General features: G+C 44.0%; 59 protein-coding genes and 1 riboswitch (1 of these 60 running past the window's edge). Of the genes, 10 read left to right on the top strand and 49 right to left on the bottom strand.

All coding sequences use genetic code 11. From position 1 onward, the window contains the following. The 34 genes from DFP76_RS08415 to DFP76_RS18245 form a co-directional block, all read right to left on the bottom strand. Positions 1-316 carry the 5' portion of a chemotaxis protein CheA gene (locus DFP76_RS08415; RefSeq protein WP_113874204.1) on the bottom strand. 1,994 nt of this gene lie to the left of the window's left edge, so only the first 316 of its 2,310 coding nucleotides appear in the window; the start codon lies at positions 314-316; its stop codon lies beyond the left edge, outside the window. Positions 317-328: 12 nt separating this feature from the next. Beyond that, the gene (locus DFP76_RS08410) at positions 329-1,114 is read right to left on the bottom strand and encodes a protein phosphatase CheZ (protein WP_113874203.1); all 786 of its coding nucleotides are present in this window, start codon (positions 1,112-1,114) and stop codon (positions 329-331) included. A 10-nt stretch (positions 1,115-1,124) separates the two neighbouring features. Next, complete coding sequence (locus DFP76_RS08405; RefSeq protein ID WP_012071097.1) at positions 1,125-1,505, bottom strand: chemotaxis response regulator CheY; 381 nt, start codon at positions 1,503-1,505, stop codon at positions 1,125-1,127. A 55-nt stretch (positions 1,506-1,560) separates the two neighbouring features. Then, complete coding sequence (locus DFP76_RS08400; RefSeq protein ID WP_013795355.1) at positions 1,561-2,298, bottom strand: RNA polymerase sigma factor FliA; 738 nt, start codon at positions 2,296-2,298, stop codon at positions 1,561-1,563. 96 nt (positions 2,299-2,394) lie between these two features. After that, on the bottom strand, positions 2,395-3,798 hold the full coding sequence (flhF, locus tag DFP76_RS08395; RefSeq protein ID WP_113874202.1) for a flagellar biosynthesis GTPase FlhF: 1,404 nt from the start codon (positions 3,796-3,798) through the stop codon (positions 2,395-2,397). Positions 3,799-3,899: 101 nt separating this feature from the next. Further along, a complete protein-coding gene (gene flhA, locus DFP76_RS08390) occupies positions 3,900-6,017 on the bottom strand; it encodes a flagellar biosynthesis protein FlhA (protein ID WP_113874201.1) in 2,118 nt (705 codons plus the stop codon). A gap of 34 nt (positions 6,018-6,051) precedes the next feature. After that, a complete protein-coding gene (gene flhB / locus DFP76_RS08385) occupies positions 6,052-7,188 on the bottom strand; it encodes a flagellar biosynthesis protein FlhB (protein ID WP_113874200.1) in 1,137 nt (378 codons plus the stop codon). Continuing rightward, positions 7,181-7,963: a flagellar biosynthetic protein FliR gene (gene fliR / locus DFP76_RS08380; RefSeq protein ID WP_113874199.1), complete on the bottom strand. Its 783-nt coding sequence runs from the start codon at positions 7,961-7,963 to the stop codon at positions 7,181-7,183. Before fliR ends, flhB begins: the two co-directional genes overlap by 8 nt. Further along, positions 7,963-8,232 carry a flagellar biosynthesis protein FliQ gene (fliQ, locus tag DFP76_RS08375; RefSeq protein WP_013795350.1) on the bottom strand — a complete coding sequence of 90 codons (270 nt, stop codon included), beginning with the start codon at positions 8,230-8,232 and terminating at the stop codon, positions 7,963-7,965. The genes fliR and fliQ overlap by 1 nt, the downstream gene beginning before the upstream one ends. Positions 8,233-8,234: 2 nt before the next feature. Continuing rightward, positions 8,235-8,975 (bottom strand): flagellar type III secretion system pore protein FliP, encoded by a 741-nt coding sequence (fliP, locus tag DFP76_RS08370; RefSeq protein WP_113874198.1) that lies wholly within the window; start codon positions 8,973-8,975, stop codon positions 8,235-8,237. Then, positions 8,972-9,388, bottom strand: a complete 417-nt coding sequence (gene fliO / locus DFP76_RS08365) for a flagellar biosynthetic protein FliO (RefSeq protein ID WP_245931905.1) — start codon at positions 9,386-9,388, stop codon at positions 8,972-8,974. Before fliO ends, fliP begins: the two co-directional genes overlap by 4 nt. Positions 9,389-9,398: 10 nt before the next feature. Further along, on the bottom strand, positions 9,399-9,866 hold the full coding sequence (fliN, locus tag DFP76_RS08360; RefSeq protein WP_113874197.1) for a flagellar motor switch protein FliN: 468 nt from the start codon (positions 9,864-9,866) through the stop codon (positions 9,399-9,401). A 1-nt stretch (position 9,867) separates the two neighbouring features. Next, entirely contained in the window at positions 9,868-10,845 is a 978-nt protein-coding gene (gene fliM, locus DFP76_RS08355) for a flagellar motor switch protein FliM (protein ID WP_113874196.1), read from the bottom strand. Between the two features lie 5 nt (positions 10,846-10,850). Continuing rightward, complete coding sequence (locus DFP76_RS08350) at positions 10,851-11,360, bottom strand: flagellar basal body-associated FliL family protein (RefSeq protein ID WP_113874195.1); 510 nt, start codon at positions 11,358-11,360, stop codon at positions 10,851-10,853. A 129-nt stretch (positions 11,361-11,489) separates the two neighbouring features. Further along, a complete protein-coding gene (locus DFP76_RS08345) occupies positions 11,490-13,418 on the bottom strand; it encodes a flagellar hook-length control protein FliK (RefSeq protein ID WP_113874194.1) in 1,929 nt (642 codons plus the stop codon). Between the two features lie 45 nt (positions 13,419-13,463). Then, positions 13,464-15,173: a fused response regulator/phosphatase gene (locus tag DFP76_RS08340; RefSeq protein WP_113874193.1), complete on the bottom strand. Its 1,710-nt coding sequence runs from the start codon at positions 15,171-15,173 to the stop codon at positions 13,464-13,466. Between the two features lie 5 nt (positions 15,174-15,178). Next, positions 15,179-15,484: an STAS domain-containing protein gene (locus DFP76_RS08335; protein ID WP_113874192.1), complete on the bottom strand. Its 306-nt coding sequence runs from the start codon at positions 15,482-15,484 to the stop codon at positions 15,179-15,181. A gap of 30 nt (positions 15,485-15,514) precedes the next feature. Beyond that, positions 15,515-17,392 carry a hypothetical protein gene (locus DFP76_RS08330; RefSeq protein ID WP_113874191.1) on the bottom strand — a complete coding sequence of 626 codons (1,878 nt, stop codon included), beginning with the start codon at positions 17,390-17,392 and terminating at the stop codon, positions 15,515-15,517. Positions 17,393-17,401: 9 nt separating this feature from the next. Then, entirely contained in the window at positions 17,402-19,297 is a 1,896-nt protein-coding gene (locus DFP76_RS08325) for a hypothetical protein (RefSeq protein WP_113874190.1), read from the bottom strand. A gap of 45 nt (positions 19,298-19,342) precedes the next feature. Next, the gene (gene fliJ / locus DFP76_RS08320) at positions 19,343-19,777 is read right to left on the bottom strand and encodes a flagellar export protein FliJ (protein ID WP_113874189.1); all 435 of its coding nucleotides are present in this window, start codon (positions 19,775-19,777) and stop codon (positions 19,343-19,345) included. Between the two features lie 54 nt (positions 19,778-19,831). Beyond that, positions 19,832-21,163, bottom strand: coding sequence for a flagellar protein export ATPase FliI (gene fliI, locus DFP76_RS08315; RefSeq protein ID WP_113874188.1), 1,332 nt, complete (start codon positions 21,161-21,163; stop codon positions 19,832-19,834). 2 nt (positions 21,164-21,165) lie between these two features. Then, a complete protein-coding gene (locus tag DFP76_RS08310; protein WP_113874187.1) occupies positions 21,166-21,969 on the bottom strand; it encodes a FliH/SctL family protein in 804 nt (267 codons plus the stop codon). 7 nt (positions 21,970-21,976) lie between these two features. Then, a complete protein-coding gene (fliG, locus tag DFP76_RS08305) occupies positions 21,977-22,990 on the bottom strand; it encodes a flagellar motor switch protein FliG (protein ID WP_063333805.1) in 1,014 nt (337 codons plus the stop codon). After that, positions 22,990-24,663: a flagellar basal-body MS-ring/collar protein FliF gene (fliF, locus tag DFP76_RS08300; RefSeq protein ID WP_113874186.1), complete on the bottom strand. Its 1,674-nt coding sequence runs from the start codon at positions 24,661-24,663 to the stop codon at positions 22,990-22,992. Before fliF ends, fliG begins: the two co-directional genes overlap by 1 nt. 27 nt (positions 24,664-24,690) lie before the next feature. Then, positions 24,691-25,053, bottom strand: coding sequence for a flagellar hook-basal body complex protein FliE (gene fliE, locus DFP76_RS08295; protein ID WP_063333807.1), 363 nt, complete (start codon positions 25,051-25,053; stop codon positions 24,691-24,693). Between the two features lie 66 nt (positions 25,054-25,119). Continuing rightward, a complete protein-coding gene (locus tag DFP76_RS08290) occupies positions 25,120-26,469 on the bottom strand; it encodes a sigma-54-dependent transcriptional regulator (protein WP_113874185.1) in 1,350 nt (449 codons plus the stop codon). Between the two features lies 1 nt (position 26,470). Further along, a complete protein-coding gene (locus tag DFP76_RS08285; protein WP_113874184.1) occupies positions 26,471-27,625 on the bottom strand; it encodes a sensor histidine kinase in 1,155 nt (384 codons plus the stop codon). Beyond that, on the bottom strand, positions 27,625-28,095 hold the full coding sequence (locus tag DFP76_RS08280) for a helix-turn-helix domain-containing protein (RefSeq protein ID WP_063333810.1): 471 nt from the start codon (positions 28,093-28,095) through the stop codon (positions 27,625-27,627). Before DFP76_RS08280 ends, DFP76_RS08285 begins: the two co-directional genes overlap by 1 nt. Positions 28,096-28,185: 90 nt before the next feature. Next, positions 28,186-28,866 (bottom strand): dethiobiotin synthase, encoded by a 681-nt coding sequence (bioD, locus tag DFP76_RS08275; protein ID WP_113874183.1) that lies wholly within the window; start codon positions 28,864-28,866, stop codon positions 28,186-28,188. Positions 28,867-28,878: 12 nt separating this feature from the next. Then, positions 28,879-29,691: a malonyl-ACP O-methyltransferase BioC gene (gene bioC / locus DFP76_RS08270; RefSeq protein WP_113874182.1), complete on the bottom strand. Its 813-nt coding sequence runs from the start codon at positions 29,689-29,691 to the stop codon at positions 28,879-28,881. Then, on the bottom strand, positions 29,675-30,478 hold the full coding sequence (locus tag DFP76_RS08265; protein ID WP_113874181.1) for an alpha/beta fold hydrolase: 804 nt from the start codon (positions 30,476-30,478) through the stop codon (positions 29,675-29,677). Before DFP76_RS08265 ends, bioC begins: the two co-directional genes overlap by 17 nt. A 12-nt stretch (positions 30,479-30,490) precedes the next feature. Beyond that, entirely contained in the window at positions 30,491-31,672 is a 1,182-nt protein-coding gene (gene bioF, locus DFP76_RS08260; protein ID WP_113874180.1) for an 8-amino-7-oxononanoate synthase, read from the bottom strand. Continuing rightward, positions 31,656-32,726, bottom strand: coding sequence for a biotin synthase BioB (gene bioB, locus DFP76_RS08255; RefSeq protein ID WP_181799808.1), 1,071 nt, complete (start codon positions 32,724-32,726; stop codon positions 31,656-31,658). The genes bioF and bioB overlap by 17 nt, the downstream gene beginning before the upstream one ends. A 107-nt stretch (positions 32,727-32,833) precedes the next feature. Next, complete coding sequence (locus tag DFP76_RS18245) at positions 32,834-32,983, bottom strand: hypothetical protein (RefSeq protein ID WP_245931904.1); 150 nt, start codon at positions 32,981-32,983, stop codon at positions 32,834-32,836. 33 nt (positions 32,984-33,016) lie between these two features. On the opposite strand from DFP76_RS18245, the gene DFP76_RS08250 reads away from it, so the two are divergent. Then, positions 33,017-33,508 (top strand): ComF family protein, encoded by a 492-nt coding sequence (locus DFP76_RS08250; protein ID WP_245931903.1) that lies wholly within the window; start codon positions 33,017-33,019, stop codon positions 33,506-33,508. A 67-nt stretch (positions 33,509-33,575) separates the two neighbouring features. Then, entirely contained in the window at positions 33,576-34,862 is a 1,287-nt protein-coding gene (bioA, locus tag DFP76_RS08245) for an adenosylmethionine--8-amino-7-oxononanoate transaminase (protein ID WP_113874177.1), read from the top strand. A 74-nt stretch (positions 34,863-34,936) separates the two neighbouring features. Here bioA and DFP76_RS08240 read toward each other — a convergent pair whose 3' ends face one another. The 6 genes from DFP76_RS08240 to rpsF form a co-directional block, all read right to left on the bottom strand. Next, positions 34,937-36,499 carry a methyl-accepting chemotaxis protein gene (locus tag DFP76_RS08240; RefSeq protein ID WP_113874176.1) on the bottom strand — a complete coding sequence of 521 codons (1,563 nt, stop codon included), beginning with the start codon at positions 36,497-36,499 and terminating at the stop codon, positions 34,937-34,939. Positions 36,500-36,572: 73 nt separating this feature from the next. Continuing rightward, positions 36,573-37,949 carry a replicative DNA helicase gene (gene dnaB / locus DFP76_RS08235; protein WP_113874175.1) on the bottom strand — a complete coding sequence of 459 codons (1,377 nt, stop codon included), beginning with the start codon at positions 37,947-37,949 and terminating at the stop codon, positions 36,573-36,575. 122 nt (positions 37,950-38,071) lie between these two features. Continuing rightward, positions 38,072-38,515 carry a 50S ribosomal protein L9 gene (gene rplI, locus DFP76_RS08230; RefSeq protein WP_113874174.1) on the bottom strand — a complete coding sequence of 148 codons (444 nt, stop codon included), beginning with the start codon at positions 38,513-38,515 and terminating at the stop codon, positions 38,072-38,074. Between the two features lie 19 nt (positions 38,516-38,534). Further along, positions 38,535-39,398 (bottom strand): hypothetical protein, encoded by an 864-nt coding sequence (locus tag DFP76_RS08225; protein ID WP_113874173.1) that lies wholly within the window; start codon positions 39,396-39,398, stop codon positions 38,535-38,537. Positions 39,399-39,416: 18 nt separating this feature from the next. Next, on the bottom strand, positions 39,417-39,647 hold the full coding sequence (rpsR, locus tag DFP76_RS08220) for a 30S ribosomal protein S18 (protein WP_013662377.1): 231 nt from the start codon (positions 39,645-39,647) through the stop codon (positions 39,417-39,419). 23 nt (positions 39,648-39,670) lie between these two features. Next, positions 39,671-40,075, bottom strand: a complete 405-nt coding sequence (rpsF, locus tag DFP76_RS08215) for a 30S ribosomal protein S6 (RefSeq protein ID WP_113874172.1) — start codon at positions 40,073-40,075, stop codon at positions 39,671-39,673. 230 nt (positions 40,076-40,305) lie between these two features. Here rpsF and DFP76_RS08210 point away from each other — a divergent pair, with 230 nt between their 5' ends. The 3 genes from DFP76_RS08210 to DFP76_RS08200 are packed head-to-tail and all read left to right on the top strand — an operon-like array spanning position 40,306 to position 42,893. Continuing rightward, positions 40,306-41,055, top strand: coding sequence for a MipA/OmpV family protein (locus tag DFP76_RS08210; RefSeq protein WP_113874171.1), 750 nt, complete (start codon positions 40,306-40,308; stop codon positions 41,053-41,055). 14 nt (positions 41,056-41,069) lie between these two features. After that, positions 41,070-41,972: a DMT family transporter gene (locus tag DFP76_RS08205; RefSeq protein ID WP_113874170.1), complete on the top strand. Its 903-nt coding sequence runs from the start codon at positions 41,070-41,072 to the stop codon at positions 41,970-41,972. A gap of 15 nt (positions 41,973-41,987) precedes the next feature. Further along, positions 41,988-42,893 (top strand): DMT family transporter, encoded by a 906-nt coding sequence (locus tag DFP76_RS08200; protein WP_113874169.1) that lies wholly within the window; start codon positions 41,988-41,990, stop codon positions 42,891-42,893. A 211-nt stretch (positions 42,894-43,104) separates the two neighbouring features. Here the strand turns inward: DFP76_RS08200 and DFP76_RS08195 are convergent, their stop codons facing one another. From DFP76_RS08195 to hldE, 7 genes are all read right to left on the bottom strand, one after another. After that, positions 43,105-43,968 carry a DMT family transporter gene (locus tag DFP76_RS08195; protein WP_113874168.1) on the bottom strand — a complete coding sequence of 288 codons (864 nt, stop codon included), beginning with the start codon at positions 43,966-43,968 and terminating at the stop codon, positions 43,105-43,107. Positions 43,969-44,027: 59 nt separating this feature from the next. Further along, on the bottom strand, positions 44,028-44,735 hold the full coding sequence (locus tag DFP76_RS08190; RefSeq protein WP_113874167.1) for a thiamine ABC transporter ATP-binding protein: 708 nt from the start codon (positions 44,733-44,735) through the stop codon (positions 44,028-44,030). Further along, complete coding sequence (gene thiP, locus DFP76_RS08185) at positions 44,722-46,305, bottom strand: thiamine/thiamine pyrophosphate ABC transporter permease (RefSeq protein ID WP_245931913.1); 1,584 nt, start codon at positions 46,303-46,305, stop codon at positions 44,722-44,724. The genes DFP76_RS08190 and thiP overlap by 14 nt, the downstream gene beginning before the upstream one ends. Positions 46,306-46,325: 20 nt before the next feature. Next, positions 46,326-47,339 (bottom strand): thiamine ABC transporter substrate binding subunit, encoded by a 1,014-nt coding sequence (gene thiB / locus DFP76_RS08180; RefSeq protein ID WP_113874165.1) that lies wholly within the window; start codon positions 47,337-47,339, stop codon positions 46,326-46,328. A gap of 57 nt (positions 47,340-47,396) precedes the next feature. After that, a riboswitch (TPP riboswitch) is annotated at positions 47,397-47,512 on the bottom strand. A 22-nt stretch (positions 47,513-47,534) separates the two neighbouring features. Beyond that, positions 47,535-48,761 (bottom strand): 3-deoxy-D-manno-octulosonic acid transferase, encoded by a 1,227-nt coding sequence (locus DFP76_RS08175; RefSeq protein ID WP_113874164.1) that lies wholly within the window; start codon positions 48,759-48,761, stop codon positions 47,535-47,537. A 1-nt stretch (position 48,762) separates the two neighbouring features. Further along, the gene (msbA, locus tag DFP76_RS08170; RefSeq protein WP_113874163.1) at positions 48,763-50,547 is read right to left on the bottom strand and encodes a lipid A export permease/ATP-binding protein MsbA; all 1,785 of its coding nucleotides are present in this window, start codon (positions 50,545-50,547) and stop codon (positions 48,763-48,765) included. Then, positions 50,548-51,975, bottom strand: coding sequence for a bifunctional D-glycero-beta-D-manno-heptose-7-phosphate kinase/D-glycero-beta-D-manno-heptose 1-phosphate adenylyltransferase HldE (hldE, locus tag DFP76_RS08165; protein WP_113874497.1), 1,428 nt, complete (start codon positions 51,973-51,975; stop codon positions 50,548-50,550). It abuts the gene before it with no gap. 96 nt (positions 51,976-52,071) lie between these two features. Here hldE and DFP76_RS08160 point away from each other — a divergent pair, with 96 nt between their 5' ends. The 5 genes from DFP76_RS08160 (at position 52,072) to DFP76_RS08140 (ending at position 57,123) form a co-directional block, all read left to right on the top strand. Next, positions 52,072-53,232, top strand: coding sequence for an AGE family epimerase/isomerase (locus DFP76_RS08160; RefSeq protein ID WP_113874162.1), 1,161 nt, complete (start codon positions 52,072-52,074; stop codon positions 53,230-53,232). A 2-nt stretch (positions 53,233-53,234) separates the two neighbouring features. After that, positions 53,235-54,182, top strand: coding sequence for an ADP-glyceromanno-heptose 6-epimerase (gene rfaD, locus DFP76_RS08155; RefSeq protein ID WP_113874161.1), 948 nt, complete (start codon positions 53,235-53,237; stop codon positions 54,180-54,182). Next, positions 54,175-55,176, top strand: a complete 1,002-nt coding sequence (gene waaF / locus DFP76_RS08150; RefSeq protein WP_113874160.1) for a lipopolysaccharide heptosyltransferase II — start codon at positions 54,175-54,177, stop codon at positions 55,174-55,176. Before rfaD ends, waaF begins: the two co-directional genes overlap by 8 nt. An 88-nt stretch (positions 55,177-55,264) precedes the next feature. After that, positions 55,265-56,047, top strand: a complete 783-nt coding sequence (locus DFP76_RS08145; RefSeq protein WP_113874159.1) for a glycosyltransferase family 2 protein — start codon at positions 55,265-55,267, stop codon at positions 56,045-56,047. A gap of 8 nt (positions 56,048-56,055) precedes the next feature. Continuing rightward, positions 56,056-57,123 carry a glycosyltransferase family 4 protein gene (locus tag DFP76_RS08140; RefSeq protein WP_113874158.1) on the top strand — a complete coding sequence of 356 codons (1,068 nt, stop codon included), beginning with the start codon at positions 56,056-56,058 and terminating at the stop codon, positions 57,121-57,123. Positions 57,124-57,288: 165 nt separating this feature from the next. On the opposite strand, the gene DFP76_RS18205 is transcribed toward DFP76_RS08140, so the two are convergent. After that, positions 57,289-57,459: an outer membrane protein OmpK gene (locus DFP76_RS18205; RefSeq protein WP_220150990.1), complete on the bottom strand. Its 171-nt coding sequence runs from the start codon at positions 57,457-57,459 to the stop codon at positions 57,289-57,291. Further along, positions 57,407-57,535 carry a hypothetical protein gene (locus DFP76_RS18380; protein WP_425451756.1) on the bottom strand — a complete coding sequence of 43 codons (129 nt, stop codon included), beginning with the start codon at positions 57,533-57,535 and terminating at the stop codon, positions 57,407-57,409. The genes DFP76_RS18205 and DFP76_RS18380 overlap by 53 nt, the downstream gene beginning before the upstream one ends. Positions 57,536-57,671 lie beyond the last annotated feature (136 nt).

The raw sequence follows: 57,671 nt of genomic DNA, 5'->3' as shown, positions 1-57,671 counted from the left end.
CAACATCAAACATTTCATTAACAGCATCCAGTGCTTGCAATACCGTATCCATCAAATCTGAATCGATTTGACGCTGTCCATTTCTCAAAATGTCGAAAACGTTTTCTGCGTAGTGACAGCAGTCAACCAAGGCGGTTAACTGTAAAAAACCTGCGCCACCTTTTACAGTGTGAAAACCTCGAAATATTGCATTCAACAGAGGCTTGTCATCAGGATTTTGCTCTAGATCTACTAATTGTTCGGAAAGCTGTTCAAGGATTTCTCCAGCCTCTACCAAAAAATCCTGTAGAATTTCTTCATCGACTTCGAAACTCATCCTCAGCTCCTTCTAGAAACCAAGACTTGATAGCAAGTCGTCTACTTCGTCTTGACTATTCAGTACTTCAGGGTTGTTTTGTTTATTAATAGACGGGCCATGACCGCGTGTATCATCCTGTTCAGACTCTTTCTCTTGATGCTCAATGCCAGAGATACTGTCAACACGTCCAGCGACAGCAACCAGATGCACAAGTTTTTCTTCTACATCTCGGATCAGTTCATTCACTCTAGAGATCACCTGCCCAGTTAAATCTTGGTAGCCTTGCTCTAGAAGAATAGTGTTTAGATTAGAATGCAAAGTGGTTGCGCTTTCATCTGCATAGGTAAGAAACACATCGATTCTTTTGTACAAATCACGAAATTCTTGTGGAGTGAGGTCTCGCTGTATTAAGCGTCCCCAATCTTTGCGTAGCTCTCTTGCCTGAGTTTGTAATTCACTCGCCACAGGCACGCTGCTGTCAACCATATCCATGGTTTTATTGGCCGCTGAACTAGTCGTTTCGATGACGTAATTTAGTCGGTCAGACGCATCAGTGATTTTGGTAGCAGAATCTGCCCCTTCACCGACCACAAGGTCCATCGAGTCTATTTGAAAATCACGAATAGCATCATGCAGACTTCGCGTCAGATAACCAACTTCGTTATAAAAGCTATTGTGACGAGCTTCACTTAATTCCTGGATTATTTTAATCGCACTACTGAAATCACCGACTTCAATATGGTTTAAAAGCTCCACTGCGCCATCTTTTACTTGTTTTTCAAAATCCACTAGTCCAGATCCCAATACGTTTGACATCTAAATATCCCTATTTGGCAGCATCGATTCGTTCGAATATCTTCTCAATTTTTTCTTTCAGTGCTACTGCGGTGAAGGGCTTCACAACGTAACCATTTACCCCTGCCTGAGCAGCGGCAATAATCTGGTCACGCTTGGCTTCCGCCGTTACCATCAATACAGGAATACTTTTCAATTTTTCATCAGCACGGACAGCCCTTAAAAGCTCGATACCAGTCATTCCTGGCATGTTCCAGTCCGTTACCAAAAAATCGATCGTACCAGCTTGAAGTATAGGCAACGCAGTCGTTCCATCATCCGCTTCAACTGTATTGGTAAACCCTAAATCCCGTAACAAGTTTTTAATGATTCGTCTCATTGTCGAGAAATCATCAACAATCAGGATCTTCATGTTTTTATCCAATGCAACCTCCACACCCCAAAGGTATATTTCCACAACTCATAATTTAATCTCGCCAATCGCTTAATCTTGATCGTAATCTCATCGCCGCCTGGCTATGGATCTGACTGACTCTTGACTCACTAACGCCTAACACAGCGCCAATTTCCTTTAAGTTTAGCTCATCATTGTAATACAAAGATAAAACCAACTTTTCTCGCTCTGGTAAATTTTCGATCTCAGAGGCTAATTGCCCTTGAAAACCGTTTTCTTCTACCAAAGAATATGGGGCATTTTCACTGTCAGTTTCCGCCCCATCGAAATTATTTGTATCAGAATCTAGCATCTCTTCGTAGCTAAATAACTGCGTGGACATAGATGAATGTAACATCTCATGATATTCATCCATTCCAATTCCCATATGGGCTGCCACTTCCATATCGGATACATCTCTTCCTAACTTTGCTTCTAATTCTTTAATTGCGTTTGTTACTGCTCGACCATTGCGACGAACAGATCTCGGCGCCCAGTCAGACTTTCGTACTTCGTCCATAATAGAACCACGAATACGAATACCGGCATAGGTTTCAAAACTGGCACCTTTGCTTGACTCAAACCGCTTGTAGGCTTCTATTAATCCCATCATGCCAGCTTGAGTCAGATCATCTATATCCACACTATCCGGCAGACGAGCTAAAAGATGATAGGCAATTTTCTTTACCAAATACCCATACTGCTCAACAATCGCATCAATCGATAGCGTTGCCTTCTTTGAATAGGTGTTGTATCCACTCTTGGTTTGCATAAAATCGTTTGAGCAACCTTTTACAGTTAAGTTAGTTGCGCAATCAAACTGTACTACATAGTTTGGCGCAACGCTTTCAGAAATAACATAATTTTACTAACTACCATACTTTAGTGACCCAAAGAGCTGGCTGTAATGTTCTGCTGTGTATACCGCTCGGCTGATCAAATTATGCGCTCGAGCTGGCTCAATATCATCTGGGATACGCTGGCCATCTGCCAGATATACTACAGGTAAACCCTCTTCAATCACCACACTTATCGCTTCTCCTAAAGAAGCTGATTCATCCAGTTTACTCAGCACACAACCATCAAGTTGAACTTGCGAATAAACATCAACCACGGTTTTCAACACCTGTCTTTGACTCGTACAAGGTAAAACCAATAATTTTTTGAGGCCCGCTCGGGCCCGTTTCATCATTAGCAACTGACGCTCTAGATTGGAGTCACGAGGGTTCATACCTGCCGTATCAACCAATACTAAAGAATAATGAGCATATTTTGCCAATACTTCATTTAAATCAGAATACTCATTCACTACTTCAACAGGCACATTAAGAATGCGCCCGAAGGTACGTAATTGCTCATGAGCGGCAATACGATACGTATCCGTTGTAATCAATACCACACCGTCTGAGCCATGCTTTAACACATGCTGAGCAGCAATTTTGCCAATGGAAGTCGTTTTACCAACACCAGTTGGTCCCATGAAAGCAATGCAGCCACTTAATTCTGAGCCATTGGAACGCACAGGAATGTAATCCGCCAAGTGAGCCAACAAACGATTCCAATCGTCTTCCCTGCCCTTTAGATCAATATCATCCATTAAACGTGACGCCACCAAATCAGACAAACCCAAGCCTTTTAGCTGCTGGCGTGCCTTCATTTCCAAGCTATCACGCTTACCTTTATTTGACGAATCTTCTTTTTGTCGCTCTTCAAGCATAGCACGAACACTTTGCAACTCTTTTTCCATTTCTTTGAGTTGTTTCGAACTATCAGAATGGCGAATAGACAAAGCCTCTTCCACTTCTGGCAATTCACCGTCCGCTGTCGCTGGCATATCAAACTGTGTCGATTTAGGTTGAGTGTGACGCGGTGAACTTGAAGAGGTTGGCTGTGTTGATAATGATTCCGTTGGTTGCCCATACCTTGAGTCAACCGGCGCTGAATGAGCCTGAGATGAATGAGCGTCAGGATTAGTTTGTTGCTTCGCTCGCTCAATGCGCTCTAAATAATCCGCACTTGGATCTTGTGCTGTATCAAGTCTAGAGGAAGCATTATCCGCGGAGGTTTGGCGAGAATAATCAGAGCGAGTAGATGCCGCTCCCTTTGTCATAGACGTCGGCATAGAGCCGTCATAATCGAGAGCCGCTACAATTTCTATTTCCCCTGTCGGGAGACGCTGATTTGATAAAATCACTGCGTCTGGACCTACGGCGTCACGGACTTTCCGTATCGCTTGCCGCATGTCAGGTGCTCGAAACCGCCTAATTTGCATGAATAACCTAATCCTTCCAGCTTATTTTTCTTACAAATCCATAGCTTACCCGAAAGATTCAGATAAATATAGCCACAATATTTACCATTAATAGGCAAACTTTATTGGCCAATTACACCAACTACAGTGATGCGCTTATGATCAGGCACTTCTTGATATGACAACACAGCCATATTCACCATACCATAACGCATAAAGCGAGCCAGCATCGGTCTGATTGGAGCGGATACAATAAGAATTGGTGTATTCCCCATCGCTTCTTGTTGCTCAGCAGATTGACGCAATGAGGTTTGCAATTGTTCCGCCATTTGCGGTTCGAGAATAAGTGCCTCTTCGTTTTTGATGCCTGACTGCTGACTTTGCTGCACCGTTTGCATCAGCATTTTTTCCAACTGTGGCTCCAGGGTTAACACTGGAATCTCTTCAACACCGTCCGCCAAGGTTTGAATAATCAAACGTGACAGCGCCGTTCGGACAGCAGCGGTTAATATCATAGGGTCTTGAGTTTTCGGTTGTACCCCCATTATCGCCTCAGCAATGGTTCGCATATCTCGCAGTGGCACACCTTCAATCAGCAAGTTCTGTAAAACTTTTAACAATACACTCAGAGGCACGGTATTTGGCACAAGCTCTTCTGCCAGCTTAGGATTGTATTGCTTCAACAAACTAAGCAATTGCTGAACTTCATCATGACCAATCAACTCATAAGCGTGCTTGTGCATAATTTGGTTTACATGCGTGGCCACCACTGTACTCACATCCACCACGGTATAACCATAAGTTTGCGCTTGATCCCGTTTTTTTGGATCAATCCAAACCGCATCCAAACCAAAAGATGGATCCTTGCCAGGCACCCCCTCAATAGTGCCGAACACTTGACCTGGATCGATCGCTAAATCTTTATCTGGGTGCACTTCCGCTTCCGCCAAGCTCACCCCCATTAAGGTCACTCGATAAGCATTTGGCATCAGATCTAAGTTATCTCGGATGTGCACACTTGGCACCAAAAAACCCAAATCTTGAGACAATTTTCGGCGTACCCCTTTGATACGCGCCAATAACTCACCACCTTGCGTTTTATCAACCAAAGGAATCAAGCGATAACCCACCTCTAAACCAAGCATATCGACAGGGGCGACATCATCCCAACTCAAGTCTTTTGCCTCAGCCGGCACCGGCGCATCACCTGAAGCAGACGTTGACGGCTTTTGACCTTCTTTGGCTTTTTGCTTCTTGCGATACTCAATAAAATACGCCAACCCACCTAAGCAAGCTGCCAAGGAAAGAAAGGCAAAATGCGGCATACCAGGCACAATACCCATAATCGTCATTACGCCTGCCGCTATGTAGAGGGCTTTGGAAGAGCCAAACATCTGCTTAACAACCTGCGACCCCATGTCCCCCGTCTCATTGACTCGGGTAACCATAATCGCCGCGGCAGTAGACAACATAAGAGAAGGTAGCTGTGCGACCAAGCCATCCCCAATGGTCAATAAAGAGTATCGCTCAATCGCCTCAGTAAAAGACAAATCATGCTGCGCCATACCGATGGACAAACCACCAATGATGTTAATCCCAAGAATCAACAGGCCAGCAATCGCATCCCCTTTCACAAATTTCGAGGCACCATCCATAGAACCATAGAACTCGGCCTCAGATGCTATCTCAGTACGACGTTGCTTGGCTTGATCCGCATCAATCATGCCGGCATTCAAATCCGCATCAATGGCCATTTGTTTGCCGGGCATCGCATCCAAGGTAAAACGCGCACTCACTTCCGAGATACGACCCGCACCCTTAGTGACAACCGCGAAGTTAATAATCATCAAGATGGCGAAGACCACAAAGCCGACGACATAGTTACCGCCGATAACAACTTCACCAAACGCCTGGATCACCTTACCAGCCGCGTCACCACCCTCATGACCATTCAACAAAACCACGCGAGTAGAGGCGACATTCAAGGCCAAACGCATCAGAGTAGAGACCAACAATACCGTTGGAAACACGGCAAAATCCAAGGGACGCATTGAGTAAATGGCCACCAACAGTACGACGATGGCCAAAGCAATATTGAAGGTAAATAACACATCCAGCAAAAACGCTGGTATAGGCAGGATCATCATCGCCAGCAGCGACAACAATAAAACAGGTATTCCTAAGTTCCCGCTAAAAATACTCTGAACTTGTCCAGCAACACGGCTCCGGTCGAAATTCACACAATATCCCTAGCAGTTAAAATTAAAAACATGATCAATTACCATCCCATTGAAATTCATCAGGCACATCTAAATTGGGCATAACATCAGGCATTGGCGCACCGGTCCGAGCATTACGTAACTGATAAACGTACGCCAACAATTGCGCTACCACCTTAAATAAACCTTGCGGTATTTCCTCACCGATTTCCGTATGATGATAAACCGCACGAGCCAATGCTGGTGATTGTATCACAGGGATATCATAATGATTGCCCACTTCCCGAATCTTCAACGCAATAAAATCCCCACCTTTAGCCAACAAAACAGGGGCCTCACCACTTACTTGGTCATATTTTAGCGCCACTGAAAAATGCGTCGGGTTGGTAATAATGACATCCGCCTCAGGCACATCAGCCATCATTCGACTCATCGCCGCCTGACGCTGTAATTGACGAATTCGACCTCGTACTAAAGGATCACCTTCTTGTTGCTTAAATTCATCCTTTACTTCTTGCTTGGTCATTTTCAATTTTTCTTTATGAGACCAAACCTGAAAAGGCACATCAATCGCAGCAATAAACACCAAAGCCAAGGTCACAAAAATAAATGACCAAATGATTATATCAATGCCGTGCTCCATCGCCAGCTCGATGGTTTGAAAGGTCAAGCCAATGGTTTCTGGCAAAAAGTGCAGCACCACCAAGACTGAAATCAATGCCACCAAACCCACTTTAGCAATGGCCTTTAACAACTCTACGAGAGATTGCACTGAAAACATTCGCTTCAGTCCAGCGATGGGGTTCATTTTACTCAGCTTGGGAATCAAAGGCTCCCATGAAAAATTCAGGCCTCCCAAGGCAATACTGCCAATGATACCGGCCGCTGCGAGCACAGACATCAACAACACCATGGAATCCATCATGGCCACTACAGACTCATAAAGGTGAAAGACCATACGATTGAGATCAAACAAATCCGATCGATCGACCAGGAAATTAAAATCAAACAAGAGCGCCAGATCTCTCACCAACAAAGTCCCAGTGCCATACAAGGTGACAGCAGCGACAATCAATAAGAGCGCCGTACTTAAATCTTTAGAACGAGGAATATTACCTTTATTGCGAGCATCTTGAAGTTTCTTACTACTGGCACTTTCCGTTTTTTCACTACCGTCTTCGTTCTCAGCCATTAACCTGAATCCCCCAAGTGACCTTAAGCCAGTTTGTCATCTCTTCAAAGAATAGAGTATAGATGCGTAAAAACTCTTCCAGCATAATCCAAAAGAAAAACAAGGAAAATAGCATGATAATCGGAAAACCAAGCGCAAAGATATTTAACTGAGGCGACGCTTTTGCTACTACCCCAAATGCTAAGTTAATAATAAGAACCGCTATCGCCAAAGGCAACACAATCAACAAAGCTTTCTCAAACATCCACCCACCAAGCAGCACTAGCTGCCAGTATCGCTGGCTATCAAAACCACCACCAATTGGCCAATAGTTAAAACTTTCTGCCAAGTACTCAATCATCACCAAATGACCATTGGTCCCCAGAAACGCCAACGCCACCATCGAGAGGTAATACTGCCCCAATGTGGCGACCGAAATACCGTTGGCCGGATCATTCGACATAGCAAACCCCAAACCCGCCTTCATAGCAGCCAACTGACCTGCCAATGAAAATAACTGGAATAGAATTGTGACTACAAAGCCAAGCACAAAGCCAATTACCAATTGCTCTGCAATCAATAAAATATAACCAGGCGAAATAGGATCGTAGGGCGGCACATTAATCACAGGAGTGATAATGATAGACACAATAAAGGCAAAGCAGATTCTAACTGGAGGACTGACCAAGCGACTCCCAAAGAGCGGCAAAGCCATAAAAAAGGCACCGATACGAAAAAAAGGCAATAGAAAACTGATGGTTAATTCGAGTAGCTGTTCGGTATTAAGCTCAAGCATTAGCCGATTATCATTGGGATATTAATAAACAGATTGGTGGTGAAATCCATCAACTTCGTTAGAATCCAAGGCCCAAGCTGCATGATCACTAAGATTGTCACGATTAACCTTGGCAAAAACGATAAGGTCTGCTCATTTATTTGTGTTGCTGCTTGAAACACACTCACCATCAAACCCACCAGCAAACTTGGCATCATCACCACACCGACAATCAAGACAATAAGGTAAAACCCTTGTCCGTATAGATCCAATACCACTTGCGGGTTCATAACTAAATCCCAAAGCTCGCTGCTAATGTCCCCATAATCATAGCCCAACCATCCACCATGACAAAGAGCATAATTTTGAATGGCAAGGAGATGATAATAGGTGACAACATCATCATACCCATAGCCATCAAGACACTGGCCACCACCATATCAACGATTAAAAAGGGAATAAAAATCATAAAACCAATTTGGAATGCAGTCTTTAACTCACTAGTCACGAAAGCTGGCATCAGAATGGTAAAGGGCAAACTTTCCAACGAATCAATAGTGCCTTCTCGACCCGCCAACTTCACAAAAAGATTGATATCATCTTCTCGAGTCTGCGCCAGCATAAAATCTCGAATTGGCCCTGACGCGGCTTCAACCGCTTGCACCGATGTCATTTCTTCATTCAAATACGGCTGCAATGCCACCTGATTCACTCGATCCAAGGTTGGTGTCATGATGAATAAGGTTAAAAACAAAGCCATACCAATCATAATCTGATTAGACGGCGTTTGTTGCAAGCCAATTGCCTGACGCAAAATTGCCAACACCACCACAATGCGAGTAAACGAGGTCATCATCATTAAGGCAGCAGGCAACAGCGTCAAAGCTGTCATGATGAAAAGAATTTGCAGGGAAACCGAATACTCCTGACTGCCGTCAGGATTGGTTACAAGCTTAACGGCTGGCAACCCCACTTCAGCCCAAGACAAACTTGGCATGACTAGCAAAAAACACAAAAACAGCAGACGAATCATTTATCCTTATCCTCCGCCGATGCGGATTGCTGTTGAGCGTCAGCCAACTCATTGGTAAAGGAAGTGCCCCTTACAGGAAAACTTTTAAGATGCGAAATAGTGTGCCCCGTTACGCCAATCAGAACTTTTTCATGCTCCACTTCAAGCAGCATGATTTTTTCTTTTGCGCCGAGAGACTGAACACTTAATATTTTAATGTCAGATTGACGACCTAGCTTCATCTGCGTTAGTTGAAAGCGTTTCACCAACCACAAACAAGCAGGAATAAAAGCGATAATAAACACCAAAGAGGCAACCACTTTCCACATAGATGACGCGACAGACATTTCCTGCGCGCCAGATGCAGAAACGCCAGCAGCATACAGAAAGACACTACTGGCCAGTATCACTTTATTGAACATTGATAAAATCAAAGTAGGCTTCTTACTTAAGGCGTTTAATACGCTCGGAAGGACTCACAACATCCGTCAAGCGAATACCGTATTTATCATTCACGACAACCACTTCACCATGAGCGATAAGAGTACCATTAACCAACACGTCTAATGGCTCACCAGCAAAACGATCTAACTCGACAACCGAACCCTGTGTGAGTTGCATCAAATTACGAATGGCAATGTCCGTATTACCCAACTCCATAGACAATACAACTGGAATATCCATAATAAGGTCTAGATCAGACCCGATGCCACCTTCCGGCACATTTGGCGCCGTCAAGGTTTCCAATTTAACAGGTTCAGCCTCCTGCTCATTCATGGCGGCGGCCCACTCATCATCCACAGCACCTTCATCCGAATCGCCAGTTTCACCTGCTTCAGACATTGCGGCTGCCCACTCATCCGCCAAGTTTTCGTCCATTCCTTCTTGATCTGGTGATTGCTCTTCTGCCATGTTATTTCGTTACCTTGCTCGATTTAATATTTTCTGTCACCTGAATCGAATAGCGCTCGTTACTGACGCCCAATTTCCCTTTAAAGCTCGGCACACCATTAGCACGAACGGTAATGTATTCAGGCATTTCTACGGGAATAATATCCCCCGCTTTAAACTTCAAAACCTCTCCCAGTGTAGTCTTTTTGTTCGTCACATTCACTGAGAGTTTAACACCAATATCTTGCACATCTTGCTCTAGGGATTTACCCCAACGATCATCCTTTTCATCGACATCACTCTGTACACCCGCATCTAACAACTCGCGAACAGGCTCAATCATAGAGTACGGCAAAGTAATGTGCAGTTCACCGCCACCGCCATCCAATTCAATATGAAATGTCGATACCACAACCACTTCACTCGGACTAACAATGTTCGCCATCGCCGGATTCACTTCCGAACTGATGTATTCAAGCTCTAATTTTAAAACAGGAGCCCATGCCTCTGTAAGATCCACAAACACCTGTTCTAACATCAACTGAACAATACGAATTTCAGTAGGCGTAAACTCACGACCTTCAATTTTGGCGTGTCGACCATCACCACCAAAGAAGTTATCCACCAGTTTGAAAACCAGTTTAGCGTCCAAAATAAACAAAGCAGTACTGCGTAGCGGACGAAATTTTACCAAGTTCAAGCTGGTTGGTACGTACAAAGTATGAACATATTCACCAAATTTCATGACCTGCAAACCACCAGAGGAGACATCCGCGGTACGTCGCAACATGTTAAACAAACTGATCCGCGTGTAACGCGCAAAACGCTCATTTATCATTTCCAACGTCGGCATTCGCCCACGAACAATACGCTCCTGACTGGTTATGTCATAGGACGCGACACCGTTTTCATCTGCATTATCATCGTCAGCAGGCTTTTCATCTGCGCCGTGTAAGAGCGCATCAATCTCGTCCTGGGATAATAGATCTTGAGCCGACATAATCTTTACTGCATCACAAAATTAGTAAACAAGACACCATCTATACCGCCTTGCCCAGTTTCTTGCTCGAGAATGCCATTAATGGCATCCAGCGCTGCAAGCTTCAATGCTTCTTTGCCTTCAGTGGTTTTTAATTCATCGAATGACTGGCTGGAAAACAGTAATACCAGACTGTTACGAATCAAAGGCATATGAGAAGTCACCGCCTCCATTTGCTCTTCGTTCTTCGACTTGACCGTCATATTTAATTGCACATAACGCTGTCGATCTTCCACCATCATATCAATTGTAAACGCAGGTTCGAGAGGCAGATAAATCGAGGGCTCACTTGCCAAAGCTGCCGCCTCAGCCTCTGCGGAATCAGCAGGCGCATCAGAACCGCTAAACATCAAAAAATACGCAGCCGCACCACCACCTAACAACACTACTACTAAAGCAATGATGATAATAAGTTTCTTCTTACCACCCGGCTTACCTTCCTCGGAGCCTACATCTAAACCGTCTTCTTCAGCCATATTCCTAAACCTTAGGTGCAATCAATTTTTTTAACGTACACTCACGCTAAACAACTAACTCTATATTCTACAAAGAATAATACAGAGCACCATCTATTTCTTAATCATTTATCCATCCACACCGATGAATTAAGCGTAATAATCCACCCCAGTAGCGGAGACATAAGACATCACTCCAGGCATAACCTCATCCGCCTCGTCTTCACCATTCGCATCGGAATGATTCGCCAAACCAGTCTGGCCAGCGTCTTTTTGAGTGCCTGAAGCATCTTGTTGAGACACATCAACCTCAGCACGGCTTAAATCCATCCCTTGCTGGGCTAACATATCACGCAAGCGTCCCATTTGCCCTTCTAATAAATCACGAGCCTGAGCCGTTGCTGCAACAAAGTTGATTTGTGTATTGGAATCACTGTCTACTGATACTTTTACCGTCAGGCTTCCCAGCTCAGGAGGATCTAAACGAATGTGCGCTGTATGGCCTCCCTCGCGAGCAACCCAAGCTACTTTCTGCCCCATTTCAGCCGCCCAATTAGGATGCCCTGGTGGTACACTCATCGCCATATTTAATGGTTGATTGGCGCTGGCTAACTGACTCGCCACACCAACAGAAGCAGCCGCTCTACCAATTTGCTGATTGAACGATGAACTCAGTCCACCTACATCATCCATTTTAGCATCCACATTTCCAGCCATACGGCCTAACATGGCTTCATGCTCTTTCTTTCTAAGTTCCAACGGTTCATTTCCAATCACATCATCTAACGCTAGATCAGCCCCTTGCAACAAGTCTGTTGCTGAGCCACTAGCAGAATCCGCATTCAACTTACCCGCCGCACCCAGTGCTAAACCTGCACCAGCAAGGCCAGCTGACTTAATTCGTTCAGCGTCCGGAGCCTCGGCCAATAAGCCCGTCACCACACCATCCGCTGATGTTTTTTTCGGGGTAGAGCTCATTTGATCCAGCACCCAAGACAACTCCTCATCACTCCCAGCAGACGCATCTTGTCCCGGAGCCATGACTTGATTCACCCCAGTCGCAACCGCTGCCACTGGCGCCATTGCAATAACACCAGACTCATTCAATTTCTTTAGATCACCACCTTCAAGCACAGGCGCTTCAACAACTTGATCAGCAAGGAGAGCATCAACTTGACCATTCGTCGCACCGTCAACCTGAGCAAGCTCTTGAGGCGTTGACACATTCATCCCTGATAGGGCTTGTACATTAGGTTGCTGAACAACCGTGCCATCATCCAAAAAAACACTTTCGGTTTGACCGACCTCCATCAAACCTTGTTGCTGGACGTTATTACTGGCCAACACATGCTCGTCACCGACCGTCTCTTGCAGGGAAACCTTCGTTTTGCCCTCTCCAGCCACAGGAAGTAATTCATCAACATTTGATAACTCTTGGCCTTCACCAAGCATGGCAACCTTAGCACCAGAGGACTTAACAAGCGCGTCAGTCGCAACACTCCCGGCAACCACTTTTCCACCAAGCATGGCAACCTTAGCACCAGAGGACTTAACAAGCGCATCAGTCGCAACACTCCCAGCAACCACTTTTCCACCAAGCATTAAGGCTTCATTGCCTTTGGCAGCCTCACTTGTTTCAGGAGAAGCTTCGCCACTTAACTGCAATTTTTTGCCGCTTTCAGCAACTTGGTCAGTACTAGAAGCAACAGATTGCGCTCCTTTCTCAGTGTTAACTGATCCAGATTCGGAGTCAGCCGATTGCGAATCGACCGTGTTACTCTGTGCTGAAGGTGGCGTCGTTTTCGAAGCGCTAACAGGCTCTTTTTCAGACGAGTTGATACGCTCATCTCTATTGGGCTGATGGCTTGTTTTCTCGGATATTACGGAGGATTTTCGCTGATCATCAGCATGAGCGACTCGGTGTTTGTCGTCATATTTACTGCCTGACATTGCATCTTTTGCTCGGTTAAAATCCTCTGAAAAAGCCGCCCCCTGTTTTTCTGGCGCTCTGATCATCGACGATTTTTTTGAAGCTGAACTGGAAGCAATCGGTAATAGGGTATTAGAATCTGTTCGCATAATATCCTCCAAAGATATGAAGGGTTATGCAATTGCAAGGCCAACCTAACTCTCTTGGCCTACTTGCCAGTGATAATAGGCTGTTACGCCACGTCCACCCTTGCTAAATTCGAGTTTATGGCACAACTGATCCAACAACGCCAGACCACGGTTATAGAGCAGTTCACTATTCGACATGTCAAAACTAATGTTCTGATAATCAAAGCCATCGCCGCTGTCTTCGACATACAAAGCCAATACTCTTTCATTACCACTTGAGGTCACTTTCACAGAGATTTTGACATACCCTTCAGTTAGGGCTGCCAACCTTTGCTCACGCTCATCGTAGTATTGCGAAAAGCCATCACTGGAGCTCTTTTTATATGAACTAAGACCCAGTACGCCGTGCTCGAGAGCATTGGAATACAGCTCAGACAGAATCATAAAAATCTGACTAGAAAAGCTACTTAATCCAGGAACCGTGGTAATGATTTGCAACACATAAGGCAACGGATCGGTATTACGCAATGAATCTGCATTTAACACGTATTCAAATGAAAAATCAGCAGGCGCTTCATGATGACTGGTTGGCACACCACGATCAGGTGACTCAATACCAATATTGGTATCCAAACGGACTGACAAGCATGAAATATCGTCGTGCGGGTTTTCTAACACCCCTTCTTTAGTCAGCTGCTCGACCATCCAATCCAATGCCTGGTCATCCGCTATTTCTCCTTCATATAAAGGATTCAAAACAGAGTGACAAAACATTGCGCCAGACTTATCCTGCGCTTCATAAACCCCATCAGAAAACACCACAAGACGATCACCCGGAACAAACGTCACAGGATCAATCTGACACTCAAAAACGTCTGGTGGCAAAATACCAAGAGGTAAATTTTTTGATTCAAAACGAGCTGGTGCTTTTGATTGCTGAGAGAAGAATAGCAAATCAGGCAAACCACCATTCCAGATTTCAATGCTTTTATTGTTGACTTTGATATCAACAAACGCCGCGCTACAAAACATGTTTGCAGGCAAAATGCTTTTTAGTCTGGCGTTAATTTCGGGAATAATTTGCCGCATCAAGAAACCTTTTTTGGTCCAATCAAAAAAGATATCTGCCAGAGGTAAAGCGCCAATCGCCGCCGACAAGCCATGGCCGGTAAAGTCGCCCAACAACAAATGCATGCCACCATTTGGTTTGTAAGCCGCCAAAATCACGTCACCATTAAATGTGTGAGTGCCATAGTGAACCGTTGATAAGGCCGGATCTTTTAAACAATTGGAATGGGTGATATTTTCATAAACGACTTTGGCGACATTCTGATCATGCACCAACTGCTCATTGTATAGAGACATGGCATCTCTTTGTTCTTCCAGTGTTTTTTGCATCACCAAAAGACGCACAATGGCATTTAATTTTGCGGTAATAAGTGCGGGACTGTAGGGTTTAGAGATGAAATCTGTGCCCCCAATGCGCAGGCAATTGGACAAAGCAATTGGATCTGCTACACCGGAAAGAAAAATAATCGGAACAAATAAATCACCAGCGGTTTGCTGAATTTCTAGAGCTGCTTCCCAGCCGTCTTTACGCGGCATCTTAACATCCAAACAAACCAATTGGATGGTGTTTGGGTTAAACTTCTCAACTGCTTCTTGACCATCTACTGCTGAAATAACATTATGACCAAACTGGCTCAAAATTGCTTTTAACAGGATTCGATCAGATGGGTTATCATCCGCAATGAGGATGTTCAAGATTTGTTCCATACAACCTACTCTTCGATGTCAAAAAGTCGATGGAAGTTAGCAATTTTAAGGATGTCCAACACCGCGCCATTCGGCTTCTTTAGTCGCACATCCGCTTTTTCACCACCAGCATGATCCCTTAGCAGTAAAAGCATGCCCAAAGCAGAACTGTCTAAATAGGTCACCCTAGATAAATCAATTTCATAGACACTGGCGGCTTTCTTTGCTGAAACAAACGCCTCTTTGAACAACTTGTGACAGCTATAATCAAAACGCCCATCGACCAAAATCGTCAGACATTCTGTTTTATCATCAAAAGAGCTCTCAACCACTGAACACCTCACAAGCCGTCATGAAAAGCACTACCACTCTTCCCATTCTTCATCTAAATCAACATCGACTGTTTTTTGACTCTTATCTTCTAACTCTGCCGATGTGTCGGTCGTTATTACTTCAATTCGTTTAACGATGTCTTCAACTGTTTCTCGCACTCTCATGAGTCTGGCATTCCCCACACTTCGATCGGACTCAAGCAAAGATAAGGTCGTTCCTATCAAAGAGGACATTTCTTGCACCTGCCCTTGAACTTCACTTATGTCATGATCAAGGTCAATTGCAAAGCGATGACGAATTGCATCACTCTCGCCTTCTGTCGCTGCCAAGCTTGATAATACCCCCGCCCTGACCTCATTCAGACAACGGCTGACACTCTCTAGCAAAATAACGTTAGAGGACAAATCCTTTTCCACCAGCAATAAACGCTGAATGATCATCTCATACCCTAACAGCAGAGAATCTTGGATTTGATCCGAAAGATCCATCACTTGATGCACGTTCAGTTCAGGCACTGGCATGGGCACAATTGACGGAGCCTTTTCGACTACAGAATCATTGTGGTCTGTTTTTGCGTCAATTAGGGATGCTATTTGTTGTAATTTAGTAATCTTTTCAGCCTGATCTGTAGTCATCATGGACTTATTACTTGCACGAATAATATCGGCCACCTTAATGCGAATCTGCTCAAGAGACTGGGCAAAAGGAGCATAAGGTGAGTTCTCACGAGAAAGGCGGATCGGCGCATCCCAAACATCCTTCGACATGAGTTTTAAACAATTGTACAAAACATCAAACTCAGCCATTTCAGATTTATGCTGAATCTGAATCAAGTAACGCATACTAGACGCTTCATTCCCGACCTCGAATTGCTTTACCGTCAATTCGTATACACCATCAGACAAGGACAACCTCAATGGCTCATCGGACAATAAAACAGATTCCGAAACTTGCTCACCAACTGGCGAATCCAGCCCAGGATCAATTCCAAACATGGACTCAAAGAGCGAAGTGTTTTTATTCCACAATCGCTCAGCACCTTGAGTTTGCCAGACAATATCTCGTTCTTCATTGACCATGAAAAATGGCAATTCAATGACTGACAAGGCCTCATCAATTAATGACAAGCGTCCTAGCTGCTGACGAATATCCATATCACGCGAAGAAATTTCGTGATCAATTAAATGACTTAAATCGGTTAACTCATCAACCAAGGGACGTTCTGGCAACACAGAAGCATGACCATGTTTCCTGTGATCAATAACATGATGAATGGTTGCAAAGCCTGATGTCAGCTGACGATTTAATCGAGCCGCAAGCACAATAACCACAAAAGCAATCACAACAAATAAGCCAACTGGCGCCCAGACCATTCGACCAACAAATAACTCACGCTGATAATCTAACGCCACTCCAATTTGTACTAATTGGTCGCCCAAGGACTCTAATTTTTCGAATTCTTGATAAGCCTGAATGCGCTCCGCATTGGAAAGAGGATAGGTATCCAACTCTCGACCTGAAAACGCATTCAACAGCTTCACCGCAGTCGATAAGTCTACTTCTTCAGCATCATCGAACGACATAAGCTGATCTTGAATGAGCTTATATTCACTAACTAATAATTGATGGTAATGACTTGCAGGTGAGGTATCCAAACTGCGATCAATCGTATTGAGGTCTTCTATTAACAACCACTCTAGCCAATGCTCTTCAGCACTGTGAACTAATCCTAACAATTCTGAAAGTTGCTCTTGTTTGGCATTTTGTTGCTGCAAGTTGCTATTCATCAAATAATACAGACCAGCAAAAGCCAACAACAGAAAGAACAGTAAAATCACAACTGTTTTCTGCAGCCCATTAATTAACTCTTTTCGCGGCGCACCAAACGGTGAATGCAATGTATTCATAGTTAATAATCACTTACAAGCTGACACTGATGACAAATGATCAGCGACAAAAGACAAATAGTTTTTTCTATCTAGTACAACAAAACCTTCATGTTCTCGGTTGTTACTAAGCTCGCGGCCACTCCCTAGCTCAAGTGATGGCTGCTCTTCATACCAATCAAACGAAACAAATTGCAATGCAACGGATACACCGTCATCTTCAAGAATAACAGAAAAACCGAGCTGAGAGTTTGTTTCTCTAAACCCTGACTCTAATGTATTCATAGTAATCAGTTCAATGCATTGATTCCGGCTCGCCAAAAAAGACCGTTCTTCTCGTTCCAAGTCATTAACGAAGAAGAAGGAAGCTGGCATTTGATTTGCGATGACATCCGCCACCAATTCTGCAGACACAATCAAGCAAGCCTTTTGGCTTCTTCCCAAATAATACCCCTTCTTGACGGTACTCGAAACTGGTTCGGTCCTTATTTTTTGCAAGTTTTTCGAATTAAGCTCAGCCTCACTTAACCAAGGCTCAAGTAGCAATTGTCCCGATTTATCCTGCCAAATGTTTTTTACCCCTTTAACCTCATGCTTGATAAGCATAGGAAACGCCTCTACACGCTTCACAGAGCAAAAAGGAATCGCCACATAACATCCAGCCACCGCAACGATTAGAATATCTTGCAGTCCCTGCTGGTTAAGTAACAAACAAACCGCATCCGGGCCAGAGAATGCCTCCAATGATAAAAGTAATCTGACTTCTTGACCTGGTGCTAACTCAACATATGCCACATCACCACGCCAAAGCAGCGCTTCCCAAGCCACTTTATGAAGAAAACTCTCTTTTAGATCAAATACATAAGTATGCGACAAATAGTTAATTTGATAGAGCGTACTCAGTAATACGTCTTCTCCTAGGCTCGAACTAAGATAAGGCTTTTGCCAATCCCCCTTATTCGGATTGGTAACAGCAGCATAATAATAACCGCCAAGACGAAGCGGATACGCTTGCTCACCGACCGATAAGGCAACTTGTTCATCCCCATCAAAAGGAACAAGCCTGTCATCCTCTTTCTGCTCACCCACTCCTTCTTCAGACAGCACTAAACAACTGGCAAAAGGCCGATAAAAAGCCTCTTTCATCATAACGTCATACTGATTAAGAAGATGGTCTCGCTCGGAATAAGACATTTTTTGGGGATGAAACCAAGACAAAAAACCAGACATCATTAATGACTTCACCGGCTCAGTCAGGTAAGAGAGATCATTAATTAAGGGAACAGAAATGGGATCAGAGCGCTCAGCAGAGGCAGGTTCAAGCTGACGCCACATTAGTTGCGGAAATCGTTCATTAAGCCTTGCCAATGTTTGGGTAGATTCCAAGCAGAATACACCGCTCACCCCCTCCTTTTCAATTTCTTCCACCTGAAAAGACACTTGACCAAACTCTGCAAACGCGTGAAGTAATGGCTCTATCGCCCCTTGTGAAGAAGGCGTTATACGCCCTTCAAAACGGAAGTTCTCAGAAACCAATTCAATTTGAGATAACAGGTGACTAAGCTGTTGCCAGCAAGGATGATGCTCGGACAGGGCATGACTGTGCGCCTGCAGATAATCGCCTCCTAATGGCGCGGCGATAGCAAGCTGGGATAATGCATCGCTTGCCGTCAACATCACCAACTGACAGTCAGATCGGTAAGGTGACCCCGAAGCGATTAACTGCGTAACAAGATGCTGAAGTGAGGCAAGACGCTGATGGAATATAAGCAGTTCAAGATCCGCAACATTGAACGCAAAACGATCCAAAGCCGACCGCAAATCCAATAAAGAAGAGCGAGGTGTAATCGCATAACTGACAACAGCACGTTCAATGTCAGCCATAGGGAAAGAAATATCCACTCTCCCTAAATCACATTCTGACATAGCAAGTCCTGATCATTGTCATCTTCCCCTAAGACCGGTTTTTCGCTATCGATTTGCATCAAAAAAACGCCGCATGGCGAATTCATCACTTTGACGCTGCTCTTTTTTATCTTCGATGGTTTGCTCAATTTTTATATTTTTTTCTTTTAGCACATCCATGCTTTTTGTTTTAGAGCGAGCTTGCAGCCACAGTCGCATACTCATGTCCGCTTGCTGCTCTGCTCGTCCAACGGCCGCTTCTTGTTGAGCAATGGCTTGCTGAACTCGATCGACAAAATGCTGATAATTGGTTGTTAAGTACGGACTTAGACCAAGTAAATTACGCTCAGACTCATATTGTTGAGCATATTCTTTGAGCTCAGCCAGTTTTTGCATGTCGTGCTGCACTTTGGCTTTATCCCTTGCCAATTGCTGAGCAACAGAGTCCTCTTTGCGTTTAGCAAGATCGACCAATATTTGCATTCGGTGAGATTTCTTCATGAGCAACCTATTTATTTTACTCAATAAATAGTAGACGCTTTTGCAAGCTTACGTCTACTGCCCTTTGGTCATTGCCGTCACCAAAGCCTCTAAGCTTTGATCTATGGTAAAGCTCTCTCCTAATGCTTGCTGCAAGAAACTGCGTATTTCTGGCATTTGCACAATGGCCTGATCCAAATCAGGGTCACCACCTTGAGCATAAGCACCCACCGAGATGATATCCTGATTTTGTTGGAACTTAGAATACAGCTGCTTCACTCGCATGGCACCGTACAAATGATCTTCGCTAACAATTTGCGGCATTGCTCGAGAAATCGATGCCTCTATATCAATGGCAGGATAATGCCCCTCTTCTGCAAGCCGTCTCGACAACACAATATGACCATCCAAAATCGCTCGCGAAGCGTCGGCAATCGGATCTTGCTGATCATCACCTTCAGTCAATACCGTATAAAACGCCGTGACCGAGCCGCTGCCTTCATGCCCATTTCCAGCACGTTCCACTAGCTGAGGTAACTTCGAGAAGACCGAAGGTGGATAACCTTTCGTTGCTGGCGGCTCACCGACCGATAAAGCAATTTCCCGCTGGGCTTGTGCATAACGAGTCAAAGAGTCCATCAGCAGAAGTACATTCTTACCCTGATCTCGGTAGTATTCCGCAATACGAGTCGCCAGCATAGCCGCTCGAAGTCGCATTAAGGCTGAATCATCGGCAGGTGAAGCAACGACCACTGAGCGGGCCAACCCCTCTTCACCAAGAATTTGTTCTATGAATTCTTTGACTTCTCGTCCACGCTCACCAATCAAACCGACAATGGTAATGTCTGCTTCAGTAAAACGCGTCATCATGCCAAGCAATATACTCTTACCAACACCACTACCAGCAAACAAACCAAGCCGCTGACCTTTGCCCACAGTCAACAAACTATTAATGGCTTTAATACCCACATCCAAGGTTTCGGTGATGGGCTTGCGCTGTAAAGGGTTGATAATGCCACCATGAAGTCCAACCGAATCTTGAGTGTTAATCGGTCCTTTACCATCTAACGGCTTACCTAAGCCGTTGACAACACGGCCTAGCAATTCATCCCCAACCGGCATTTTACTTTCATCTAACAGAGGACGAACACGCGCTCCAGGCGAAATACCTTCAATGGCTTCCGTTGGCATCAAATACGTTAGGTCTCCAGTGAAGCCAACCACTTCGGATTCCACCCAGCGTTCTTTTCCAACCTGAACGGCACACCGGTCTCCCAGTGCCACAACGCAACCAACCGCCTCCATGGTTAAGCCAACCATGCGCGTTACCTTACCTTCCAACTGAGGCTGATAAGGAGAAGTAAATGCGTTATTTAATTTGGCAAGTCTTTCTTCAAGAGTAGGCACAATTAATCCTGCTCAATCGAAGTAAGGTGACGGAGCTCTTCGTACACAGCAGCTAGGCGCTGTTCAACACGTCCGTCTATATGAAAAGATTTCGAATCTAAAACAAAACCACCACAGACCATGGCATCGTCTTCTTCTACCTGTATTGTGAGTCTGTCCTTTACTCCTATCGCATCTAATACTGCGATATCTTCCGTATTCAAACGGAGACGAATACGGCCTTCGTACTCGCCAATTTCATCAAACACCCTGACCAACTGCTCTTTTAGAGCGACCTGACCATCTTCTTGCATCTTGCTAAGACAGACATTTTCGACCATTCGCACCATAGTTTGATAGAGCAAATTCTCCGCGGCCGCTCGACTGGCTTCCAAAGGCTGGGTAATCTCAGCGGCAACGGCTTGAAGCAATTGCTCTACTTGAGCAAATTGAACTTTCGCTTCTTCTTGCGCCAACTGACGACCTTCTTCTATCCCTGCAGCCAAACCATCGGCTTGGCCTTTCTCATAACCATCAACTTCGCCTTTTGAAAAGCCACCCTCATAGCCTTTTTTATGACCTTCTTCTTCGCCTTGTATAAAGCCTTCATCATAGGCAGCGGAACGAATTTCTTCCAATTGAGAGGCGGTGAGAGGCTCGTAGATAAGCGAATCTTGATCCACCTCTTCCGAGGTCATCACTGTATCTTTTTGAACCAATATGGCGGGACCAGTTGTTTCTTTTACATCGGTGCTTTCTAAATGTGGGAGCTCCCAACGCTCGTAAGCCGTCAACTTACGCTCTTCTTTATTATCCTTGTCTGACATACTCTAATTAAACCATCTGCTCGCCACCGCCACCGAGAACGATTTCACCGTTATCAGCAAGGCGTCTAGCAACGGCCAAAATCTCTTTCTGCGCAACTTCCACTTCACTCACACGAACAGGACCCTTGGCTTCCAAGTCGTCTTTCAGCATATCCGCAGCTCGGGAGGACATATTTTTGAAGATCTTTTCTTGCATATCTGGGTCTGCCCCTTTCAAAGCCAAAATCAATGTCTCTGATTCCACTTCACGCAAGATAACCTGAATACCACGGTCATCGACTTCTAATAAGTTATCAAACACAAACATCAAATCTTGGATGGTATTGGCGAGGTCTTCATCCACATCTCGGATAGACTCCATCAGCTCGGTTTCAACCGAACTATCAATGAAGTTCATGATATTCGCCGCGGTACGCACCCCACCGATAGTGGTCGATTGTGTTGAGTTATTTCCTGAGAATTGACGTTCTAGAATGTTATTTAATTCTTGCAGAGCCGCTGGCTGAACCGTTTCAAGAGCCGCCACACGCAATACAATATCCAAACGCACCCGCTCATCAAAGTTAGCTAAAATATCAGCGGCTTGGTCAGGATCAAGGTAGGAAATAACAATGGCTTGAATCTGCGGGTGCTCATAGCGGATTACATCCGCAACGGCTCTCGATTCCATCCATTTCAATGTGTCTAAACCGGTAGTATTACCACCTAGTAAGATGCGATCAATTAAGCTACCGGCTTTTTCTTCACCTAAGGCTTCACGAAGCATATTACGAATGTAACCATCTGCTCCAAGCCCTAATCCGGTCTGATCACCAACCAAGACTAGAAAGTCGTCTAGGACTTTTTCAACCTGATGACGTTGAACATTGGCCAACTGCGCCATGGTTTGACCAATTTTTTGGACTTCTTTGGGCCCCATGTGTTTTAGGATCTGAGCAGCATCAGATTCCCCCAGCGACATTAGTAGCACTGCGGCTTTTTGAACTGAGGTTAAATCTGCACCTTGGCCTGTATCACTCATTAACTTTCCATTACCCACTGTTTAACAACTTGCGCTACACGTTCCGGCTCTTCAGCAATCAAACCGCGTATCGCATTAAGTTGACGATCAATTTTCTCAGGGGAACCTGGTACGAGAATATCCTCAGCACTCACGAGAGACACTTGATCATCTGAAATTTCATCCGTCTCATCTGAGAATATAGCGGCTTCCGTGTCCTCTGCAACTGCAATTTTGTTTTGTTCACTGAGGGTTTTCAATATTGGTCGAACCACGATCAGTAAAAGAATCAACACAAACATACCAACTAAGGTTGGCTGCAAAAGATTCAAGAACCAAGCCTGCTTATAAAATGGCGGTTCAATCACAGGCTCTTCTGGGTCAGGAAGTGCAAAAGGCGAATTGATGACACTAACGCTGTCTCCGCGCGAAGGGTCATAACCAACAGCATCTCGAACCAACAAGGTCAAACGACCAAGTTCATCATCACTCCAAGGTGTTCGAACTATCGTTGATGTATCTGCATCTAGACTGGCTAAATCATCAACAACTACGGCAACAGATAAACGTCGAACAGTACCTTGTTGGCGCTTGGTATAACTGATGCTGCGATCAAGCTCAAAGTTACGTGTCGTTTCTTCTCGCGATTGACCATTAGCAGCGGCACCGTTACCACCGATTGGCGCACCATTTTCATCCACAGCTTCAGGGGCAGTAACTGCGCCCGGTGGCTGATTGGTTAAGGCCCCAGGAATGCCGCTAGCTGAGGCTCCAGCACTGCGATTTTCTCTGAGAGTTTGTTCACTTCGTAATGCCAACAAATCTGGATTGTACTGTTCATCGGTTTTTTCAATTGCCGTAAAGTCCACATCAGCCGACACTTCTGCTTTGAAGCGACCTTGACCGACTACGGGGCCGAGAATGTTATTCACTCGTTGTAGCAGCACGTCTTCTACTTTACGTGCGTAGTCGAATTGCTTACCTGCCACAGACAATTCTGAGTTTGAATCTTTTTCCGTCAACAAGGTGCCACGCTGATCCACCACAGTGACATCTTTATCACTCAACTGTGAAATACTCGATGCCACCAAATTCACAATCGCATCAACTTGACTACGATCAAGGCGACGACCTGGGTATAACTCAAGAAACACTGAAGCGGAGGGCTTTCTTGTATCTCGCACAAAAACCGATTCTTTTGGAATGGCTAAATGGACCCTAGCTGATTTAATACTTTGCAGACTGGAAATGGTTCGGCTCAACTCGCCTTCTAAACCACGACGATAACGAGTCGTCTCAACAAACTGGGACGTCCCCAGACCTTGTTCTTGGTCCATAATTTCCAGACCAACAATATTGTCTGACACGATTCCAGAACCCGCCAATTTTAAACGAGCCTGATGATAGTAATCCGCTTCAACTAATAAAGCGCCAGTATTTTCATCTAACTTGAAGGGAATATTATTAACACTCAGAATTTCAACAATCTGATCTGCGTTGTAATCCGTAATGCTACTTAAGACAGGTTTATAGTCTGGTCCGTTAGTCCATAACACAGCCGCCAAACCAATTGCTATAGAGGCAGCTAAGCCGACCATTAAGGCCAACTGACGTATCACCGTTAGCTTATTAAAGCCTGTGACTAATTCTAAATAGAGCTTACGCTCCGATTGTTCTGCAGGGACATTATCCATTAAAAAGCGCCAAGCGGTTTATCTAGCCTAAATCGGCATGTTCATGATTTTTTCGTACGCGTCTACAAGCTTGTTTCGTACTTGAGTCATCGCCTCAAAAGAGACACTAGACTTTTGTAGACCAATCATGACTTGAGGTAAATCCACCCCTTCGTCACCGCGCTCATAAGATTGGGCTAATTGCGTCGCATCTTGTTGTAACGAATTTACATTATCAACAGCACTTTTCAGCATTTCAGCAAAATCAGCACGTTCAACCGCCTGACCAGCTTCCACATTGCCAGCAGCCTTTGCAACATCAGACACCGCCGAACCAGGTGCCTGAACCTGCGAGCGGAGATCCCTCATTTGGGATAACACTTGATTAATATCCGGTCGACCCGAAATCATGCTCTTCACCTAAAAAATCACATTTCATAAGCTTAGCATAAAGCTAATTAAAACAAGATACAAAAATCAATCGACGTCTATACCACTTTCTCGCATTTTAGCGATTTTGTATCGCAGTGTTCTAGGGCTAATCCCTAATTTATCTGCAACGTCTTTTCGCTTCCCATTAGCATCGATCAAAGCTTGAGCAATAATCCTAAATTCATGTTGTTGCACGCCTTTCCCTAAAATCGATGCCGCACTTTCTTCCTCTTCAGCAACCGGCTCACTTGGAGTTGGTGCGCCAGCCATCATATCGAAAGCAATGTGCTCATCATGAATTTGCCCGTTAGGACTTAAAATCAACGCTCTCTGAATAACATTATCCAGCTCTCGAACATTACCAGGCCAAGGATGCGCTTCCAATTTACTTTGGGCTGAAGGTTTCAGGGTCGCCGCAGATATACGCATTTTAGTGGCATGTTTGTGCAACAAATGCTCTGCAATCGGTAATATATCCCCTTTACGCTCTCGGATAGGCAACCAACGTAACGGAAAAACATTCAAACGATAATACAAATCTTCCCTAAAGCCACCTTCTTTTACATACTCAGCCAGATCTCGGTTAGTAGTAGCAATAATGCGCACATCAAGCGGAATCGATTTTTTACCGCCAAGTCGTTCTACTTCCTGCTCTTGCAACACTCGCAATAGTTTGGCTTGCAAGCCAACATCCATTTCCGTAATTTCATCCAGCAATAAAGTACCGCCATTGGCTTGTTCAAACTTACCCGCTTGCGACGACACCGCACCAGTGTAAGCGCCCTTCTCATAACCAAATAAAATAGCCTCGAGCATGTTTTCCGGAATGGCCGCGCAGTTAATGGCAACAAAAGGCGCATTACGGCGTGAGGATTGGTTATGAATGTAATGGGCAAGAACTTCTTTACCTGTACCACTTTCACCGCACACCAATACGGTAGAGTCGGTTACAGCAACACGCTTTGCCAAATCCAGCAACGCCAAACTCGCAGAATCTTTTGCAATAGGTTGACTCGTCGAGGATGAAGCTTGCTTCACGGTATATTTGGCAATGGCATTTAATAACTCTTCTTCTTGAAACGGCTTAAGAAGATAATCTACTGCGCCATCACGCATCGCTTCAACGGCATGAGCAATGTCACCATACGCCGTCATCAACATAATAGGCAGTTCAGGATACGCGTCCACCACATGATGCAGCAGCCCATAACCATCCATACCGGGTAGATTAACGTCTGACACAACCATATCAAACTGGCTGTGCTTTAACGCAATGACAGCCTCTTCGGCACTGTACACCATTTTACATTGGTAACTTGCTAGCATGAGCGTGTCTTCTAACGCTTCCGCCAATCCCTTGTCATCTTCAACAATTAATAATTTCACATCCGACATGCTATACCCTTACGAGAGGAATGGTTAAACTGGCCGTTGTCCCAGCCCCTTCAATACTATCAATTTCAAACTGCCCATGGTGTGCCCTGGCGATGGCTTTTACCACCATCAAACCCAATCCTGTACCATGTTGCTTAGTGGTGACAAAACCTTCTTGAACGTGTTCCAACTGTTCTTTTGACATGCCAACACCACGATCTTTAAACACAAACACGGCACTTGCTCCCACCGTGCGCCAAGACAACCGAACCGTACTGCCCGGATGCTGCGAATCAATGGCATTGTTTAGCAGATTCAACAGAGCCCCCAGTAAGGTTTCTTTATTACACTGAATAACTTCGTTCGCAGCAAATTCGGAGCCAGACAAATCCAAGGTGACATTTTTTTGCTCACACACTTCTTCGCACTGGGACACTAACTCTGCAGCGAACTCATTCAACGATATGGTCTCATCTAATTTAATTTCACTGCGAGAAAAAATCAGCATATCACGGATCTGCTTTTCAATATTTCCTAATCGATCCGCTAGTTTATTGGCAAACGTTTGTCGCATCACAGGGGCTAAATCGGCTTTTTGTAAATGCCCAGCATACAGAGACGCTGAGGATAAAGGTGTGCGGATTTGATGAGCTAACGCTGCCACCATTTTACCCATGTTCGACAAACGTTCATGATGATTAAGCTTTTTCTGTAAAAAGTAGGCTTCCGTCAAATCCACTAAAATCACCAATTGACCAGGCACATTCCCCAGCGAAGCGGTCTCTACCCTAACTCGGCGTCCCGTCACCATGGACACATCATGACCATCGTCTTCTTGTGGGCGAAAGCTGCGTGGCACAATCTCCCCCCAAGCTTCACCAATCAAAGACAAATTAAACAATCGCTCAGCCACTGGGTTCGCCATCACAATGACACCCTCTTCATTCAGCAGCAAAACCCCTACTGGCATGGACTCAAACAGTTGTTGAAATTGCAGGACTAATACGCGGTTTTTATCTTGCTCTTGACGCTTATCTTGCTCTGACTTCTGCAGTTGTTCTTGCAGACGCACCACCTCTTGCTGAAGGTCCAAGTAAGATTTCGCTAACACATCCGAAGACTCAGAAAACGCCTTAAAAGCGGCTTTAAGCTCCGCTATTTCTTCATCTTTAGTCACTAAAACTCCGATTTATCAATATTATAGCGACGCATTTTTTCGATTAGAGTAGTACGCTGTATTTGTAAGTTCTGTGCCGCTTTGGAAACCACACCCTGGGTTGACACCAAAGCCTGACGAATCAACAGCGCTTCTAAATGCCGAACATGCAGATTCAGGTTGACACCCGATGCCTGCGGAAAAGTATGCAACTGTTTAATTTCTTTTAATATAGAAGACAAGGCCTGAGATCGCCACGGCAAAGGACACAACCATACATTCTCACCATCAGGGGCGATTAAAGAATGACTCAATGAAATAACCGGCACCATTTCATCCAGCTCAAATGACTGAACTTGACTTCCAAGAACCACAAAATCAGGCAATTGAAAGGCCGTTAGAGAAGTACTGTGCTCGATCCCAATAAAAGTGAGTATGCTGGAAACACTGGAAATTTCGTCGTCATCTAAACCACACAACCAAGCTTTCACCTTACCACCTCAACCTTTACTGTAACATCGCATTAATATAGTGAGTATTAATGCGTGTTTATCCAAGACTTTCAAGCTTTGAAGGGAAATTTATAATGCGGATAGCAAGTTATCAAATTCTGCTTGTGCCATTTGCTCATTTTCACACCAAGACAAAGCTCCCAGTAAGGGAGCCGATAACATAGTCTGTAGAGTTGCCAAATTCTCATCATAACAAGGCATCTTATTCGGGCCAGCCGTATTAGCGACCCAACCCGCTAGCGTCAACCCATCTCGAACAATGGATTCCGCAGTTAACAGAGCATGATTAATACAGCCGAGCTTCATATTAACCACTAGAATCACTGGAAATCCCAGAGTTTTTGCCACATCAGACAAAAGCTCTCTATCATTTAACGGCACACGCCAGCCACCAGCACCTTCAACCAAGGCCAATTCATGTGGCGTTAATAAGGCCCCTTTAATAAAACCTTCCAAACGTGACGCCGTGACGAGTCTTCCTTCTTGTTGAGCTGCAATATGAGGTGCAATAGCGGCCTCCAATAAAACCGGATTAACCTGCTCGTAAGCTAATGCAACACTGCTAGCCTGCTGGATTTTCCAAGCATCATCATTGCGCTTTACACCCTCTATTAACTCAGCTCCCGCCGCGACAGGCTTTAAACCAATGGCTTTTTGCCCCGCTCTCTGAGCAGCCGCTAACAACCCCACAGTAAAGTAAGTTTTTCCAGCATCCGTGTCTGTTCCAGTAATAAAAAATCGTTTTTTCACAACTACCTCAATCTAACTAACTCTCTTACGAGCGACAACAAACGCCACTTGATAGCTCAACGGTATCCCCTTCACTTGACGCTGTTTTTCATATTGCTGCAAAAAAGCCTTCCAAGTAGAAGGTGATATTGCTTGCGGCTTTTCCGTTGAAATTAGACTAGCACCAACCTTTTTTAAAGACGCTACTGCAGCTTCAGGGGAATCAAACCACATTTCGATCTGCTCGACGGATAATGACTCAATTTGCCACGATGCGTCTAACAGCTGTTTTTTCAACATTTCTTCAGAGACGTATTGATGAACATGTTCTCGGCCATCCACACCCAACCAAGCTGTCGATAACTCCGGCATAGACCCCATTAACAATGTCGAGAACACCAAACGTCCATCATGACGACTAGCCGCAAACAAAGAACGAAACAAGCTCTCCGGTTGCAAACACCACTGAATCGCCAAACTGGAAAAAATCAGGTCAAAAGCGCTTTCAGTAAAAGGAAAGGTTTCCGCATCAGCACAGACATAATGAATCGGTAAATCCTCAGACATGCGAGCACGTGACACTGCCAGCATTGCTGGAGACAAATCAAGAGCCACACAATGATTTGGCGTACATTTGGTCATTAACGAAGGCAAAGCCAACCCAGTTCCCGTCCCCAAGTCCATGACGGTATGGGTTGGAGAATCCGGCAAACAAAGTAGCAATTGATTGAGAACATCCAATTGGAACTGAGCGTAGGCATCATACGACGAAGCAGCTCGATCAAAGCGCTTTGCAAGCTGTCGTTTATAAGCGCTTGTCGAAGAAAGGTTAGGAGTTATTAGCATCTATAAAGTTTTCAACCGCTTGCGCACAAGCTTCTTCCTCTTCCAAGAACGCTTGATGAGCACAATTCGGCATAAGCAAAATCTCTTGTAGAGGGTTTACGTCCGTCTGCTGATCTAAACATTGTGCAGACACGAGCGCATCCTTGCGACCAAATATGTGTAAATTTGGTCTATCCAACAGAGACAGTTCACGACGCACATCCAGTGACTTAAGCATGCGCAAACCGCCAATCAAAGCCGCTTGATTCAAAGTAGTAACCGGCAATAAGGACTGCAATTGCTTAACCAATTGACGATCGTTCTGCGCCCCTTTAGCCTGCAACATCACAAAACGCTTAAGCCCCTGTTCTGGCTGCTGGTCAACCAAGGAAGCAAAGCCATCAAAATCGACGCATGACATAGCATCAGACCAATTCTCTCGCTGCACAAAACTAGGGGAGCTGGAAACAGTAATAAGCCCTTTAACACAACTGGAACGACGCGCCGCTACATAAGTTGAGATCATTCCACCCAAAGACCAGCCCAACCACCAAGCCTCTTTAGGCGCCACATCAATCAGCTGTTCAGTTAACGCATCAATATCATAATTTGGCCCAATACGGGTTCGAGAGATCCACTGTTCATCAAGGGAAACACCAGGCAAATTCGCTACCACAACGTAAAATCGCTGGCTTAAACGTCGTGCAAAATTCGCCATTACCTCTTTTGGCATAGCCCAACCAGACACCATAAATATCGCCTGTTTAGACTTGTCGCCGAAAGCTTCCGTTTCAATAGGTGTGCGCATGCTGCCCCTCAATTATTTAGCCGTTAGTACTTGCTCAAGTGCGTCACATAATAACACTAAATCTTGCTTTGAGTGTCCAGCACTCAGGGTAATTCTCAATCTCGCTTTACCGTTTGGAACCGTCGGTGGTCGAATCGCAGTACACCAAACACCAAGCGCTTTAAGCTGCTCACTCACGTCCAAGGTCGCGGAACTTTCTCCAATAACAACAGGCTGAATAGCGGTGTTAGACGCCATCAATTCAACAGGCAAATCCGACATACGCTGACGAAAATAGTCGATATGTTCGGCCAGTTTCGCTCTGCGATCACTTCCTTCTTGAGAAGATATCAACTGCAATGCCGCTAAACTTGCACCAGCCATGGCTGGCGACATGGATGTGGTATACACATAAGGACGGGCGAACTGAGTCAAATAGTCCGCAAAATCATGCGTCGTTGCGACAAAAGCCCCCGATGTTCCAAATGCCTTACCAAACGTCCCCATTAATAATGGAACTTGCGTCATCCCTAAATCAGATAACGCCAAACTACCACGCCCTTCTTTACCCAAGCAGCCTAATCCGTGGGCATCATCGACCATAAAGGTCCAATCATGCTGAGAAGCCAAAGCCGACAATTCCGATAAAGGCGCTATGTCCCCGTCCATACTAAAAACGCCATCCGTCACCAACAATCCACTTTGTTCGGATTTCATCATCAGCTTTTTAGCACTTAAAGGGTTAGCATGAAGATAGCGACGCATTGGCGCCTGCGCTAATTGCGCACCATCAATTAAAGAAGCATGATTTAATTTATCTTGAATGACTGGGCGTTGTTTATTTGCTAAAGCAGAAATCACCCCGAGGTTGGCCATATAACCTGTGCTAAATAGCAAAACACGTTCGTATCCAAGCCAATCCGCTAGCGCTTCCTCCAGCCTTTGGTGGGGAGCAAGATGTCCTGCAACCAAATGCGAAGCACCGCCACCCACACCATATTCATCAGCAGATTGCTGCATGGCTCGAATCAATGCAGGATGATTTGCCAAACCCAAATAATCATTTGAGCAAAACGCAGTATAAGGCCGACCATTAATGTGAGTATGAGGTACTTGAGGACTGTCTAGAGTAACCGTGTGACGCATCAGATCCTGACAGCGCCTTTCATCCAGCGCTGCCAGCACCCATGAAGGCGTCTTAAACGCTGGCTTCATAGAAAAACTTAGCGTCTTCTTGTTTAACGACTTGAGCCGCAATAGCCTCAGCTACCGCTTCATCAGAATGCTCTTCTCGTTTCTCAGGATTAATGCCCAATTTAGCAAACAAGGCCATATCTTTGTCGGCTTCTGGGTTACCAGTCGTTAGCAATTTCTCACCATAGAAAATGGAATTTGCCCCAGCCATGAAGCATAAAGCTTGTGTCTGTTCATTCATTCCTTGACGACCAGCGGATAAACGCACATGGGACTTAGGCATAATGATTCGAGCAACCGCTATGGTACGAATGAATTCAAATGTATCTAAATCATCCACATTTTCAAGTGGCGTACCTTCTACTTTCACCAACATATTGATCGGTACACTTTCTGGGTGTGGTTGCATTTGCGACAATTGACGCAACAATCCAACACGGTCTTTTTGCTCTTCCCCCATGCCCATGATGCCGCCACAGCATAACTTGATGCCCGAATCACGAACACGAGAAAGAGTATCCAAACGATCTTGGTAACTACGCGTGGTAATAATGCTGTCGTAGTATTCCGCAGAAGTGTCCAAGTTATGATTGTAATAATCCAAACCGGCATCCGAAAGACGTTTGGCTTGATCATCATTCAAGGTACCTAGAGTAACGCAAGATTCCAGGCCAAGGGACTTAACCCCTTTGATCATTTCCAATACATAAGGAAAATCTTTTTCAGAAGGATGCTTCCAAGCCGCTCCCATACAAAAACGACTGGCGCCCTTTTCTTTGGCAAGCGCCGCTTCTTCTAGCACCTTCTGCACTTCCATCAATTTTTCTTTTTCAAGCTCTGTATTATAGTGACCACTTTGCGGACAGTATTTACAGTCTTCTGGACAAGCACCTGTTTTAATGGATAAAAGGGTACTCACTTGAACCTCATTGGGCGCAAAATTTTCTCTATGGACGGTCTGAGCACGAAACATCAAATCCATGAAAGGAAGATCAAATAAAGCTTTTATCTCTGCATGAGTCCAATCAAAACGTGGACCAGTAGAATTCATTGAAGCAGCGCTTGAAACAGACATAATACCCTCGAACATAAAATAATGGAGCAATACTAATGGACTGGAAATTGCTGTCAACCCAAAAAATTAGAGAGATTTACTACAGTCTATTTTTTAGACAGTGCTATTTATGCCAATCCCCTAGCAAACAAATCTTTTGCCACCACTGCCAACAAGGCCTTAACCCAAATATAATTTGCTGTCAGCAGTGCAAACGCCCCTGCAATCAACCACAAGCAACCTGCGGACAATGCCAAAGTAACCGACCAAGTTATCAAGTATGTGTAGCCCCCTATTTATTTAGTGGCACCATGCGAACCCTTATCCATCAGATCAAATTTAACCACGGCGGGCATTTTATTCGTCCGCTCACAGAACGCATGTGTCAAAATCTAGTGGCAGAATACCAATCTCGACTCTGGCCACAACAACTGCTCTTTGTTCCAAGCCATCCCAAGCGCATTCGACAACGAGGCTTCTGTCAAACTCAACTCATGGCCAAACAACTACATAAACAGCTTCAAGCCATACTCGGAAAAGAAACGCCAGATCTCCCTAAGATCAACCCGATACTCAAGATTCAGCACAGCCAAGCGCAACATACTTTACCGCGTAAAGCACGATTGACAGCCCCCAATAAAAGCTACCAAATACAAGGTCAGGTTGCGGAACATGTGGCGCTATTTGATGACGTTATGACAACAGGCAGCACCATAGACGCTTGTTGCCAGCAGTTATTAAAAGCAGGCGCCAAACGCATTGATGTTTGGGTCATCGCCAGAACACCAGACAAAACCCATTAACTTACCCTCTGGTCATTTATATTGGCTTTGTTTAGTATGCCCGCAGAACCTACAAAGGCGTCACATTATGCAAAATGAGCTATCACAACACGACTATTTAGCCCTAGATAAACAACTACTCTGGCACCCTTACACCTCCATGAGCCACCCAAGTCCACAGTTTTTGGTCGACAGCGCTCAAGGCTGTGAAATCACTTTAAGCAATGGCAAGACCCTCATTGATGGCATGTCTTCTTGGTGGAGTGTCATTCATGGCTACAATCACCCGGTCATGAACCAAGCCATACAAACGCAGTTAAGCCAGTTTTCCCATGTGATGTTTGGCGGTTTAACGCACAAACCAGCCATTCATCTTGCTAAACAGCTGATCGACATGACGCCGGAGCCATTGCAACGCGTTTTCTTCTCCGATTCTGGCTCCGTTTCTGTGGAAGTGGCTTTAAAAATGGCGATTCAGTATTGGCACACCCAAGGCAAAGCCGATAAACAATTCTTTGTCACACCCAGAAGCGGCTATCATGGCGATACGTTCGCCGCCATGTCTGTTTGCGATCCCGAAAATGGCATGCATAACCTGTTCACAGGCGCTCTTACCCAACAACATTTCATCTCACCACCGCCAACGGGAGTAAACTCGCCAGTCGATCCAGAATACCTTGCTGAAATACGTCATGTACTGACAGAGAACCATCACAAGATTGCCGGATTCATCATCGAGCCTGTTGTACAAAACGCTGGCGGCATGCGCTTTTACAACCCAGATTATCTTAATCACATTCGTTCACTCTGTGACGAATTCGACATCCTGCTAATTTTTGATGAAATTGCCACTGGCTTTGGCCGAACAGGCAAACTCTTTGCCACAGAACACAGCAACATTTGCCCTGACATTATGTGTGTAGGTAAAGCCTTAACGGGTGGATACATGACCTTAGCGGCCACCCTAACAAACGATAAAGTGGCTCTCGGCATTAGTGAAAACGGGGGGGTATTCATGCACGGACCAACCTTTATGGCCAACCCTTTAGCCTGCGCTGCCGCGAACGCCAGCTTATCCTTACTCGATTCTACCGACATAACGGAAACCGTAGCCCAACTTGAAGACTGGCTTAATCAAGCCCTCTCGCCTTGTTTATCATTGGACCCCGTCAAAGATGTCCGCTGTCTAGGTGCCATTGGCGTTGTTGAACTTCATGAGCCAATCAATCTAAATGACATACAACCTAAGTTCGTTGAACTGGGGGTTTGGATTCGCCCATTTGGAAGACTCATCTACCTAATGCCACCTTATGTCATCAGCCAACAAGATGTTCAAAAGCTGGGACAAGCCATACATACGATCCTCAGCCAGTAGAGCAAAAAAAGCCCTTTGTGAATCATTTCAGCAAAGGGCTTTTTTATTCTGTCAGGAATTCATTCTAAAAATGTCTATTGCTTCATACGCTCAGCAAGGTTGCCTTGCTCATAAGCTTCTTCTTCGATGTGAGTGATATTTAACACAATATTTTCAGCACGCTCGATGCTGTTTACACTCAACTCATCGACCACTTCCATCTTGTCGTTTAAGTTACGTGCCACTCCAGCTTGCTCTTCAGAAGAAACATTAATTTGCGCGGTCATTTCCACTATCCGCTGAATAGAGGCTTCTATTTCACTCATTTTTTCAGCGACCTGATTGACACTTTCAACCCCTTGCTGAGCCACTAAAGCGCCTTTATCTATGGTCGACGTGACGTCTGAAGTTTTCTTTTTCAACTCCTCCGTCATACTGTGAATACTTTGCGTGGCATTTTGTGTGCGAATGGCTAACGCTCGCACTTCGTCCGCCACTACAGCAAAGCCTCGCCCTGCCTCACCAGCGCGAGCCGACTCAATTGCTGCATTCAGTGCCAACAAGTTCGTTTGTTCGGCAATGTCACTAATTGAACGAACTAGTTCGTTAATCTTATCGCTTTGCTCAGATAACACAGAGACTACTTGTTTTGCCTCTGCTACCTCTTGATAAACTTGGCCAATCTTAGTGCCTGTTTGCTGCGCAAGGTGACGGCTTTCCAGTGTTAAACTGCCAACCGCTTCTGTTGCCTCAACGGCCACCTGAATATGAGATGACACTTGAGTCACGCTAGAAAGTAATTGTGAACTTGCAGCAACAACGTCTTGGAAAGTGCCGCGCTGTTTATTGAAGTTCGTCAAATTGGTGGTCACACTGGCTTTTGCATCCGAAGCCCGCTTACTTAATTGATTCGCCCCTTCTTTTAGGCGGTAGCGGAATGTATGACCCGCCGCTTCTTGATGAATTTTATCGAAGCGAATAGCGGCTTTTGCCCCCACAGAACGACAATACAGATACTGGCCAATTGGATTCTTCGACTCTTCAGACAACAAAGCAACCAACTCATTAACTGAGCGACCTTGAAGAAAGACTAAACCAGCCCCCAGCAAAGCTAACAAAGGCGCTAATACTTGATAAAATAGGTCTCCAGACAACACACCAGCACACGCCAATAATAGGAAACACAAAAACACAGGCCAGCTCGCATTCGTCAAATGAGAGGCCATCTTAGTAGACCAAGGCAAAAGACTTTTCCCTGAATTAATTCGATCGTAAATGGATTGAGCGTGCTCTTTTTCGGCCTTCGTCGCTTTTCGACGAACAGACTCATAACCAATGACCTTGCTACCATCCAACAAAGGACTGACGTGTGCACTCACCCAATAATGATCGCCATTTTCACAACGATTTTTCACTATCCCCATCCAGCTGCGACCTTGCTTTAGGTTCGCCCACATATCTGCAAACACAGCGGATGGCACGTCTGGGTGTCGGATCAAATTATGAGGCGCGCCAATGAGGCCCGCCTGCTGATAACCCGCCACTTCACAAAACGCATCATTAACAAAAGTAATTCGCCCTTTCACATCCGTGCTGGATACTAAAACATCGCTTTCAGGAAAGTCATTTTCCTTTCCAGTTACAGGCATCTTGCGCATACATCATCCTCGACCTAATCATTATTATTTTAAGATACGAACCACCGCATCCAAGCTTACTCTTAGTCACACATTATTCGTCATCAAAATCACGATAGGCATCTGGCGCTAAGTCTTCAAAGCGGGTGTACTTACCCACAAAAGCCAAACGACAAGTACCAATTGGTCCATTACGTTGCTTACCAATGATGATTTCTGCAATCCCTTTGTGTGGCGTATCTTCATGATATACCTCATCACGATATACAAAGGAGATCACATCCGCATCCTGCTCGATCGCTCCGGATTCACGCAAATCCGAGTTAACTGGACGCTTATTTGGCCGGTTCTCCAAACTACGGTTTAGCTGAGACAAAGCCACCATAGGGCAATCCATTTCTTTCGCAATGGCCTTAAGGGATCGTGATATTTCAGAAATTTCGTTCGTTCGCCCTTCAGTAAAGCCAGGAATCTGCATCAATTGAAGGTAATCGACCATGATGAGGGCGACACCACCATGCTCTCGGGCAATACGACGAACGCGAGATCGCATTTCAGTCGGACTAATACCGCCGGTATCATCAATGAATAACTTTCTGTCTTTCAACATTTTTACCGCGGACATCAGTTTATCCCAGTCTTCTTGGATCAACTGCCCCGAACGCATGCGCGTTTGATCAATTCTCCCTAGCGATGACAACATACGCATCATCAACGACTCTGAAGGCATCTCCAAACTGAACACAATAACAGGAAGGTCACTGATCATCGCGGCGTTTTCAACCAAGTTCATCGCAAAGGTCGTTTTACCCATAGATGGACGGCCCGCCACAATAATTAAATCCGCAGGCTGCAAACCGGCTGTCATACCGTCCAAATCAGTAAACCCCGTACTCAAGCCGGTAATCGCACCGTCTTGATGGTAAAGCTCATCGATCTTATCAACGGTCGCACTCAAGATATCGGACGCAATCCTTGGGCCACCTTTTTTCTCACCGCCTTCGGCAATTTGAAAAATCTTACGCTCCGCTTCATCCAATACCTCTGCAGCCGTCATTCCTTCAGGATGAAAAGCACGAGAGGAGATGTCATTGGTGGTTGAAATCAAACGTCGCAATATTGAACGCTCACGCACGATGTCTGCGTACGAAGCAATATTAGACGCACTGGGAGTCGCTTCAGCCACTTCGATTAAGTAAGCCATCCCACCAATTGCGTCAAGATCCCCTCGCTTATCTAAGCGTTCACCAATGGTCACCACATCAACCGGCTCAGACTCATCGGCCAACCGAGCGATTACTGAAAAGATCAGTTTATGCTCGGGACGATAAAAATCATCAGCAATGACCAGCTCGGACACTTTTTCCCAAGCCTGTGGGTCCAACATCAAACCGCCAACGACAGAACGTTCAGCTTCTACCGAATAAGGAGGCAACTTAATAGAAGCCACTTCAGAATCATCTAATTGCACGCAACAATATCCATTTATAAAAGGTCAAAAAACAATGGGATTAGCTTATCACGGCCACAAAAAAAGGGCATCTTGCAATCAGCAAGACACCCTTTTTTTAGCAAATAATTTATCGAAATAAATTATTCAGCTGTAACAGCCAATGTCACAGTAACAACAACTTCAGAGTGAAGTTGAAGATCGATCTCGAAAGAACCTGTGTGGCGGATTGTACCTTCAGGTAGACGAACCTCTGCTTTAGATACTTCTACTTCTGCAGAAATAACGTCAGCGATGTCGCGAGTACCGATAGAACCAAAAAGCTTACCTTCATCACCAGCATTCGCTGCGATTGTGAAAGTTTTGCCTTCTAGTGATTGAGCACGTGTTTCAGCAGCGGCTTTACGCTCTGCTGCTTGAGCTTCAAGCTCAGCACGACGCTCTTCAAAGCTAGCCAAGTTAGCTTTTGTAGCCATTACAGCTTTTTTATTTGGAATCAAAAAGTTACGAGCGTAGCCTGGTTTAACAACTGCAACGTCACCAATACCGCCTAGCTTGTTTACTTTGTCGAGTAGAATAACTTCCATCTCGATCACCTCTAATTAATCATTCGCTATCACTTGAGTTGGACGCCTTATCTTGGATCTTGGAACGTATATCAACAAAACTATCAATCACACAGAGCGCGATCAAAAGATTCGCAAAATAAACATTCAGGATAAAAAATCCCACCAGATAAAATGCGATCAGTCCAACAACCCCAATTTCTTTTTTTGCTAAAATACCGTGTACTAATGCTAACCCTGGTAATATCAAAGCAGGTACGGCGGCTTGAGAAAGCACAGAAAATGCCCCTCCTACACTCTCACCAATCAGTATCATAGCGCCAAGCACTAGACTGAATGCCACAGGCAATCTTAATTGATGAAATTCGCTGCGTAACCCACCCGGATTATAGAGCCCCGCTTGCCATTTTCTCGCTAATAAAAGCGCAAGAACCGCAATCACCACTTGGAAAATGGACACAGCCATCACCGCCTGGGAAAAGATCATAGACCTTTCGGGTATTTCAACCGCTTCTCTCTGTAAAACAGTCTGAACCAAGTCAACAGCAAAGTTCAAGACATCAGACATAAGCAAAGGCTGAATCAAGGTATTAAATGACGCCAGTAAACTGCCAACTAATAACACCCAACTCCACGACATTGTTACTCTTAACAAATAAGCCAACAACGCCACATCCAACATAACCAGTAATGCTGTCGCATCACCTTGGAGCATCCAGATAACAAAACCTGGTAAACAGCCCCAAGCAAAAACAGGTATTCCTTCTTTTACACCTTTACGAAGCACCACTAAGCCTAAAATGGCAGCAGCCAGCCAAAACATAACAGGGATCAAACCAAACGCTACGACACCTATGATGGCGTTACGGCGCTTATCCATTACCCATTTAGCTAAACCGCTCATTAAGGTACTTCTTGCCTATTAATTAAAGTGGCTATCAGTGTAAGGAAGCAAAGCAATGTAGCGAGCGCGTTTGATAGCAGTCGCTAGCTGACGCTGGTAACGAGCCTTAGTGCCAGTAATACGGCTAGGTACGATTTTACCAGTTTCAGTGATGTAACCTTTTAGTGTGTCTAGATCTTTGTAATCGATCTCTTTAACGCCTTCTGCTGTGAAACGGCAGAACTTACGACGACGGAAAAAACGAGCCATGAGTATCTCCTAATTCAAATAGATTAATCTTCAGATTCTTCAGTAGTTTCTGTAGACGCTTCAACGTTACGCTCTTCACGCTGTGGTGCAGAACGACGCTCTTCACGACCTTCAGATGCTTTGATAGGAGAAACTTCTGTTACCGCATCTTTACGACGGATCACCAAGTTACGGATGATGGCATCGTTGTAGCGGAACGTTTCGTTTAGTTCAGACAAAACACTATCAGAACACTCAACGTTCATAAGAACATAGTGTGCTTTGTGAATTTTGTTGATTGGGTAAGCAAGTTGACGACGACCCCAATCTTCGAAACGGTGTACTTGACCACCATCTTCTGTGATTAGGTTAGTGTAGCGCTCAACCATTGCTGGTACTTGCTCGCTTTGATCTGGGTGAACCAGAAAGACGATTTCATAATGACGCATTTAAGCTCCTTATGGGTTCTTAGTCTCCACGCTTCCCCTGTTAAAAAGCTGTGAGACAAGGAGTATTGATTTACAGGGACGCGAATTATATAGCAAAGCTGTCTATTAAGTAAACGCATTAAATAACATTTTCAATGCTTTCATTGCATCCTACCTGACAGGTTTTACAGCCTGTCTAAAAGGTCATAGAATCACGCCAACTTATCTCGTTTTATGATGGAACAAAAAACATGAATTTCTATGCTTTAAAGTACAGCCTAATATCAGCACTCATTGGTCTTACATTAGCCACCACAACAGTGCAAGCTAAAGGTAGCATTGGAGTTTTAGGAGCGTTGTCTGAATCCATCTATAGAGACATGGAAACTGACTCTCGATTCATTCCTAATTTATCTTTTAAAGGCGAACGCTTTTATGTCACATTTCCTGATGTTGGCTATCACTTAATTCCTCAGACTAAAATGCAAGCCCTATCAGCCGGATTGACCTATCAAACCGCAGGCTTTGACCCTGATGACTCAGATAACAACGACATCCAACAACTCGATGATCGTGATGACAGCGTGATGGCCTTTGCCAAATACCGACTTGGCTTATTCTCTACCAAGGTGGCACAAGATATGAGTGGCACACACAATGGTTATTACATCCGCTTTGCCATTGGCTTACCCATACCCAATGGCAACTGGGTATTTATCCCTTCTATTAGTCATCAATATACCAGCCGAAAAATGAGTCAGCATTTATACGGCGTGTCTCAAGCAGAATCAGACCGCACCTCTGGCAACATTGCCGCTTTCAATGCCGACGCCACATCTGTCTCCAGCATTGGCTTAAGAAGCATCTATAAACTCACACCAAACACAAACATCATGCTCGCGGTCAAACACAATCAATACAGCGACAATGTATTAGACAGTCCCATTGTTGACCAAAAGCGCTCTAACTCGATTATTGCTGGCATTATCTACAACTTTTAAGGCCATAAAACTCAATGCATTCTTTTTCAAATAACACAAAAGCTATGATCTTTGGTTTAGGGGCCGTTTTTCTCTGGTCAACAGTCGCCACGGCATTTTCCCTGTCGTTAAAAAGCCTGTCTCCAACACAACTTTTGCTGATTGCCTGTGCCGTATCACTGATCTTTTTACTTGCCCTACTAGGCTATAAAGGACAGCTAAACCAACTAAAACACCACGCTAAGCAGTCATGGAAAGCCTCTTTGTTCTACGGCGTGATTAACCCTTTCTTGTATTACCTCATTTTATTGCAAGCTTATGACTTATTGCCGGCGCAAGAAGCCCAAGCGATTAATTACACTTGGGCGATTATGCTAAGCTTCATGGCCGTTCCTATTTTGAAACAACGACTAACTCTCGCTGATTACATAGCCGCCGCCAGTTGTTATTTTGGGGTCTTGTATATTTCCACCCGTGGCGAAATCACCACTTTGGCATTCTCTAATCTTGTTGGCGTAGGGTTCGCTCTGCTGAGCACCATAATTTGGGCAATTTATTGGCTGTTAAACACAAAAGACGCTCGACCAAATTTAATTGGACTGACACTTAATTTTGCTTTTGCGCTGCCTATTATCTTGATCTTTGCAGCAGCGACAGGAGAATTAACAAATTGGCAGCCTGAAGGCATTTGGGGAGCGGTTTATATTGGCTTATTTGAAATGGGAGTCAGTTTTGTTTTATGGAATCGAGCTTTGAAACTCACCAGCAATGCCAGCCAAGTAGCCAACCTAATTTTCTTGGCACCTTTGCTGTCCATTGTCTTGCTCTCGCAACTTGCTAACGAGCCCATTTTGACCTCGACTTTAATCGGTCTTAGTTGTATTTTGCTCGGCCTATTTGTACAAAATTGGTCCAAAAGAAAGTCATCTCAAAAATAATAAAAGGAAACACCAATGCCAGCATTTGTTTTTTTGCTACTGCCCATATTTTTTTGGTCCGGTAACTACGTCTTAGGCCGCATGACAGTATCAACAGGCATTGATCCTTATACCATTTCATTTTTGCGCTGGAGTTTAGCCTGTCTGATCCTCCTGCCTTTTGCCTATAAAAAGCTTTACCAAGAAAGACACATTATCCGTCAGCACTGGCCTTTACTCCTGCTTTTTGGTTGGCTAGGCATCTGTAATTACAACTTATTCTTGTATGTCGGTTTAACATCGACAACCGTCACCAATGCCGTTTTATTGAACTCCATCATGCCAGTGATGATCCTAATCACAGCTCGAATTTTATTAGGCAACACAACAAACTGGCGACAAAATACAGGCATCATCATCTCAACCGTAGGTGCCATCATCATTGTTAGCCGAGGCAGTTTAGACACCTTCTTACATCTCACCATATCAAAAGGTGACCTATGGATCTTAACAGCGGCCGTTAGTTGGGCTATTTACTCCGTGATGATAATTCGTCGTCCAAAAGACATGTCATTGATTGGTTTCTTTACCTGTACCGCTCTTATTGGCACCAGCATTCAGGCTCCACTCTTTTTGCTTTTTGGTGAAACCGCACTGAGTGAACTCACTCACGCCAACTGGGGCAGCATTGTATACATGGGAATTTTTGCTTCGATTGGCGCATTCTTGTGCTGGAACATTGGTATTCAAAAACTCGGTGCCGCAACAGCAGGACACTTTATCCATTTACTCCCCGTCTTCAGTATCAGTCTATCAGTGATCTTTCTAGGTGAGCGATTGTTTAGCTTTCATTACGTAGGCATATTATTGATTTTCACAGGCATATTTGTGGCAACCGTTTTAAACAATAGAAAACGGTTGCCACAAAGCACAACAAACTAAGAAAGGTACGAATAAGTCTACTAAGACCCGAAGGGCAAGGTCTAAAAGACTGTATGCTTTGTTGAGCACCTCGAGAATAGGCCTGCTATTCACATTCGGCACTCGCCTAGAATAACAGGCTTTTATCCGCATGCTGATGCCTACATGGAGGTAGGTTATTAGGGCAATGCAGGAGCAATTGCCGAGACAAGAGGACTTGTTCGCACCTTCCCTAACCTCTATTTCGTGCGATTCTGGTACTGATTAAGATACTCAGAAAAATCAGTACCACGCCCATAATGGCGTATATATCGGGTACATGATGCCAAATCACGAGCCCCCAAAAACCACTAAAGGCCACACCAATATAACTAACGGGCGAAACGATACTGGCGGGAGCATACGTATAAGCCTTGTTATACAAAAACATGCCAACATAGAGTGTTATCACGACCGCCCCAACAAGAGGCCAAACATCCATTGGCACCGCTACCCCGCCACCCTGCCAAAGCATCAAGGGAATGGACAACAGACAAGAAACCGCAAAATACACGAATAAGGTTTCTTGACCAGATACCTGATGAGACAACATGCGCGTCGTCACCATAGACAAGGCCAAACCGATTGCAGACACAAACCCAACCAGATGCCAAGGGTTTAAATGATTTGGAGTTGGCTGAATGACGAACGCCACACCAGCAAAGCCGATCAATAAAGGTAACCATCTGGCTTTAGGAATACGAATACCATGCATTGCCAATACGATAAAAGGCACACACAAAGGCGCACAAGTTCGTAATAAAGACGCCTCAACGAGTGGAATGTGATTCAGCGCCCAGTAATAAAACAGAAAGCCAATAAAGCCACCAAAACTGCGTAATAAATGAATCCGCCAGACAGACCAAGGACGCTTTTGCCAGCGACCACGCATTTGCGGCAAAAGAATAAAGACACAAAAAAGGCTTTGCCAAAAAACCAATGTTGATACAGCAATAGTGGTTTGCGCTTGCTTAGCCGCTAGGGCGGTTAAAGACATGACAAAGGCATAAGCAATCGTCGCCAAAATACCCTTTTTAATTAACTCTCTATCATCCATTAAGACTAAGCGCCCACTTCAATTCACTAGATTATTAAGCCATATGTAACTTAATCCATCTAGCTTGTCGAGCTTTTCGACTCCCCCAAATACTGCGTAAATGCGATGGGTGTTTGCGCACTATCCAAAACATCCGCCGCTTCATGAGCAACCACTCGACCTTGCTCTATCAGAATAACGCGACCACCAACCAGCAACGCCTCGCTAGGCAAGTGAGAAACCAATAAGGTGGTTAACGAAAAGTCTTCTGTCACTTGCTTCACTAAAAACAGCATTTCCTCTCTGAGCGCTGGATCAAGGGCACTGAATGGCTCATCTAATAATAGGATTGGTTTTTTTCTCACCAGCACTCTGGCAATGGCAACACGTTGTGCTTGCCCACCCGATAATGCCTGAGGATAAGCATTCGCTTTAGCTGCTAACTGTGTTTGCTCTAATGCCCAAGCCACCCTTTCGCCTTGCTCCGCACTTAAGCGAAGATGCGGTGACACCCCAATTGCCACATTCTGCCAAACCGTCAATTGCGGAAATAAATTATCACTTTGAAACAAGGTCGAAATGGGACGTTTGTAGGCAGGCAAAGCCAACAAAGGTTCTCTCTGAAAGTCTAATACACCACGACCTGGCAAAAAGCCGCCCAGCAAGTGCAACAAGGTACTTTTACCTTCACCACTGGCCCCTAGTAACGTTGTGATACCTTGATCAATCTGAACTTGATAATGAGCATGGAAACGCTCCCAATCGTATTTTAAATCAACCTTGAGCATGCCACTTCCCCCCAACAATACGAGAAAACAACACATATAATCCCAAGCACAACAATATCAACACCACGGCAACACAGGCCCCTTCTTCTAGACGATAAGCTCCGATCAATTGAAACAAATACAGAGGTAAAGAAACCATGCCTTGACTCCCAAATAACGCGATCACCCCCATATCTCCTAGCGATAGTAGTAAAGCAAACGCAAATGCCTGCGCCACTGCGCTTCGCACCAAAGGCCATTCTATTTTGCAACGAGACCAAGCCTGAACCCCTAAACTGGAATACAGGTGTCGAAAACGGCGTTCTTGCTGATAAAAACAGGGCATCATACAACGCAACACAAAAGGTAAAGCCATTACCGCATTAACCCAGACAACGATCCAATAGCTAGATGAAAAACTCAGCCCAAAATCTCTCAACCATAAAAACAAGCCTGTCGCGATGACCAAACCAGGAACCATTAAAATTAGATTACCTACTTGCTCTAACTTAGTTGACCAGATATCGAGCTTTCCCTTTCCCATACAATAACGTGCCAGCACACAAAAACTCAGCCCCAGCAGTAAGCTTATAAAAGCGGCAGGAAAAGCAATCTTGAGCGACACTAAAACCGCCTGCCAAAGCCTCAAGGAGCCTAATGTCTGAAGGAATTGAGTGGAAAACATCGGATCAAAAATAGCAATAAAAGGCGGCAATACAAATACCAGCACGCATAGAAATGCGATCACGTCTAAGGCCTTGGCACCATAAGAGTCTCGAATTGGAAAACGAGATTGCGCTAACAAACTTGAGTCCTGATGATTAACAGGCGCTAACTTGTACACAAAAAGGGCGATTACAGTACAAATCAGCACCTGTAATAGTGCTAAAAAGCTGGCTTTATTCAAATCAAAGTCAAACCTTAATGCTTGATATATAGCTACCTCAAGGGTGCTCGACTTAGGACCACCTCCTAAGCTGAGTACCACAGCAAAGCTGGAAAAACAAAGCATAAAGATCAATACAAAGGCACCAGGTAAAGCTTTCCGTAAGTAACTCCATTCTATAAAACGGAAAGCAGACCATCGATCAAAACCTAATTGGTAAGCTTGACGCCACTGACCTGATGGAATCAAAGCATAGGCCTGTAAAAGCAACCTAACCGCCAATGGCATATTAAAAAATACGTGCGCCAACAAAATACCGGTCAAACCATATAATGGAAGCTCAATACCAGAAATCTGTGCTAACCAACCCGTTCTCCCATACACCACAACGATCCCCAAAATAGCAACAATACTAGGCACCACCATAGATACAGAAAATAACTGCAATAGAAAAGATCGCCCCCAAAAAGAGCGATGAAATAAGCAGGATGCGACAGGCACCGCAATAACAAGACTAAGCAAACTGCTTAATAAAGCTTGCCATAAAGAAAAGCGAATCAGACGCCACAAATAAGGCTGAGACAAAAAGGACGACCACTCAGCCACATCGCTGTAGCGCAATAAAGCCATCAAGCTAAAAGCACCAATACAAACAAACAAGCCCACTCCCAGCATCGCGGGAAGCAGGCTTGCTATTCTAATCACTCGATTCAAACTAATTCAGCTTATTCCGTCGTCGCATTCAACCATTCATTTACCCAAGCTTTGCGCTGCTCGGCCACTTGGTCAGCAGGTAACACCAAATTCGTCGATGGCTTCATCGCCGACGCAAAAGCATCAGGCAAAGGCTGCTCTAGATCGATTACAGGCAACATCCAATTTCCCGTCGCAATTGTCGATTGAAAACCAGAAGTTAAAATAAATGACATGAAACGCTCCGCTAAGGCTTTATTGGGTGCCGATTTCATCATCGCCGCAACTTCAACCTGAGGGTAACGACCTTCTTTCGCTTCAATCGCTTGGTATTTGGTTTCGCCTTCCGCCACTATGTGATAAGCCGGTGACGTAGTGTAGCTCAACACCAAATCCGCCTCACCTTTCAAAAACAAACCGTATGCATCAGACCAGCCCTTAGTCACCGTTACCGTATGAGAGGCTAACTTCGACCATGCTGACGCAGCTTTATCACCGTATACTGATTTCATCCAAAGCAATAGCCCCAACCCCGGCGTACTAGTACGAGGGTCTTGATAAATCACTCTTAAATCTTGGTTTTCAACAATCTCGGCCAAACTTTTAGGAGGATTGGCTAGGGTTTCCGAATTATAAATAAACGCAAAATGCCCATGATCAAAAGGCACGAAGACTTTATCAGACCAACCACCTTCCAAGTTTACCACCGAAGTATCAACGCCATGTTCAGCCAACAAGCCTGACTTTTTAGCGGCTTGCATTAAATTCAAATCCAGACCTAATAACACATCGGCAGATGAAGAGTTACCTTCTAATTGCACTCGAGACAGAATACCAACGGAGGAATCCAAAGCGACAAAATTGACCTCACAATCACATTGTTTCTCGAAGTTTTCTTTGATCTTCGGACCTGGCCCCCAGTCGGATGCAAAGGAGTCATAGGTATAAACATTAAGTGTTTGTGCCGCTGACGAAAGTACTGAAAAAGACAGCGTAACCGTCGCCAAGGCAATACTAGAACAAGTGCGAAAAGAAAGTTTTTTCAAGGTGTCGCTCCTAAGAATAAGTGAGCGGCGTATAGGTGAAACGGCAAGATAGGATAAACAGACTTGCTACCTCAATTCCTACGCCAGCATAATCTGGATCAGGTTCAATGGGTTAGCGAGCCTTCGCTTCTCAGCTTTGGTTTTATATCAACCAAGCACCCCATGAGATAATGAGCGATTATTGTAAAGAGTCCCCTAATGAAAGTCTATTTCATTCAAAACCCTGGTCACAGCGCCTTGGCTTTTTTCGGCAAAACGCAACGCCGACTGGCCGATCCGTAAACGCTGTGATGATTGTGACGCTAATGCCAACACGAACTCGGTTAATTGCGTTTCGTCTTGGCACTGCAAGGCTCCCTTTTCTAACAGGAGCTGATCTGTAATGTCTTGAAAATTAAACACATAAGGACCCACAATGATCGCTTTAGCTAATAACGCAGGCTCAATTGGATTGTGTCCACCTCGCTTCACCAAACTGCCACCAACGAAAGCCAAATCCGCAGTTTGATAATACTGCATCAGCTCTCCCATTGAGTCGCCAATGATCACATCATATTCAGACCACTTATTGAAAGCCACTTGGCTTCGCAACCCCACACGAGAAAATGAGGCTTGCGCCAAAGCAAGTACAGATTCGAAACGCTCAGGGTGTCGCGGTACAAGGATCAGCAATGCTGTCGACTGCTTCTCCAACAGCGCTTTATGTGATTGCAATATAATCTCATCTTCACCTTGATGAGTACTCGCCGCAACCCAGACAAAGGCTTTATCAAAGTCATTGCGCCATTGATGCAGCTTCACTTCCTCAGGCACACTCAAATCAAATTTAATGCTACCAGTGACATACACTTTTTTCGCACCCAGTTCTTTAAAACGCTGAGCATCCGCTTGCGCATGGGCTAAAAACTGATCAGGTAAAGTAAAAAGGTGACGAGAAATGGCTGAGAATTTTTGATAACGCTGATATGAGCGTTCACTCATTCGGGCATTCACAATACTAATATGTAAACCGTTTGATTTCGCTTGTTCCAGCAAATTTGGCCAGAGCTCAGTTTCAATGATTAACAGTCGAGAACAGGTTAAATCCCGCAATGCTCGTCTCACTGCCAAACGCCAATCCATCGGCAAATAACGATGTAGAGCAAATGGAAACACTTGTGCTGCTTGCGCCGCACCAGTTGGCGTCATGGTGGTTATTAATAAGGTTTGATTCGGGTATTTTTTTCGCCACTGCGTCACAAGTGGCCGTGCGGCCAACACCTCTCCGACGGAAGCACAATGAATCCACAAGTCCGCTTCCACCTTCCCCCAACGACCAAATGCTTCTTTTGCTCGATAGGCAGGGTAATTTTTTTTAAAGCGTCGAACCTTCATGCAAATGATAGGAGTCAGTAAAGCCAGAAGGATACGATACAACCACATATCAGTCAGCTGCCTCACTGAATTGCTGGTTATGTAACTGAGCATAAGCGCCATTCATCGCTAATAACTCAGCATGAGATCCCTGCTCGATGATTTCACCATGGTCAACCACCGCGATAATATCAGCATTTTCAATGGTCGATAGCCTGTGAGCAATGGCAATCGTTGTACGGTTTTCCATCAGTCCATCCAAGGCCATTTGAATGGCTCGCTCCGACTCTGTATCCAGTGCCGAAGTTGCTTCGTCCAAGATGAGAATGGGCGCATTTTTCAAAATAGCTCGCGCGATGGCGATCCGCTGGCGTTGACCTCCGGAAAGCAAGACACCATTCTCACCCACCATGGTTTCTAAACCTTGATCCAACTCTTGAATGAAGCCCCACGCATTGGCCGCTTTTGCCGCCTCAATCACTTGCTCATCACTGGCATCACGCAAATGTCCGTAAGCAATGTTTTCACGTATGGTGCCATTAAATAAAACAACTTGCTGGTTCACCAAAGCAATATTGGTTCTTAGAGAACCTAATTGGTAATCTGAAATGGAAACGCCATCAATGTTTAACTCACCTTCATCCAAGTCATAAAAGCGTGGGATTAAGTTAGCTATAGTCGACTTACCACTCCCAGAACGACCAACCAATGCAAGGGTTTTCCCTGCTGGCAAGGATAACGTAATTTTCTTGAGAGCCTGTTTTTCCGCATTTGGGTAAGAGAAAGACATGTCTTTCCATTCAATATCACCCTTTAAAGATTGTGCGAGAACCTTGCCATCATCAGGCTCGACCGACATATCTAGAAATTCAAAAATGCTTTGCGAAGCGGCAATGCCTTTTTGCAAAACACTGTTCACATCCGTTAGCTGACGAATTGGTTTACCCAACATACCTGCTGCAGTCAAAAAAGCGATAAAATCCCCTGGCGTCATGTGCTGACTAATGGTCGGACTTAGTGCAAACCAAATCAAAATCGCCATTGCTAACGCCAGAATAAACTGAACAATCGGAATATTTAGAGAACGAGTTTTTTCCATTTTCAGTTGTGAGCGGCGATTTTCTTGGGCGGCTTGGCGAAAACGTTCAATTTCATACTGGCTACCACCAAAAATTTTCACTACCTCATGGCCTTTTATAGCCTCCGATGCCACATCCGTTACCCCCCCCATGGCATTTTGAATGCGCGCGCTCAAACGACGAAAACGTTTTGATGCATAAGAAACAATCACTCCGATAAGAGGAACCACAAGTAAGAAGAGTAAGGTCAATTTCCAGTTCATGTAAATCATGTAACCTAACAAACCAACAACAGTAAAACCTTCTCTCAGCACAACCCTTATTGCTTGGGTCACTGCACCAATTACCTGCTCAGTATCGTAGGTCAATTTAGCCAGCAAACGTCCCGTTGGAATAGAGTGATAGTAACTAGATGGCATTTTGATCATTTTATTAAACATACTGGTTCTAAGATCAAACACGACTTTATTGGCAACTTGTGCCATAAAGTAGCTACCCAAAAAAGTACCGATACCACGAGCAATGAAGATTGCTAGGATTGCTAAAGGGATCACTGTCCTATTCTCAAGCACTTTTCCTTCAGAAACCGCATCAACAATATGCTTCAACAAAGCAGCAAGAGCAGGCTCCATCCCTGCATACAGCATAAAACCAACTATACTAAGAGCAACATACCCCCATGATGCTTTGACATAACCAAGCAGTCTCAAGTAGGTTCTAAAGCCAGAGACTTTTTCCATATTATTTTTTGCTTCTGTCATTTGATCTTTTTGCATTCAAAGATTCGCTTTATCAATTATGGACGTTGTTGAATAACCATCTAAAAATGTCAGCACCTTTACCTCACCACCATTTGCTAATACATGATCGGAACCAACTATTGTTTCAATAGAATAATCCCCCCCTTTAACCAACACATCAGGAGATAAAAGCTCAATGATATTTTTTGGAGTGTCTTCATCAAACCAAGTCACCCAATCAATTGCACCAACAGACTCAAGCACCGCCATACGGTGCTCTAAATTATTGATAGGACGTTTCTCACCTTTTAAGCGCTTCACAGAAGCATCTGTATTTACAGCAACAACCAGTCGATCGCCAAGCGCTTTTGCCTGTTTCATATATGCAACATGCCCCGGATGCAAAATATCGAAACAACCATTAGTAAACACTACTTTTTCGCCATTTACTTGCGCCAACTTAATCTGTTGCAAAAGCGCTTCCGGCGCTAATACACCAAAATTTTGGGAATGGGTACGCTGATACATAATGGTTTCTAGCTGATTTGCGGTAATAAAAGCTGTTCCAAGTTTTCCGACAACATAACCAGCAGCCTGATTCGCATACTCAACCGCATCGACAAATCGCTTACTACTCACATAAATAGCAGTTAACACCGCAATCACTGTATCCCCTGCTCCGGTTACATCAAACACTTCCCTCGCAGCCGTCGCAAGATAAAATGGCACTTTATCCCCATCCAACAAAACAAGCCCATCTTCACCACGAGTAACAAGCAACGCATCCCAGCCAAATTCGTTTTTTAATTTTTTAGCTTTAGCTTCTAGCTCTTTGGTTGTACCGCATGCCCCTACTATAGTCTCAAACTCGAGTAAATTTGGTTTAACCAATGTGGCACCTTGATAAATCGAAAAATCATTCCCTTTGGGATCAACAAAGCTTGGTACATTAAACTGATTAGCTAACTGGATTAACTGTGGAATATCGGCAAGACAACCTTTGGCATAATCTGAAAAAATAACCGCATCCGCTGTCGGTAATAAGTCTTCAACCACATCAGCTAATGCTGCGTTTTGTGACAAGCTGTCTTCACGTTCTTCAAAATCCAAACGAATTAACTGCTGATGACGACTCATCACTCTCAATTTGGTAATAGTTGGAAGCGTCTCTGAGCGAACAAAACAACACTGCACTCCTGATGCTTCTAGGCATTTCTCAAGAATATCGGCATTTTCATCTTGCCCTACAACACCAACCAAAGTAACTGGAACACCTAGTTTAGCTAAGCCTAACGCAACGTTGGCAGCACCACCTGGACGATCTTCAACATTAGAGACTTTTACTACTTGTACAGGCGCTTCTGGTGATATTCTAGAAGTCCCTCCGTGCCAATATCTATCCAACATCACATCCCCAACAACTAGGATGTGTTTATCCTTAAAATTCAAGTAAGAAGAGTTCATAGCCATTTAATCATCGATTTTTAAAAGCCAACATCTTATCATAGTCACTGCGCAAGTTGGACACACGAACATCAATAAAATAAGGCTATTAACAGCATGCTTAAGTCAGCAATTTTGGACTGCCAAACTTTTGTTTTCTCTAAACTTCTTCCTAATTGGGCCAAGCATGGTTTAGATGACTCATTAGGCTATAGTTACGAGAGCCTAAATCAGGATTGGTCGATCAATCCCGTAGGCCGAATTCGTTTGCTAACTCAATGTCGTCAGCTTTACACCTTCAGTCATGCTTGCCTTATTGAACCCCAGATAAACAATCAACATAATTTCAAAAATAAACTCAAACCATTGTTTGAGTTTATTTTAGGATATTATTACAAAGAAGATCGCTGGATCTTTTCATTAGATGACAATTTGAACACAAAGGATACTAGCTCAGACGCCTATGCTCTGGCTTTCATCCTACTGTCTTTTAGCTTTTACTATCAAGCTACTAGAGACGAAAGAGCGATTGAATACATTGCCAAAACACACCATTTTTTGCTTGAAGAAATGACCTCTTCATACGGTGGTATTTTTGAAGAGTTTCCAATTAGCAAAGAGCAAACACGTCGACAAAACCCGCACATGCACTTGTTAGAAGGCTACATAGCCGCTTTTGAAGCAACTCAAAAGGATGAATACAAAAGCATGATTAAGATGCTCTTATCACTTGCTGAGAAACACTTCTTTGATAAGAAAAATAAAACGCTTAGGGAGTTTTTTACTTATGACTGGCAATGGCATCCTGAATTGGGCTATCAAGTAGAACCTGGACACCATTTTGAATGGGTGTGGCTCTTATACAAAGCGAACCAAATTATACCCAACACAGAATACACGGATCTCGCTCAACAACTTTGGTTAACCGCCACAAGGCATGGCATCGATAATAACGGCGGTATATTCAATCAAATTGATGGCAACACACTCATAGCGACAGATAAAGAAAAGCGTATTTGGCCGATTACCGAATACCTAAAAGCCATCACGGTGATACCAATTGGTTTGGAAGAGAAAACGTTAAGACTAACTCAAGCTTGTGAATTCATGCTACAAAACTACTTTCTAACCACAGGGGGCTGGAATGAATACCTTGACCAAGATAATGTTCCGAAAAAATCCCCACTATCAGGCACAACCAGCTACCACATTTTTCTGGGCATTACAGAAGTGTTAACATGGTTTAAAACAAACAACTCCCATAACAAATTGGATTGAATATGTTTATTGTAACTGGCGGTGCTGGCTTTATTGGCAGCAACATAATCAAAGCCTTAAATAACCGAGGAATCACCAACATATTGTTAGTGGACGACTTAACAGATGGTAAAAAATGCCTTAATTTGTCAGACCTTAACATTGCTGATTACATGGATATGTATGATTTTTTAGAAGCCATCAAGCAAGATTCCTTAGGCATAGAGGTTACAGCCATTTTCCATGAAGGTGCTTGTTCAGCAACTACTGAATGGGACGGCAAGTACGTGATGGATGTTAACTATCAATATTCCAAAGCAGTATTAGCATTTAGCTCAAAACATAACATTCCATTTTCATACGCGTCTTCCGCATCTGTGTATGGCTCAGGCCCTATCTTTGAAGAAGCTAGGCAGTATGAGAAACCATTGAATATGTATGCTTATTCAAAATTTCAATTTGATCAGTACGTAAGATCTCTTTTACCAACTGCAAAACATCAAATCGTAGGCTTTCGTTACTTCAATGTTTATGGCCCAAGGGAACAACATAAAGGTAGCATGGCAAGTGTGGCATTTCATTTACGCAACCAAGTATTAGCAAATGAAAACCCAAAGCTTTTCGGTGCTTATGATGGCTATGAAGCAGGTGGACAAAGCCGTGATTTCATTTATGTTGAAGACCTTGTTAACACCAAACTTTGGTTTTTAGACAATCCTGACAAGTCTGGTATTTTTAATCTTGGAACTGGTAAAGCTGAGCCTTTTAGAACGATTGCCGAAACCGTTATTAATCATTACGGAAAAGGAGAGATTGAATACATCCCATTTCCAGAGCACCTTAAAGGAGCTTATCAAAGCTTTACCCAAGCAGACATAACAAAATTAAGAAAGGTAGGGTATACAGGCTCATTTAGAGGCTTAGCAGCCGGTGTTAAAGACTATCTGGGTTGGCTGGACAATCATGGCTAAGTATTTAATTGTAGGTCCATCATGGGTAGGCGACATGGTTATGGCGCAAAGCTTATTTATAACCATTAAACAGCAAGAACCAGACGCCATCATTGATGTTATTGGCCCTAATTGGTCAGTACCAATTCTCGCAAGGATGCCAGAAGTCCGAAATGCTATTGTATTGCCTACAACTCATGGCGAATGGGGAATCAAGACACGCTTCAATATTGGCAAAGGGTTACGTGATGAGAATTATGGAACCGCTATTGTCATTCCTAGATCTTGGAAATCGGCTTTGGTACCTTTTTTTGCGAACATCCCTCACAGGGTTGGTTTTAAAGGTGAGCAAAGATACATATTGCTCAATGAACGCAGGAAGTTAGATAAAAATATCTTAAACCAGACTGTAAAACGTTTTGTATCTTTGGGAGTTAATAATCAAGATGCTTACCCGCCGAGCTCCCTTCCTCAACCAAAGCTGATGATTGATAAAACTAATCAATCAGAGCTATACGAAAAACATTCACTATTTGAACGTCCTGCAGTTGCACTTATGCCTGGCGCTGAGTTTGGTCCATCGAAACAGTGGCCAATTTCACACTTTCATGAGCTTGCAAAAATGCTTATAGCAAAAGGTTACCAAGTGTGGGTACTAGGTGGACCAAAGGACAAGCAAGATGGAAGCAAAATTACTCAAGGGCTTGGCGAATACGCCATAAACTTATGTGGAAAAACCCAGCTGGTTGATGCCATCGATCTGCTTAATGCAGCCGAAGTTGCCATAAGCAATGATTCTGGGCTCATGCATGTAGCGGCAGCAGTTGGAACTAAAGTTCACGGGATATATGGTTCAACCAGTGAACTATTCACTCCACCGTTAACCGATGACAAAACAATCCATAATCTTCATTTAGATTGCTCACCGTGTTTTAAACGTGAATGCCCTCTTGGCCATACTAATTGTCAATTTAATATCGATCCAAATACAATCTATAAGAGCCTATTCAATTAATGAATATCGTACTATCGAGAAATCAGCCTCCCCCAGCGTTCACATCACAGTACGCCTTGTTCCATTATTTATTAAGGAAAAAACAGTTATGATTTCTGGAAATATAATCACTTTAAATGAAGAAAATAATATTTCAGATTGTATAAAATCCTTACAAACGGTGTGTGATGAGATTATTGTGGTTGACTCGGGAAGTCATGACAACACCATTAATATAGCTAAAACATTAGGCGCCAAAATTGTCCATCAAGCATATTTAGGTGATGGAATACAAAAAAACGTCGCTTTAAAACACACTAAAAACACTTGGGTTTTAAGTTTGGATGCCGATGAGCGCCTAACTCAGGATGCTATCGATTCAATTAAAAAGATCAATTTCGATAAATCACCTTATGAAGCCTTTTCTTTTCGTAGAAAAAATATGATTGGCAGTAGATGGATTAAGCATTGTGGATGGTATCCAGATCGTTGCGTAAGGCTATACAATTCCAAAAAGACTCGCTTTGCTGACGTTAAACAACACGCAAAAGTCCAAACTAATAAAATAAATCACATTAATGCGGACATCATCCATTATTCTTTTCGTAATATCGGTGAGCTTTTTGCCAAACCCGGTAGAAACTTTAGTGGTAGAGCCGCAAAAATCATGTATGCAAAAGGAAAGCGCGCTAATGCTCTCTCTCCTTTTGCTCATGGTCTAAATGCGTTCATCCGCAAGTATATTTTTCAACGTGGTTTCTTAGGAGGGGTTGATGGTTTTACTGTATCATTAAGCTCTGCAGTTAATAGCTATCTAAAATACGCAAAACTTCTTGAGTATCAACGAGACAGTAGCGTTATTAAACAAAATGACTTTAATAATATATGGTGAGATAAATCATGAATCAACTATCCGTCCTTCATGTAAACCTTGCAAAAGGTTTCCGTGGAGGGGAAAGACAAACAGAGCTGTTGATCAAAGAACTATCAAAGGTGGCGGGAATTAGACAGACCTTAGCATGCAGACAAAGCTCACCTTTAAGAGAAAGACTTTATAAAACAAAAAACCTAATATTTAAGGACGTCAACAATCAAATATCAGGTTTATTGTCCCCTAATAAATTTGATATCGTACATGCTCATGAAGCGAAAGCAGTACATTGGGCATATCTCAATAATATAATCCACAAAACGCCTTACATAATCACCAGACGCGTGGACACACAGGTCAAAAATAAGTGGCTCAATATAAAGTCCTATTCAAATTCATCCGCTATTGTCGGTATATCAAACCTCATCTCACAACACCTTAGTGAGAAAAAGTGGGGGGATGTATATACCATACCAAGCTCAAGCGCTCAATTGAACCGATCTCTTCACGTCGGAAAAGCATTTAAAGATTTATTTACAGATAAATTCATTATCGGGCATGTAGGTGCTTTGGTCGATAAACATAAAGGTCAAAAAATACTTATCGAAGTGGCAAATCTCTTGGAGCAAAGCGACCCTGATATACACTTTGTCTTTTTCGGAGACGGCGCCGACAAAGAAGAGCTGCATCAACTCACCGTGCAGAGTAAAAATATCACTTGGATGGGATTTAAAGATAATATCGGTGACTTTTTACCTTTTTTAGATATATTTGCTTTTCCATCAAGAAATGAAGGTTTAGGTTCTACTTTATTAGATGTCATGGAATCAGAGGTCCCAATTGTTGCATCTAATGTCGGAGGCATACCTGATATTATCAGACACAAAAACACAGGGATCTTAGTTAAACCAAATGATGCTGCAGAACTTAAAGATGCTCTCTTAAGTTTAAGAAACAATGGGGAAGAAAGAAAAAATCTAATCATTAATGCTAAGAAATTCGTAGAAAACTATACACCTAACAAAATGGCCGAAAGGTACCTTAATTTATATCATTCCAAAATCCATGTCATTAAAAGCCTAACAACTCCGGAATAATAGGTGCGAATAAGCCCACTGAACTTCCCTTTAACCACAGCAACGCCGCTCTAAATTGACCTGCATTACTGTCGCTTAACCTAGGGAAGTCCAGTAGGCAGGAGGGGCTGCCATCATTCAACTTATTCGTGCCTCTCTTAACCTCGCTTTAAAAGCATAGAAATTTTAAAATTTATAAGTCGCAGCAATATAGTGAGAGACACCTGAGGATTTAAATCCAGATGTATCTTTGATGCCATAAACATCTTTATAGATTTTCATACCATAACCCAAAGCGTACTGCTTAGAGTGCCAATATAACCCCTGAAAAGTTGCCCCCATCAGTGGCGGTAACATAATCACTATCCATACCAAATTGATGATCCAAGTAGCCTTGATAAGCCAAAAAAGAACCATTCTCGAATGTCTTAATCGGTTTAAACCAGTTTGTAGAAAACTGATAGCCATTCCAACTGTAATCCCCCCAAAAAATGATTGGGGTTTTAAGTAGAGAGTTTTATGATCAATGCATCAGGAGCGATCTATGAAGAAGTCACGTTTTACCGAAA

Origin of the sequence: Marinomonas aquiplantarum (assembly GCF_003314975.1) — a bacterium.
GTDB classification, from domain to species: Bacteria; Pseudomonadota; Gammaproteobacteria; order Pseudomonadales; family Marinomonadaceae; genus Marinomonas; species Marinomonas aquiplantarum.
This window is presented reverse-complemented; position numbering and strand designations above follow the sequence as displayed.

Bases quoted from the DNA above. Each gene is read 5' to 3' on its own strand.
- DFP76_RS08410 (WP_113874203.1), bottom strand. From the start codon at position 1,114: ATGTCAAACGTATTGGGATCTGGACTAGTGGATTTTGAAAAACAAGTA.
- DFP76_RS08405 (WP_012071097.1), bottom strand. From the start codon at position 1,505: ATGAAGATCCTGATTGTTGATGATTTCTCGACAATGAGACGAATCATT.
- DFP76_RS08400 (WP_013795355.1), bottom strand. From the start codon at position 2,298: ATGCAAACCAAGAGTGGATACAACACCTATTCAAAGAAGGCAACGCTA.
- flhF (WP_113874202.1), bottom strand. From the start codon at position 3,798: ATGCAAATTAGGCGGTTTCGAGCACCTGACATGCGGCAAGCGATACGG.
- flhB (WP_113874200.1), bottom strand. From the start codon at position 7,188: ATGGCTGAGAACGAAGACGGTAGTGAAAAAACGGAAAGTGCCAGTAGT.
- fliR (WP_113874199.1), bottom strand. From the start codon at position 7,963: ATGCTTGAGCTTAATACCGAACAGCTACTCGAATTAACCATCAGTTTT.
- fliQ (WP_013795350.1), bottom strand. From the start codon at position 8,232: ATGAACCCGCAAGTGGTATTGGATCTATACGGACAAGGGTTTTACCTT.
- fliP (WP_113874198.1), bottom strand. From the start codon at position 8,975: ATGATTCGTCTGCTGTTTTTGTGTTTTTTGCTAGTCATGCCAAGTTTG.
- fliN (WP_113874197.1), bottom strand. From the start codon at position 9,866: ATGGCAGAAGAGCAATCACCAGATCAAGAAGGAATGGACGAAAACTTG.
- fliM (WP_113874196.1), bottom strand. From the start codon at position 10,845: ATGTCGGCTCAAGATCTATTATCCCAGGACGAGATTGATGCGCTCTTA.
- DFP76_RS08350 (WP_113874195.1), bottom strand. From the start codon at position 11,360: ATGGCTGAAGAAGACGGTTTAGATGTAGGCTCCGAGGAAGGTAAGCCG.
- DFP76_RS08345 (WP_113874194.1), bottom strand. From the start codon at position 13,418: ATGCGAACAGATTCTAATACCCTATTACCGATTGCTTCCAGTTCAGCT.
- DFP76_RS08340 (WP_113874193.1), bottom strand. From the start codon at position 15,173: ATGGAACAAATCTTGAACATCCTCATTGCGGATGATAACCCATCTGAT.
- DFP76_RS08330 (WP_113874191.1), bottom strand. From the start codon at position 17,392: ATGAATACATTGCATTCACCGTTTGGTGCGCCGCGAAAAGAGTTAATT.
- DFP76_RS08325 (WP_113874190.1), bottom strand. From the start codon at position 19,297: ATGTCAGAATGTGATTTAGGGAGAGTGGATATTTCTTTCCCTATGGCT.
- fliJ (WP_113874189.1), bottom strand. From the start codon at position 19,777: ATGAAGAAATCTCACCGAATGCAAATATTGGTCGATCTTGCTAAACGC.
- DFP76_RS08310 (WP_113874187.1), bottom strand. From the start codon at position 21,969: ATGTCAGACAAGGATAATAAAGAAGAGCGTAAGTTGACGGCTTACGAG.
- fliG (WP_063333805.1), bottom strand. From the start codon at position 22,990: ATGAGTGATACAGGCCAAGGTGCAGATTTAACCTCAGTTCAAAAAGCC.
- fliF (WP_113874186.1), bottom strand. From the start codon at position 24,663: ATGGATAATGTCCCTGCAGAACAATCGGAGCGTAAGCTCTATTTAGAA.
- fliE (WP_063333807.1), bottom strand. From the start codon at position 25,053: ATGATTTCGGGTCGACCGGATATTAATCAAGTGTTATCCCAAATGAGG.
- DFP76_RS08290 (WP_113874185.1), bottom strand. From the start codon at position 26,469: ATGTCGGATGTGAAATTATTAATTGTTGAAGATGACAAGGGATTGGCG.
- bioC (WP_113874182.1), bottom strand. From the start codon at position 29,691: ATGCTAATAACTCCTAACCTTTCTTCGACAAGCGCTTATAAACGACAG.
- DFP76_RS08265 (WP_113874181.1), bottom strand. From the start codon at position 30,478: ATGCGCACACCTATTGAAACGGAAGCTTTCGGCGACAAGTCTAAACAG.
- bioF (WP_113874180.1), bottom strand. From the start codon at position 31,672: ATGAAGCCAGCGTTTAAGACGCCTTCATGGGTGCTGGCAGCGCTGGAT.
- bioB (WP_181799808.1), bottom strand. From the start codon at position 32,726: ATGTCTGTTTCAAGCGCTGCTTCAATGAATTCTACTGGTCCACGTTTT.
- DFP76_RS08250 (WP_245931903.1), top strand. From the start codon at position 33,017: ATGCGAACCCTTATCCATCAGATCAAATTTAACCACGGCGGGCATTTT.
- bioA (WP_113874177.1), top strand. From the start codon at position 33,576: ATGCAAAATGAGCTATCACAACACGACTATTTAGCCCTAGATAAACAA.
- DFP76_RS08240 (WP_113874176.1), bottom strand. From the start codon at position 36,499: ATGCGCAAGATGCCTGTAACTGGAAAGGAAAATGACTTTCCTGAAAGC.
- rplI (WP_113874174.1), bottom strand. From the start codon at position 38,515: ATGGAAGTTATTCTACTCGACAAAGTAAACAAGCTAGGCGGTATTGGT.
- DFP76_RS08225 (WP_113874173.1), bottom strand. From the start codon at position 39,398: ATGAGCGGTTTAGCTAAATGGGTAATGGATAAGCGCCGTAACGCCATC.
- rpsR (WP_013662377.1), bottom strand. From the start codon at position 39,647: ATGGCTCGTTTTTTCCGTCGTCGTAAGTTCTGCCGTTTCACAGCAGAA.
- rpsF (WP_113874172.1), bottom strand. From the start codon at position 40,075: ATGCGTCATTATGAAATCGTCTTTCTGGTTCACCCAGATCAAAGCGAG.
- DFP76_RS08210 (WP_113874171.1), top strand. From the start codon at position 40,306: ATGAATTTCTATGCTTTAAAGTACAGCCTAATATCAGCACTCATTGGT.
- DFP76_RS08205 (WP_113874170.1), top strand. From the start codon at position 41,070: ATGCATTCTTTTTCAAATAACACAAAAGCTATGATCTTTGGTTTAGGG.
- DFP76_RS08200 (WP_113874169.1), top strand. From the start codon at position 41,988: ATGCCAGCATTTGTTTTTTTGCTACTGCCCATATTTTTTTGGTCCGGT.
- DFP76_RS08195 (WP_113874168.1), bottom strand. From the start codon at position 43,968: ATGGATGATAGAGAGTTAATTAAAAAGGGTATTTTGGCGACGATTGCT.
- DFP76_RS08190 (WP_113874167.1), bottom strand. From the start codon at position 44,735: ATGCTCAAGGTTGATTTAAAATACGATTGGGAGCGTTTCCATGCTCAT.
- DFP76_RS08175 (WP_113874164.1), bottom strand. From the start codon at position 48,761: ATGTGGTTGTATCGTATCCTTCTGGCTTTACTGACTCCTATCATTTGC.
- msbA (WP_113874163.1), bottom strand. From the start codon at position 50,547: ATGCAAAAAGATCAAATGACAGAAGCAAAAAATAATATGGAAAAAGTC.
- hldE (WP_113874497.1), bottom strand. From the start codon at position 51,975: ATGAACTCTTCTTACTTGAATTTTAAGGATAAACACATCCTAGTTGTT.
- DFP76_RS08160 (WP_113874162.1), top strand. From the start codon at position 52,072: ATGCTTAAGTCAGCAATTTTGGACTGCCAAACTTTTGTTTTCTCTAAA.
- rfaD (WP_113874161.1), top strand. From the start codon at position 53,235: ATGTTTATTGTAACTGGCGGTGCTGGCTTTATTGGCAGCAACATAATC.
- waaF (WP_113874160.1), top strand. From the start codon at position 54,175: ATGGCTAAGTATTTAATTGTAGGTCCATCATGGGTAGGCGACATGGTT.
- DFP76_RS08145 (WP_113874159.1), top strand. From the start codon at position 55,265: ATGATTTCTGGAAATATAATCACTTTAAATGAAGAAAATAATATTTCA.
- DFP76_RS08140 (WP_113874158.1), top strand. From the start codon at position 56,056: ATGAATCAACTATCCGTCCTTCATGTAAACCTTGCAAAAGGTTTCCGT.
- DFP76_RS18205 (WP_220150990.1), bottom strand. From the start codon at position 57,459: ATGTTACCGCCACTGATGGGGGCAACTTTTCAGGGGTTATATTGGCAC.